The sequence below is a fragment of the Pseudomonas neuropathica genome, assembly GCF_015461835.1.
GTDB lineage: Bacteria > Pseudomonadota > Gammaproteobacteria > Pseudomonadales > Pseudomonadaceae > Aquipseudomonas > Aquipseudomonas neuropathica.
In genome coordinates, this window is the sequence record NZ_JACOPX010000012.1 from 121,637 (window position 1) to 178,078 (window position 56,442).

General features: G+C 58.3%; 55 protein-coding genes (2 of these 55 only partly in view). 19 read left to right on the top strand and 36 right to left on the bottom strand.

The annotated features are described in order from the left end of the window. The 10 genes from H8F23_RS18710 to H8F23_RS18755 all read right to left on the bottom strand — a co-directional run. On the bottom strand, positions 1 to 622 hold the 5' portion of the coding sequence (locus tag H8F23_RS18710) for a methionine ABC transporter ATP-binding protein (protein ID WP_194935374.1). 500 nt of this gene lie to the left of the window's left edge; only the first 622 of its 1,122 coding nucleotides appear in the window; the start codon lies at positions 620 to 622; its stop codon lies off the left edge, out of view. A gap of 2 nt (positions 623 to 624) precedes the next feature. Next, entirely contained in the window at positions 625 to 1,434 is an 810-nt protein-coding gene (locus H8F23_RS18715; RefSeq protein WP_194935375.1) for a MetQ/NlpA family ABC transporter substrate-binding protein, read from the bottom strand. 119 nt (positions 1,435 to 1,553) lie between these two features. Next, a complete protein-coding gene (locus H8F23_RS18720; protein WP_194935376.1) occupies positions 1,554 to 2,912 on the bottom strand; it encodes an LLM class flavin-dependent oxidoreductase in 1,359 nt (452 codons plus the stop codon). Further along, entirely contained in the window at positions 2,912 to 4,105 is a 1,194-nt protein-coding gene (locus H8F23_RS18725; protein WP_194935377.1) for an SfnB family sulfur acquisition oxidoreductase, read from the bottom strand. Before H8F23_RS18725 ends, H8F23_RS18720 begins: the two co-directional genes overlap by 1 nt. 25 nt (positions 4,106 to 4,130) lie before the next feature. Then, positions 4,131 to 5,372 carry an SfnB family sulfur acquisition oxidoreductase gene (locus H8F23_RS18730; RefSeq protein ID WP_194935378.1) on the bottom strand — a complete coding sequence of 414 codons (1,242 nt, stop codon included), beginning with the start codon at positions 5,370 to 5,372 and terminating at the stop codon, positions 4,131 to 4,133. 290 nt (positions 5,373 to 5,662) lie between these two features. Continuing rightward, entirely contained in the window at positions 5,663 to 6,427 is a 765-nt protein-coding gene (locus tag H8F23_RS18735; RefSeq protein WP_194935379.1) for a hypothetical protein, read from the bottom strand. A gap of 470 nt (positions 6,428 to 6,897) precedes the next feature. After that, complete coding sequence (gene tcyN, locus H8F23_RS18740) at positions 6,898 to 7,647, bottom strand: L-cystine ABC transporter ATP-binding protein TcyN (protein WP_093440573.1); 750 nt, start codon at positions 7,645 to 7,647, stop codon at positions 6,898 to 6,900. Positions 7,648 to 7,651: 4 nt separating this feature from the next. Further along, entirely contained in the window at positions 7,652 to 8,317 is a 666-nt protein-coding gene (tcyL, locus tag H8F23_RS18745; protein WP_095047087.1) for a cystine ABC transporter permease, read from the bottom strand. Next, positions 8,317 to 9,117 carry a cystine ABC transporter substrate-binding protein gene (tcyJ, locus tag H8F23_RS18750; protein WP_095047088.1) on the bottom strand — a complete coding sequence of 267 codons (801 nt, stop codon included), beginning with the start codon at positions 9,115 to 9,117 and terminating at the stop codon, positions 8,317 to 8,319. The genes tcyL and tcyJ overlap by 1 nt, the downstream gene beginning before the upstream one ends. A 286-nt stretch (positions 9,118 to 9,403) precedes the next feature. After that, positions 9,404 to 10,396, bottom strand: a complete 993-nt coding sequence (locus H8F23_RS18755) for a D-cysteine desulfhydrase (protein WP_194935380.1) — start codon at positions 10,394 to 10,396, stop codon at positions 9,404 to 9,406. Positions 10,397 to 10,586: 190 nt separating this feature from the next. Here H8F23_RS18755 and epsC point away from each other — a divergent pair, with 190 nt between their 5' ends. Next, entirely contained in the window at positions 10,587 to 11,513 is a 927-nt protein-coding gene (gene epsC, locus H8F23_RS18760) for a serine O-acetyltransferase EpsC (RefSeq protein ID WP_194935381.1), read from the top strand. Positions 11,514 to 11,913: 400 nt separating this feature from the next. Then, a complete protein-coding gene (betT, locus tag H8F23_RS18765; RefSeq protein WP_163030199.1) occupies positions 11,914 to 13,875 on the top strand; it encodes a choline transporter BetT in 1,962 nt (653 codons plus the stop codon). Positions 13,876 to 13,899: 24 nt separating this feature from the next. On the opposite strand, the gene H8F23_RS18770 is transcribed toward betT, so the two are convergent. Continuing rightward, positions 13,900 to 14,160, bottom strand: coding sequence for a hypothetical protein (locus H8F23_RS18770; RefSeq protein ID WP_007949845.1), 261 nt, complete (start codon positions 14,158 to 14,160; stop codon positions 13,900 to 13,902). A 311-nt stretch (positions 14,161 to 14,471) separates the two neighbouring features. Between H8F23_RS18770 and H8F23_RS18775 the strand changes: the two genes are divergently transcribed. Both H8F23_RS18775 and H8F23_RS18780 read left to right on the top strand, forming a co-directional pair. After that, positions 14,472 to 14,654 carry a type II toxin-antitoxin system HicA family toxin gene (locus H8F23_RS18775; RefSeq protein ID WP_026000492.1) on the top strand — a complete coding sequence of 61 codons (183 nt, stop codon included), beginning with the start codon at positions 14,472 to 14,474 and terminating at the stop codon, positions 14,652 to 14,654. After that, positions 14,651 to 15,115, top strand: a complete 465-nt coding sequence (locus H8F23_RS18780; protein WP_401042953.1) for a type II toxin-antitoxin system HicB family antitoxin — start codon at positions 14,651 to 14,653, stop codon at positions 15,113 to 15,115. Before H8F23_RS18775 ends, H8F23_RS18780 begins: the two co-directional genes overlap by 4 nt. Positions 15,116 to 15,120: 5 nt before the next feature. On the opposite strand, the gene H8F23_RS18785 is transcribed toward H8F23_RS18780, so the two are convergent. Next, positions 15,121 to 16,158, bottom strand: coding sequence for a LacI family DNA-binding transcriptional regulator (locus H8F23_RS18785; protein ID WP_194935382.1), 1,038 nt, complete (start codon positions 16,156 to 16,158; stop codon positions 15,121 to 15,123). 205 nt (positions 16,159 to 16,363) lie between these two features. Here H8F23_RS18785 and H8F23_RS18790 point away from each other — a divergent pair, with 205 nt between their 5' ends. From H8F23_RS18790 to mgrA, 3 genes are all read left to right on the top strand, one after another. After that, complete coding sequence (locus H8F23_RS18790) at positions 16,364 to 18,589, top strand: TonB-dependent receptor (RefSeq protein ID WP_194935383.1); 2,226 nt, start codon at positions 16,364 to 16,366, stop codon at positions 18,587 to 18,589. Position 18,590: 1 nt separating this feature from the next. Next, positions 18,591 to 19,910, top strand: coding sequence for an LLM class flavin-dependent oxidoreductase (locus H8F23_RS18795; protein WP_194935384.1), 1,320 nt, complete (start codon positions 18,591 to 18,593; stop codon positions 19,908 to 19,910). A gap of 65 nt (positions 19,911 to 19,975) precedes the next feature. Beyond that, positions 19,976 to 21,013: an L-glyceraldehyde 3-phosphate reductase gene (gene mgrA / locus H8F23_RS18800; protein WP_194935385.1), complete on the top strand. Its 1,038-nt coding sequence runs from the start codon at positions 19,976 to 19,978 to the stop codon at positions 21,011 to 21,013. A gap of 212 nt (positions 21,014 to 21,225) precedes the next feature. Here mgrA and tauD read toward each other — a convergent pair whose 3' ends face one another. From tauD to H8F23_RS18835, 7 genes are all read right to left on the bottom strand, one after another. Next, positions 21,226 to 22,068, bottom strand: coding sequence for a taurine dioxygenase (gene tauD / locus H8F23_RS18805; RefSeq protein ID WP_194935386.1), 843 nt, complete (start codon positions 22,066 to 22,068; stop codon positions 21,226 to 21,228). Between the two features lie 144 nt (positions 22,069 to 22,212). Next, positions 22,213 to 23,052, bottom strand: coding sequence for a taurine ABC transporter permease TauC (gene tauC / locus H8F23_RS18810; protein WP_116256377.1), 840 nt, complete (start codon positions 23,050 to 23,052; stop codon positions 22,213 to 22,215). Continuing rightward, complete coding sequence (gene tauB / locus H8F23_RS18815) at positions 23,049 to 23,843, bottom strand: taurine ABC transporter ATP-binding subunit (RefSeq protein WP_093440624.1); 795 nt, start codon at positions 23,841 to 23,843, stop codon at positions 23,049 to 23,051. Before tauB ends, tauC begins: the two co-directional genes overlap by 4 nt. A gap of 16 nt (positions 23,844 to 23,859) precedes the next feature. After that, the gene (gene tauA / locus H8F23_RS18820) at positions 23,860 to 24,837 is read right to left on the bottom strand and encodes a taurine ABC transporter substrate-binding protein (protein WP_194935387.1); all 978 of its coding nucleotides are present in this window, start codon (positions 24,835 to 24,837) and stop codon (positions 23,860 to 23,862) included. A gap of 326 nt (positions 24,838 to 25,163) precedes the next feature. Next, positions 25,164 to 26,747 (bottom strand): glutamate--cysteine ligase, encoded by a 1,584-nt coding sequence (gene gshA, locus H8F23_RS18825; protein ID WP_194935388.1) that lies wholly within the window; start codon positions 26,745 to 26,747, stop codon positions 25,164 to 25,166. 245 nt (positions 26,748 to 26,992) lie between these two features. Next, entirely contained in the window at positions 26,993 to 27,376 is a 384-nt protein-coding gene (locus tag H8F23_RS18830; protein WP_007917925.1) for a PaaI family thioesterase, read from the bottom strand. After that, complete coding sequence (locus tag H8F23_RS18835; protein WP_194935389.1) at positions 27,376 to 29,700, bottom strand: Tex family protein; 2,325 nt, start codon at positions 29,698 to 29,700, stop codon at positions 27,376 to 27,378. Before H8F23_RS18835 ends, H8F23_RS18830 begins: the two co-directional genes overlap by 1 nt. Before the next feature lie 358 nt (positions 29,701 to 30,058). Here H8F23_RS18835 and ompR point away from each other — a divergent pair, with 358 nt between their 5' ends. Both ompR and H8F23_RS18845 read left to right on the top strand, forming a co-directional pair. Continuing rightward, entirely contained in the window at positions 30,059 to 30,799 is a 741-nt protein-coding gene (gene ompR / locus H8F23_RS18840; RefSeq protein ID WP_095123420.1) for an osmolarity response regulator transcription factor OmpR, read from the top strand. 113 nt (positions 30,800 to 30,912) lie between these two features. Further along, positions 30,913 to 32,226 (top strand): ATP-binding protein, encoded by a 1,314-nt coding sequence (locus H8F23_RS18845; protein WP_016986270.1) that lies wholly within the window; start codon positions 30,913 to 30,915, stop codon positions 32,224 to 32,226. Between the two features lie 209 nt (positions 32,227 to 32,435). On the opposite strand, the gene rimK is transcribed toward H8F23_RS18845, so the two are convergent. The 3 genes from rimK to rimA are packed head-to-tail and all read right to left on the bottom strand — an operon-like array spanning position 32,436 to position 34,613. Continuing rightward, positions 32,436 to 33,341, bottom strand: a complete 906-nt coding sequence (gene rimK, locus H8F23_RS18850) for a 30S ribosomal protein S6--L-glutamate ligase (protein WP_007949201.1) — start codon at positions 33,339 to 33,341, stop codon at positions 32,436 to 32,438. Further along, entirely contained in the window at positions 33,338 to 33,817 is a 480-nt protein-coding gene (gene rimB, locus H8F23_RS18855; RefSeq protein ID WP_456107225.1) for a retropepsin-like aspartic endopeptidase RimB, read from the bottom strand. The genes rimK and rimB overlap by 4 nt, the downstream gene beginning before the upstream one ends. A gap of 16 nt (positions 33,818 to 33,833) precedes the next feature. Continuing rightward, the gene (rimA, locus tag H8F23_RS18860) at positions 33,834 to 34,613 is read right to left on the bottom strand and encodes a S6 modification regulatory phosphodiesterase RimA (protein WP_116256375.1); all 780 of its coding nucleotides are present in this window, start codon (positions 34,611 to 34,613) and stop codon (positions 33,834 to 33,836) included. A 116-nt stretch (positions 34,614 to 34,729) separates the two neighbouring features. Between rimA and H8F23_RS18865 the strand changes: the two genes are divergently transcribed. Continuing rightward, positions 34,730 to 35,137, top strand: a complete 408-nt coding sequence (locus H8F23_RS18865; protein ID WP_007917939.1) for an RNA-binding S4 domain-containing protein — start codon at positions 34,730 to 34,732, stop codon at positions 35,135 to 35,137. A 150-nt stretch (positions 35,138 to 35,287) separates the two neighbouring features. Here H8F23_RS18865 and H8F23_RS18870 read toward each other — a convergent pair whose 3' ends face one another. Further along, the gene (locus H8F23_RS18870) at positions 35,288 to 36,088 is read right to left on the bottom strand and encodes a phosphatase PAP2 family protein (RefSeq protein ID WP_194935390.1); all 801 of its coding nucleotides are present in this window, start codon (positions 36,086 to 36,088) and stop codon (positions 35,288 to 35,290) included. A gap of 105 nt (positions 36,089 to 36,193) precedes the next feature. Here H8F23_RS18870 and hslO point away from each other — a divergent pair, with 105 nt between their 5' ends. Together hslO and H8F23_RS18880 are read left to right on the top strand one after the other, a co-directional pair. Continuing rightward, on the top strand, positions 36,194 to 37,096 hold the full coding sequence (hslO, locus tag H8F23_RS18875; protein WP_194935391.1) for an Hsp33 family molecular chaperone HslO: 903 nt from the start codon (positions 36,194 to 36,196) through the stop codon (positions 37,094 to 37,096). Between the two features lie 181 nt (positions 37,097 to 37,277). Further along, the gene (locus tag H8F23_RS18880; RefSeq protein WP_194935392.1) at positions 37,278 to 38,819 is read left to right on the top strand and encodes a phosphoenolpyruvate carboxykinase; all 1,542 of its coding nucleotides are present in this window, start codon (positions 37,278 to 37,280) and stop codon (positions 38,817 to 38,819) included. Positions 38,820 to 38,866: 47 nt separating this feature from the next. Here the strand turns inward: H8F23_RS18880 and H8F23_RS18885 are convergent, their stop codons facing one another. The 8 genes from H8F23_RS18885 to H8F23_RS18920 all read right to left on the bottom strand — a co-directional run bounded on the left by H8F23_RS18885 (position 38,867) and on the right by H8F23_RS18920 (position 44,299). Further along, complete coding sequence (locus H8F23_RS18885) at positions 38,867 to 39,664, bottom strand: FRG domain-containing protein (protein ID WP_194935393.1); 798 nt, start codon at positions 39,662 to 39,664, stop codon at positions 38,867 to 38,869. Continuing rightward, a complete protein-coding gene (locus H8F23_RS18890; protein WP_228759292.1) occupies positions 39,661 to 40,413 on the bottom strand; it encodes a hypothetical protein in 753 nt (250 codons plus the stop codon). The genes H8F23_RS18885 and H8F23_RS18890 overlap by 4 nt, the downstream gene beginning before the upstream one ends. Positions 40,414 to 40,977: 564 nt before the next feature. Continuing rightward, a complete protein-coding gene (locus tag H8F23_RS18895; protein ID WP_194935395.1) occupies positions 40,978 to 42,243 on the bottom strand; it encodes a type II toxin-antitoxin system HipA family toxin in 1,266 nt (421 codons plus the stop codon). Further along, on the bottom strand, positions 42,240 to 42,734 hold the full coding sequence (locus H8F23_RS18900; protein WP_194935396.1) for a helix-turn-helix domain-containing protein: 495 nt from the start codon (positions 42,732 to 42,734) through the stop codon (positions 42,240 to 42,242). The genes H8F23_RS18895 and H8F23_RS18900 overlap by 4 nt, the downstream gene beginning before the upstream one ends. A 172-nt stretch (positions 42,735 to 42,906) precedes the next feature. Further along, positions 42,907 to 43,113, bottom strand: coding sequence for a hypothetical protein (locus H8F23_RS18905; RefSeq protein WP_194935397.1), 207 nt, complete (start codon positions 43,111 to 43,113; stop codon positions 42,907 to 42,909). A 66-nt stretch (positions 43,114 to 43,179) separates the two neighbouring features. Beyond that, on the bottom strand, positions 43,180 to 43,485 hold the full coding sequence (locus H8F23_RS18910; protein WP_194935398.1) for a hypothetical protein: 306 nt from the start codon (positions 43,483 to 43,485) through the stop codon (positions 43,180 to 43,182). Between the two features lie 311 nt (positions 43,486 to 43,796). Next, positions 43,797 to 43,979 (bottom strand): antitoxin PaaA2 family protein, encoded by a 183-nt coding sequence (locus H8F23_RS18915; protein WP_194935399.1) that lies wholly within the window; start codon positions 43,977 to 43,979, stop codon positions 43,797 to 43,799. Between the two features lie 44 nt (positions 43,980 to 44,023). After that, positions 44,024 to 44,299, bottom strand: a complete 276-nt coding sequence (locus H8F23_RS18920) for a hypothetical protein (RefSeq protein WP_194935400.1) — start codon at positions 44,297 to 44,299, stop codon at positions 44,024 to 44,026. A gap of 303 nt (positions 44,300 to 44,602) precedes the next feature. On the opposite strand from H8F23_RS18920, the gene H8F23_RS18925 reads away from it, so the two are divergent. The 4 genes from H8F23_RS18925 to H8F23_RS18940 all read left to right on the top strand — a co-directional run bounded on the left by H8F23_RS18925 (position 44,603) and on the right by H8F23_RS18940 (position 49,246). After that, entirely contained in the window at positions 44,603 to 45,106 is a 504-nt protein-coding gene (locus H8F23_RS18925) for a polysaccharide deacetylase (protein ID WP_194935401.1), read from the top strand. Positions 45,107 to 45,285: 179 nt separating this feature from the next. Then, positions 45,286 to 47,214 carry a RecQ family ATP-dependent DNA helicase gene (locus H8F23_RS18930; protein WP_194935402.1) on the top strand — a complete coding sequence of 643 codons (1,929 nt, stop codon included), beginning with the start codon at positions 45,286 to 45,288 and terminating at the stop codon, positions 47,212 to 47,214. A 160-nt stretch (positions 47,215 to 47,374) separates the two neighbouring features. After that, the gene (locus H8F23_RS18935; RefSeq protein WP_194935403.1) at positions 47,375 to 48,601 is read left to right on the top strand and encodes a 3-hydroxyacyl-CoA dehydrogenase; all 1,227 of its coding nucleotides are present in this window, start codon (positions 47,375 to 47,377) and stop codon (positions 48,599 to 48,601) included. Positions 48,602 to 48,820: 219 nt separating this feature from the next. Continuing rightward, positions 48,821 to 49,246, top strand: a complete 426-nt coding sequence (locus H8F23_RS18940; protein WP_194935404.1) for an acyl-CoA thioesterase — start codon at positions 48,821 to 48,823, stop codon at positions 49,244 to 49,246. 67 nt (positions 49,247 to 49,313) lie between these two features. Here H8F23_RS18940 and H8F23_RS18945 read toward each other — a convergent pair whose 3' ends face one another. The 4 genes from H8F23_RS18945 to H8F23_RS18960 form a co-directional block, all read right to left on the bottom strand. After that, entirely contained in the window at positions 49,314 to 49,796 is a 483-nt protein-coding gene (locus H8F23_RS18945; RefSeq protein WP_194935405.1) for a glycine zipper domain-containing protein, read from the bottom strand. A gap of 328 nt (positions 49,797 to 50,124) precedes the next feature. Then, the gene (locus H8F23_RS18950; protein ID WP_194935406.1) at positions 50,125 to 52,473 is read right to left on the bottom strand and encodes an FdhF/YdeP family oxidoreductase; all 2,349 of its coding nucleotides are present in this window, start codon (positions 52,471 to 52,473) and stop codon (positions 50,125 to 50,127) included. After that, entirely contained in the window at positions 52,470 to 53,309 is an 840-nt protein-coding gene (gene fdhD, locus H8F23_RS18955; RefSeq protein ID WP_194935407.1) for a formate dehydrogenase accessory sulfurtransferase FdhD, read from the bottom strand. Before fdhD ends, H8F23_RS18950 begins: the two co-directional genes overlap by 4 nt. Before the next feature lie 92 nt (positions 53,310 to 53,401). Beyond that, positions 53,402 to 54,289, bottom strand: a complete 888-nt coding sequence (locus H8F23_RS18960; protein WP_194935408.1) for a LysR family transcriptional regulator — start codon at positions 54,287 to 54,289, stop codon at positions 53,402 to 53,404. 136 nt (positions 54,290 to 54,425) lie between these two features. Here H8F23_RS18960 and lysM point away from each other — a divergent pair, with 136 nt between their 5' ends. After that, positions 54,426 to 54,866 (top strand): peptidoglycan-binding protein LysM, encoded by a 441-nt coding sequence (gene lysM, locus H8F23_RS18965; RefSeq protein ID WP_194935409.1) that lies wholly within the window; start codon positions 54,426 to 54,428, stop codon positions 54,864 to 54,866. Positions 54,867 to 54,966: 100 nt separating this feature from the next. Here the strand turns inward: lysM and yrfG are convergent, their stop codons facing one another. Continuing rightward, positions 54,967 to 55,629 carry a GMP/IMP nucleotidase gene (gene yrfG / locus H8F23_RS18970; RefSeq protein ID WP_194935410.1) on the bottom strand — a complete coding sequence of 221 codons (663 nt, stop codon included), beginning with the start codon at positions 55,627 to 55,629 and terminating at the stop codon, positions 54,967 to 54,969. Between the two features lie 88 nt (positions 55,630 to 55,717). Between yrfG and nudE the strand changes: the two genes are divergently transcribed. Both nudE and cysQ read left to right on the top strand, forming a co-directional pair. Next, positions 55,718 to 56,284: an ADP compounds hydrolase NudE gene (nudE, locus tag H8F23_RS18975; RefSeq protein WP_034151897.1), complete on the top strand. Its 567-nt coding sequence runs from the start codon at positions 55,718 to 55,720 to the stop codon at positions 56,282 to 56,284. 11 nt (positions 56,285 to 56,295) lie between these two features. Beyond that, positions 56,296 to 56,442: the start of a 3'(2'),5'-bisphosphate nucleotidase CysQ gene (cysQ, locus tag H8F23_RS18980; protein WP_194935411.1), read on the top strand. The gene runs 681 nt beyond the window's last position; 147 of the gene's 828 nt are visible here — the first part of the coding sequence; the start codon lies at positions 56,296 to 56,298; its stop codon lies off the right edge, out of view.

A 56,442-nucleotide genomic window follows, 5' to 3' on the forward strand; every position in this document is an offset into this window, starting at 1 on the left:
TCGATTGCGTGGTTTCCGGATCAAGGGCCGAAGTCGCTTCGTCGCAGAGCAGAATGTCCGGGTCATGCACCAGCGCACGGGCGATGCCGACGCGTTGTTTCTGCCCGCCGGAAAGCTGCGCCGGATAAGCCTTGTGCTTGCTTTGCAGACCGACCAGTTCGAGCAATTCGCGGACTTTTTTGTCGCGCTGCTCTTTTGGCACGCCCGCGACTTTCAGCGGCAATTCGACATTCTGCCAAACGGTCTTGGCCGACATCAGATTGAAGTGCTGGAAGATCATGCCGATGCGCCGGCGCAAAGCGACGAGACGGTCTTCATCGAATTCGCCGATGTCGACCTGATCGATCAGCACGCGCCCGGACGTCGGCTGTTCCAGACGGTTGATCGTACGAATCAGCGACGACTTACCAGCGCCGCTACGGCCGATGATGCCGAACACTTCCCCGCGCTGAATTGCCAGATCGATGCCCTGCAAAGCCGCAACCGGGCCTTGTCGACCGTTGTAGGTTTTGCCCAGACCGATGAAGCGTACGTGGGCGCGATTCAGCTCAGGGTGCAGCTCGGTTTTTTCAGCATTGTGTGGCTCTGGAATTCCCAGTCGCCGTTGGATCGCGGCCGTCATGCTCAGCTTTCCCAACCGGCTTGATAGAGCTTGCCGTGAGCTTTATCCAGCGCAGCGCGAACGGCTGGCGAGTGCTGGTAGATGTCGACGAATTTGATCAGGCGCGGGTCGGTTTTGCTCTTCGGCTGAATAACAAACTGGATCACGTATTCCTTGTGGTCGAGACCGTCGAACAGCAGCGCCGAACCGGCATCGAAGGTCTTCGCCAGACGAATGTAGGCCGGGTAGCCCTGGACCAGATCGGCGTCGTCATAGGCGCGCACCAATTGCACGGCTTCGACCTGGAGGATTTTGATTTTCTTCGGGTTGGCGATGATGTCGTCTTCGGTGGCTTTGTAGCCGACGCCCGGTTTCAGCGTGATCAAACCGGCCTTGGCCAGCAGTTGCAAACCACGGCCGCTGTTGATCGGGTCGTTGGCGATGGCGACGCTGGCGCCTTCGGGCAACTCATCGAAGCTTTTGTATTTTTTCGAGTAGAGACCGACGTTGTTGATGATCCCCGGGGCGAACGGCACCAGATCAAAACCCGAGGCGGCTTTGGCGTTTTCGAGGAACGGAATGTGCTGGAAGTAGTTCACGTCGATGTCGCCGGCGGCGAGGCTGACGTTCGGCGCGATCCAGTCGGTGAACTCCACCAGCTCGACTTTCAAGCCTTGTTTTGAGGCCTCTTCGACAGCGGCTTCCAGCGGGATGGCGAAGGCGGCGGTGGTGCCGATTTTCAGTGGGGCGTCGGCGGCGAACAGCGCCGAGCTGAACAGGCCGAGGGCCAGGGCCAGTGCTTTGACTGGGTGGGACAGGATTTTCTGGGGCATGATGGTTTTTCCAGTCAGTGCATAAGATTTGTGGTGTCTGGTCGGGCCTCTTCGCGAGCAAGCTCGCTCCCACAGGGAAATGCATTCCAAATGTGGGAGCGAGCTTGCTCGCGAAGCTTTTAATGCCGGTACGAAGAGCCGGTGTGTTGCTCCGGTAGCTGCGCCGCGCCGTGAAACAGCTTTTCGCGCAAGCTGCCGTTGTCGTACGCGGTCTTGTACGACCCACGTCGTTGCAGTTCGGGGATCACCAGCTCAATGAAATCCACATAGCTCTCCGGCGTAACAATCCGGGTCAGATTGAACCCGTCGAGGCCGGTCTCGGCGATCCACGATTCCAGCTCATCCGCCACTTGCTCAGCCGAACCGACCACGGTGATGTAGCGGCCACCGAGGGCGTGCTGGTCGAGCAATTTGCGCCGGGTCCAGTCATTGTTCTGCAGGTTCTTGGTCGCCGATTGAATAGCGTTGCTCTTCACGTACTGGATCGGTTCGTCGATCTCGTACTGGGAAAAGTCGATGCCGGTCGATGCGGAAAAATGCGCCACGCCGGCTTCGGCGCTGGCGTAGCTCAGATACTCGGCATGCTTGGCCCACGCGGCTTCTTCGGTCTCGCCGACAATCACGTTAAGGCCCATGAACACCTTGATGTCTTCAGGATTACGCCCGGCTTCCACGGCGCTGGCGCGAACCTTGTCGACCTGAACCTTGGTCGATGGCTTGTTCTGACCGCTGATGAATACGCACTCGGCGTGACGCCCGGCGAACAGCAAACCGCGCTCAGAACTGCCGGCCTGGAACAGCACTGGTGTGCGTTGTGGCGAGGGTTCGCAGAGGTGATAACCCTCGACCTGATAGAACTCGCCCTTGTGCTCGACCTTGTGCACTTTTTCCGGGTTGGCGTAGATTCGCTGCTCACGGTTATTGAGCACCGCGCCGTTTTCCCAGCTGCCTTCCCAGAGTTTGTAGAGCACTTCCAGGTACTCGTCGGCCTGATCATAACGACGGTCATGTTCGACCTGTTCGCTGAGGCCCATGGCTTTCGCAGCGCTGTCGAGGTAACCGGTAACGATGTTCCAGCCCACCCGACCACGGCTCAAATGATCGAGCGTCGACATGCGCCGGGCGAACAGATACGGCGGTTCGTAGGTGAGGTTGGCGGTCAGGCCGAAGCCGAGGTTTTTGGTCACTGCGGCCATCGCCGAGACCAGCAGCAACGGGTCGTTGACCGGCAACTGGATCGACTCTTTCAACGTCACGTCCACCGAGTTCTGATAGACGTCATACACGCCGACGATGTCAGCGATAAACAATCCGTCGAACAGTCCGCGCTCCAGCAGCTGCGCCAGTTCGGTCCAGTATTCAATGGTGTTGTAGCGCGTCGAGGTGTCGCGCGGATGCGTCCACAGGCCATGGTTGATGTGGCCGATGCAGTTCATGTTGAACGCATTGAGCAGAATCTTCTTTTTCACGGCGCTCATCAGATCGTCCCTCGCAATGGAGGGTTTTCATCGTTGAGGTAGTAGTTGCCCACCGCGTGGTATTTCCAGCGCACCGGGTCGTGCAAGGTGTGCACGCGGGCGTTGCGCCAGTGGCGGTCGAGGCCGTGTTCGATCAGGGTCGCCTGGCTGCCGGCCAGTTCGAATAGCGTGCTGCCGGCGGCCAAAGAGATTTCAGTGCTGATCGCCCGTGCTTCGGCGACGGCAATCGAAGCGGCAGCGACGGTTTCTGCACTGGTCTCGGCTTGCGCTGCGTCGAGGAATTCGCCGGCACGTTCGAGCAAGGCTTCGGTAGCGTGCAGGCGAATGCTCAAGTGGCCGAAGCTTTTCAGCGTCAATGGATCTTCAGTGGCTTTGTCGTTGCCGGAGTCGATCCACGGCCGGGTCTTGCTGCGCACAAAGTGCAGGGCGTCTTCGTAAGCGGCGCGGGCGATGCCGGTGTCGATGGCGGCGTGAAGGATCTGCGCCAGCGGGCCGACGGTGGTTGGACGTTCAAAGGCGCTTTGAAACGGCAGCACGTCTTCAGCCGCGACGTACACGTCTTCGAACACCACCGAACCGCTGCCGGTGGTGCGCTGGCCGAAGCCGCTCCAGTCGTCGATCACGGTCAGGCCTTTGCTGTCACGCGGGACGAAGGCAAGTTGCTGCACACCGTTTTCATCGACAACGGAAGTCGGAATGCGCTGGGCATAAATCGCGCCGGTCGCATAGAACTTGCGGCCATTGATGCGATAGCCGTCACCGTCGCGCTTGAGGCTGGTGACGCGGTCGTGGGCGGTTTTTGTACCCAGTTCCGCCAAGGCGTTGCCGAAGCGTTGCCCGGCCAGCACTTCGGCATAAAGCCGTTGTTTCTGCTGGTGACTGCCGTTAACCCGCAGCACTTCCAGCGCGTAAAAATGATTTTGCGGAATCTGCCCGAGCGAGCCGTCGGCTTGAGCGATCAGCGCGATGACTTTGGCCAACGTTACGTTGGACACGCCAGCGCCGCCGTATTCCTTCGGTACGCTGATGCCCCACAGACCCGAGCGGGAAAACACGTCGAGTTCCGGCAGAGGCAGGCGGCGTTCACGGTCGCGCAGGGCGCTGTCGCGTTTGAAATCTTCGGCCAGGTCGCTGGCGACGATCAGGGCTTGCTCATCGCTGGTGATGACCGCGACGTGATGGGAAAAAGTCATAGGTTTCTCCAGATGTCTGGTCGTCTCAGATCCAGGAATGGCGAGCAGGCAAAGTGCCGTTGAGGCGATAGGCACCGACCGCGTGATATTTCCAGCGCACCGGATCGTGCAACGTGTGCACGCGGGCGTTGCGCCAGTGACGGTCGAGGTTGAATTCGGCGAGGGTGGCGCGGCTGCCGGCCAGTTCGAAAAGCTTTTCACTGGCCAGCAGCGAGATCTCGGTGGTCAGCACTTTCGCCTCCGCCACGGCGATAGAAGCGCGTGCGGCGGACTCGGCGGTGATCGGCGCGGCGTGCACTTGATCGAGCACTTTGCCGGCCTTGCGCAGCAGCGCTTCGGCGGCGTGCAGTTCGATTTTCAGTTTGCCGATGTCGGCGATCACATAGAGGTCATCGCTGGCGCGCTCAACCTTGGCGTCGATCCACGGCCGTGCGCGGGTTCTGACGAACTCAATGGCGTCGTCTATGGCGCCACGGGCAATGCCGGCGTCGATGGCGGCTTGAATCAGCTGCGACACCGCGCCTTGTGTGTTCGGGGCTTCGTTGATTTTCCAATTGTCGACCACCAGGCTCGACTCGACACGCACGTTGTTCAGCAGAATCGTGCCGCTGGCGGTGGTGCGCTGACCGAAGCCCGACCAGTCATCAACGATGCGTAAACCCGGTGTGCCGCGACGAACGAAGGCCAGCACTTGCTTGCCGTCATCGTTGAGCGCCTTGACCGCAACCCAGTGCGCAAACAGCGCGCCAGTGGAGTAAAACTTCTGGCCATTGATCACGAAATCATCGCCATCAGCGGTGATCCGCGCTTTCAGTTCCAGGGTGTTTTTGGTGCCCCGCTCAGGACCGGCATTGCCGATGCGCCAGCCTTCCAGAACACTTTGGAACAGCTGCTTTTTCTGCTCCTCGGTCGCGCTGCCGAGCACCAGATTGATGATGCCGAACTGGTTCTGAGGGATCTGCCCCAACGCCGGGTCGGCGGCGGAAATGATCGCGAACACCTCGGCCAGGGTGACGAAAGAAACCTGCGGGCCACCGTATTCGCGCGGGATGGCGATGCTGCCTAATCCGCTGCGGGTGAACTGTTCGATTTCCGACCACGGCAGCTTGCGCTGACGGTCGCGTTTGGCCGCCTGCACGCGGGCGACTTGCGCCAGTTCATGGGCAGCCTTGATGGCCTGGGCGTCGTTGCGCAAGACCTGCGCAGGCAACAACAACGGGGCGATGTCCAGATCCGACTGGACGTTTGCATCTGCCAGACTGGACATCAGTGCCGCTCCTTGGCTGCACGCAATGCCCTGGCGATCTGCACTGGGGTGATTGTGTTCCGGACCATACTACCTACCTCACATCTCATGAAAAACGCCGCAAATGTGCGGCGAACGAATGAATGTCCGGTGGTCCGGTTTATATACCCTAAACGTGTATAAATATTAAATAAACTAACTTTTAGGAATATGCATAGAAGAGGTGATGATCGGGTTGGTTAAGAATTTTTTTTCGGCTGGAATGATCCGGTGGCGAGGGCGCTTGCTCTCTCGCCACAGGGGCATTGTGTTCAGGGCTTGCGGGATTCGGCGGCTTTGAGTTCGGGCCTGAGCGGGACTTTCAGATAAGGATTTGCACAGCCGATTTTCAAGGTGCGGGGCGGTGCCCAGCGGGAGTTGTTGCCGACCCGATCGAGAATGCAATACGTCACGTCCAGGCGCAGATCCTCGCCTGCTTCGACGATCACCGACGGCGGTACCCAGACTCGAATCGGTAACCCGATATCTGCGGCGGTGACCGGTGCCAGATCCATGCGCACGTCACCCCAGCGCAAGGTGATGGCGTCATCCTCGGCCATGTTCAGATACGGCTCGATGGTCAGCGGCACACCGCGTTTGATCTGGTTCGGATTGACGCCCTGACGGCGTATGGCGTCGGGGATGGCCACCGGGGCCAGTTGCTGATTTTCGTCTGCGCTCAGCGCCGTGGGTTGCCCGCCAGGGCAGTCCAGTTTGACCTGTACGCGCGTCGCCGCCGAAAACGCCGGCCCCTGACCGACCTGCATCACCCGGTAGTGGATGCGCGCGGTGCCGTTGGCGATGAAACTTTCCGGCACTCGCAGGCTGACAGTTGTGCCGACGTCATCCGCCGTCAGCACTTTGGAAGCGACATAGCATTTGTTCCAGAACAGCTCGATGAGATCGCCGCTGTCCATATCAGGGTAGGGCGACACCTCGATCAAGAGGTGTGCGGCGGCAGCCAGATTGATGCCGGTTTTTTGCGCTGGCGCGAGGGTCGGCGCTGCCATTTCGGGGGTATGCGAAGTGCGGGTCATCGATTTCTCTCCTTGAAGCCTTGCAGCGAAGTCCGTTTCTGAAAGAACAAAAAGCGTGAATAAACTGGCAATAAAGCTTTGGGCTTTTATTCAAGTTGAAGACGGGGTGGTTAAACTAGTTGATGCCGGTTGCCGACTAGATAAGAGTCTGCGGGATGGGGTGTCAATAGACGATATTAGTTAATCCGTGAATTACGAATTAATCAGAAGTTTCCTACGTCGTTGCGGCCATATGCCTAGGTGGTCAAGCGAAATTAACCACGGGGCACAGGGCTTTCTCGGCGTTTTATGCGCGGATTTATTTGAGCACTATCATTTGATGTGGCATGGAAGGAGGCGGGTGTTATCTGTTGCAGAACATATATATGTACTGTTAGGGATATGTTTTGTTTGAGAGGGGCTGAAGCAGGTAGAAGTTTTATAAAGGGGACTTCCATCCGTGGAAGTTATCGGTGACGCAATAAAAGTTCTCAGGCGTGATTCAGAAACTTGCTGAGAAACTGTTTAGTACGTTCTTCTTTCGGGTTGGCAAACAATGCCTTCGCTTCGCCTTGTTCGACGATCACGCCTTTATCGAAAAACACCACACGGTTGGCCACGTCACGAGCAAACCCCATCTCGTGGGTGACGATCACCATAGTGCGTTTTTCTTCAGCCAGGCCACGAATGGTCGCCAGCACTTCGCCGACCAGTTCCGGATCGAGCGCCGAAGTTGGCTCGTCGAACAGAATCACTTCCGGTTCCATCGCCAGCGCCCGGGCGATCGCTACGCGCTGTTGCTGACCACCAGAGAGACGACGCGGATAAGCGTCTTCCTTACCGGCGAGTCCGACCTTGGCCATCAGCTTTTTGCCCAACGCAATTGCCTCGTCGCGCGGCATCTTCTTGACCACGATCGGGCCTTCGATGACGTTTTCCAGTGCGGTGCGATGGGGGAACAGGTTGAAGTTCTGGAACACGAAGCCCACATGCTGGCGCAGGTTGCGCACCAGACTTTGCTGCTGGTTCAGCGGGCGGCTGGTATCGATTTCGATATCGCCGACCTTGATCCGGCCACTGGTGGGTTGTTCAAGGAAGTTCAGGCAGCGCAGGAACGTCGTTTTCCCCGACCCGCTGGGGCCGATGATCGCGACGACTTCGCCTTCCTTGACCTCGAGGTCGATGCCGTTGAGCACGACCTGACCCTTGAATTGCTTGGTCAGTTTTTCCACGACAATCATGGGGTCAGGACTCCTGGTCGTGCCGATTGACCCGCTCTTCCAGTTTGTTCTGCAGGTGCGCGAGCACCGAGGCCAGAATCCAGTAGAGCAGTGCGGCACTAAGGTACATGGTGAAAATTTCGAAGTTACGTGCGCTGATCAACTGCGCCTGACGTAACAACTCCGGCACCTGGATAGTGGCCGCCTGTGCAGTGTCCTTGACCAGTGAAATGAAGCTGTTGCCGAGCGCCGGTAATGCCGTACGCATCGCTTGCGGCAAGATGGCCCGCCGCAGGGTTTGCGCGCGGGTCATGCCAATGCTCGCAGCGGCTTCCCACTGACCGCGTTCGATCGAGCTGATCGAAGATCGCAGGATTTCACAAATGTAGGCCGCCATGTTCAGCGAAAGGCCGATCAGGGCGGCCGGGATCGGATCGAGTTCGATCCCCACCTGTGGCAAGCCGAAATAGATCACGAACAGTTGCACCAGCAACGGCGTGCCGCGAAAAAACGACACGTAGATGCGGGCAATCCAGTTCGCCACTTTGAAGCGCGACAGACGCATCAACGCCAGGCTGAAGCCGAGCAGGAAGCCGAAGAACATGCCACCGAGGCTGAGGATGACCGTGAAGTACATGCCCTTGAGCAAAAAGGGCATGGCCTCCCGTACGATTTGGAAAGTTGCTTCCATTATTTAGTGACGTCAGCGCTGAAGTATTTTTCCGAAAGCTTGGCCAGCGTGCCATCGGCGCGCAGCTTTTCGATAGCCTTGTTCACTGCAGCCAACAGTTCAGGCTCGCCTTTGCGCAAGGTAACGCCAGCTTCCTGACGAGAGAACGGTTCGCCTGCGGCAGTGGTGTCCTTGGCTTTGCGGGCGTATTCCAGTGCGGCCAGACGGTCAATCAGGATGGCGTCGATACGGCCGACACGCAGGTCCTGGAATTTGGTCGGATCATCTTCATAGGTGCGCACGTCAGCGGTCGGCACGTTGGCTTTGACCCACTGCTCGTAGTTGGTGCCCAGGCCCACGCCGACTTTCTTGCCACCCAGATCGGCAGCGGATTTGATGTTCAGGTCGGCGGCTTTCTTGGTCAGCACCAGCGCCTGAATCCCGGAAACGGTGTACGGCTCGGAGAAGTCATACTTCTTCTTGCGCTCTTCGGAAATGGTCACCTGGTTGATCACTGCATCCAGACGCTTGGACTCAAGCGCCGCGAGGATGCCATCCCACTTGGTGGTCTGCAGTTTGACCTTCACACCCAGCTCTTTGGCCAGCGCCTCAGAGAATTCGACTTCGAAACCGGACAGCTTGCCGTCGGCATCAACAAAGCTGAACGGTGGGTAAGTGCCTTCCAGGCCGACGTTGATAACGCCTTTGTCCTTGATCTGTTGCAACTGTTCACCGGCCACTGCCTGGCCGATCAGGCCGGCGCTCAGCGCAAGGCCCAGCGAACCCACCAGCAGATTGCGACGTAGTGCGGAAAAATTCATGACAAGCCCCTGTGTTTTCTTATGGAAGACGCTTAAGGAAAGTTGGCGAATTGGTGATTCGGACGACAGCGCTATCCTGCCTTAAAGCAGCTTATGCGTCTCTCGCGAAATTCGCCTGCGGCGAGACTATAAGATGTCTGCGTTAGACTTGAAAATACTTAATATCTGAAATGTTATTCTTTATTGGAATATGTGTTGTCTGTGGAAAAAGATCGCCGCCTGCGGCAGTTCCTACAGGTAATCCCGTGTAGGAGCTGCCGCAGGCTGCGATCTTTTGATCTTGCTCTTACAAAAAATCCCTATAGGCAAACAACGCCGGCGCGCCGCCGGTGTGCAAGAAAATGATCGGCCCCTCATCAAAACGCTGACGCCCGATCCCGTCCAGCAATCCCGCCATCGCCTTGCCGGTATAAACCGGATCCAGCAACACTGCTTCCTGACTCGCCAGCAACTTCACTGCCGCCAGCGTCCCGGCATTCGGCTCGCCATAACGCGGGCCGAAATATTCGTCCCACAACTCGACCTTGAAACTGGCCGGCAGTTCGACGCCGAGCAGCGCCGCCGTGCGTTCGGCAAGTCCCTGAACCTTCGGCCGCTGATCTTCTTCACTGCGCGAAACCGTCACGCCAATCACCGGCAATTGCGGCAGCACTTCGCTCAACGCCAATGCCAGACCGCTGTGAGTGCCGGCACTGCCCGAGGCCAACACCACGGCGGCGAAATTCAGGCCGGTGTCGTTGATCTGCTCGGCCAGTTCCAGACCTGCGCGCACATAGCCCAACGCACCGAGCGCATTGGAGCCACCGATTGGCACCAGATACGGCTTCTTGCCGTTGCTGCGCAGGCGGGCGGCGAGGGCGGTCAGTTGTTCGTCGGCGTTGTCGAGGTTGTCGACCAGTTCGACTTTGGTATCGAACAGATCCAGCAGCAGGCGGTTGCCGTTGCCGGTGTAATTGCTGTCGTCAGTGCCCAGCGGATTTTCCAGCAGCGCCACACAGCCAAGACCGAGTTTGGCGGCGAGTGCGGCGGTTTGACGAACATGGTTCGATTGCAGCGCACCGGCGGTAATTAGCGTATCGGCACCTTGCGCCAAGGCATCGGCAGCGAGGTATTCGAGTTTGCGCAATTTGTTGCCGCCCATGGCCAGCGGCGTCAGGTCATCGCGCTTGATGTACACCTCGCGGCCGAGCCAGGTGGACAGGCGTTCGAGTTTTTCCAGGGGCGTCGGGTGGCCGAGCAGGTCGAGACGGTTAAAGCGGTCCAGCTGTTGTTTGATCATGAGTCCGTACTGGCGGAGGAAGATGAAAGGACTATAGGCACGCGCTTTTGCAGGGGCAACCGTGAATCGCTTATAGCCAAATGAACTGAGGCCAGCACTATCGGTTCTTAATTCGCTCTCTTGACCATGCCGTAAAGTAGTCGCCGTTGACGCGGCCAGACAGTCCGGCCGCCCGTGAGGAGTCTTTACCGTGAGCGAGCGTTCCAGCCATTGGCAATTGCAGACCATCGTCAGTCAACTGCGCAGCGCGCGGGATCAGTGGCGGGCACAGAACGGCCGGGCGTCCGGCGAGCAGGGTGGTCGCGAGTTGCCGTCGCGGGCGGCGATGGCGGAGATTCTCGAAGCACTGTGTGGGGCGTTGTTCCCGATGCGTCTCGGCCCGGTGGATCTGCGTGAAGAGAGTGAGGATTTTTACGTCGGTCACACCCTTGATGTGGCGCTGAATGCGTTGTTGGCGCAGACCCGTCTGGAACTGCGTTACGTCGCCCGCCACAACGCGCAGGCCGACACTGAAGTCGAAGCCCGCGCCATTCAGATCGTGCAGGATTTTGCCTTGGCTTTACCGGGACTGCGCGCGCTGCTCGACAGCGATGTGCTGGCGGCCTATCACGGTGATCCGGCGGCGCGCAGTGTTGATGAAGTGCTGCTGTGCTATCCGGGGATTCTGGCGGTGATTCACCATCGCCTGGCGCATCATTTGTATCGCGCGGGTTTGCCGTTGCTGGCGCGGATCAGTGCGGAGATCGCTCATTCGGCGACTGGTATCGATATCCATCCGGGTGCGCAGATTGGCCGGAGCTTCTTTATCGATCACGGCACGGGTGTGGTGATTGGCGAGACGGCGATCATTGGTGAGCGCGTGCGGATTTATCAGGCCGTGACGTTGGGTGCCAAACGTTTCCCGGCGGATGAAGACGGGCAGTTGCAGAAAGGCCATCCGCGTCATCCGATCGTTGAAGACGATGTGGTGATTTATGCCGGGGCGACGATTCTCGGGCGGATCACCATTGGCAAGGGTTCGACCATTGGCGGCAATGTGTGGCTGACGCGCAGTGTGCCGGCGGGGTGCAATTTGACCCAGGCGAATTTGCAGCATGATGACGGGACGCAGAAGTAGGCCTCTGAATTTGCTTCGCGGCTGCTGACCTCTTCGCGAGCAAGCTCGCTCCCACAATGGAATGCATTTCAAATGTGGGAGCGAGCTTGCTCGCGAATGGTTTTCAGGCAAATCGAGATAATGGCCTTCAGCCAATTCTCCAGTGAACGAATCCCCCCAAACCCGCGTCATACCCCTCCTTGAGCTAGTGTAGGAAAACTACCGCCTAGCCGTGCGATTAGTCCTTACCAGCCTATCCATGTTTAACTTGAACGTTCATTCAAGTTAAACCGGTGGTTCGCTGCCCGCTCACAACAGGAGGCTTGCCTTTGCTGAGTCCGATCATTTCAGCCACGTTTCAACCCCTCGAGGTGCACGTTTCATGAGTGCATCGTCTACCCCCGCCAGCGGTCTGGTACGCATGAATCCGCCGGTGTTCTACTTCGCCGCGACGGTCATTCTGCTGTTTGGTCTCGTTGTCATCGCCATGCCGGAGCAGGCAGGCGCCTGGCTGCTGGAAGCGCAAAACTGGGCGGCCAATACGGTCGGCTGGTACTACATGCTCGCGATGACCCTGTATCTGGTCTTCGTGGTGGTCACCGCCTTATCCGGCTACGGCAAGATAAAACTCGGTGCCGACCACGACGAGCCCGAATTCAGTTACTTGTCCTGGGCCGGCATGCTGTTCGCCGCCGGGATCAGCATCACGCTGTTCTTCTTCTGCGTCTCGGAACCGCTGACCCATATGCTCCAGCCGCCGCAAGGCGAGGCGGGCACGGCGGATGCGGCGCGCCAGGCGATGCAGATTCTGTTTCTGCACTGGGGCCTGCATGGCTGGGGCGTGTTTGCCTTCGTCGGCATGGCGCTGGCGTATTTCGCTTACCGCCACAACCTGCCGCTGGCCCTGCGTTCGGCACTGTATCCGCTGATCGGCAAACGCATCAACGGCCCGATCGGTTACGCAGTGGACGGCTTCGGCATCATCGCCACGGTGTTCGGTCTGGGCGCCGACATGGGTTTTGGGGTGCTGCACCTCAACTCCGGTCTCGACTACCTGTTCGGCATCGCCCACACCCAGTGGATTCAGGTCGGCCTGATCACGCTGATGATGGGCGCGGCGATCATCGTTGCCGTCTCCGGCGTCGATAAAGGCGTGCGGGTGATGTCCGACATCAACATGTTGCTGGCCTGCGCGCTGCTGCTGTTCGTGTTGTTCGCCGGGCCTACCCAGCACCTGCTCAACACCTTGATCCAGAACCTCGGCGACTATCTCGGCGCCTTGCCGATGAAGAGTTTCGACCTCTACGCCTACGACAAACCGAGCGACTGGCTCGGCGGCTGGACAGTGTTTTACTGGGCCTGGTGGATTGCATGGTCGCCGTTCGTGGGCCTGTTCATCGCCCGGATTTCCCGTGGCCGGACCATCCGTGAATTCGTTTTCGGCGTGCTGCTGATTCCGCTCGGTTTCACCCTCGCGTGGATGTCGATCTTCGGCAACAGCGCGCTGGACCAAGTGCTCAACCACGGCATGAGCGCGCTGGGCATGTCGGCCATCGACAATCCGTCGATGAGCATTTACCTGCTGCTGGAAACCTACCCGTGGAGCAAAACCGTCATCGCTGTGACGGTGTTTATCAGCTTCGTGTTCTTCGTGACGTCTGCCGACTCCGGCACCGTGGTGCTCTCGACCTTGTCGGCCAAGGGTGGCAACCCAGACGAAGACGGGCCGAAATGGCTGCGAGTGTTCTGGGGCGCGATGACGGCGCTGATCACCAGTGCGCTGTTGTTCTCCGGCAGTATCGATGCGCTGAAATCAGCGGTAGTGCTGACCTCGTTGCCGTTCTCGTTGATCCTGCTGCTGATGATGTGGGGCCTGCACAAGGCGTTCTATCTGGAGTCGCAGAAGCAGATCGCGCAGTTGCACTCGCTGGCACCGGTCTCCGGTTCACGGCGCGGTACGGGCGGCTGGCGTCAGCGGCTGAGTCAGGCGGTGCACTTCCCGTCGCGTGACGAGGTGTACCGTTTCATGGACACCACGGTGCGCCCGGCGATTGAAGAAGTGACGGCGGTGTTCGTCGAGAAAGGCCTCAACGTAGTCACCCAGCCGGATCCGGCGAATGACAGCGTCAGCCTGGAAATCGGCCATGGTGATGCGCATCCGTTCATCTATCAGGTGCAGATGCGCGGCTACTTCACGCCGTCCTTCGCGCGTGGCGGGATGGGCTCGAAGCAGCTCAACAATCGTCGCTACTATCGCGCCGAAGTGCACTTGAGCGAGGGCAGTCAGGACTACGATCTGGTCGGCTACACCAAAGAGCAGATCATCAACGACATCCTCGACCAGTACGAACGGCACATGCAATTCCTGCACTTGGTACGTTGATCGGCGCCTGAGCGCCGGGTCTGTTCAGGACTCGGCGCTCAGCACCATGAACAACACCATCGCTGCCATCGGCACGCCGAATACCGCACTGCCAATCGCTATTTCCGAACCCACGGACTGGCCGGCATGCACCACGCCCACCGCGCCATTGATCACCGTCAACGCCAACCACAGGGCGGCGAAGCCGTAGGCCATGGTCTGGCGGCTGAAGCCGATGCGCTCGCCGATGTAGAGCATCAGCGCGAGCAGGACCAAGCCGAAGAAAATGATGATGGCGGTGTGCATGGCGGGTTCTGCCTGGTGGAGGTGCATTGCCTGAAGGATCGCTTTCGCGAGCAGGATCGCGAAGGGGCCACCTCGGTGTTCTTTAGAGCATAGCCAGTCCCGCCACATCTCTATTGGACATATTTTGCGACCCTTACAGAGAGTTTGGCCGGCGACGTGTTTTTCTTGCTGGCCCAAGCCTGCCGTTGATCTGCCCCATAACCGAGCGATTGTTCAGTGAGCTAATATTTATCTGAGTGTGTATCGTGTGTATTAAAGGCTCCTGCGCCCTCTAGAGTAAATGGCTCTAGCTGTCGAACAGGGCAAAGGAAATGCGCAGTCGGGAAATGATCAGGATGATCGAAGACGATGGTTGGTATCTCGTGGCGGTGAAAGGCAGCCACCACCAATACAAGCATCCGCACAAGCCAGGAAGGGTGACGATCAAGCACCCTGATTCGGATCTGCCCAAGGGCACGATCAACAGCATTTTGAAACAGGCGGGCTTGAAATGAGGCCCGTTATTGGAAACGAAGGCCGTTTTATGGGCCTGTCAGAGGAAGGACTCACTCATATGAAATTCCCGGTCGTTCTGCACAAGGATGCCGACTCAGACTACGGAGTGATCATCCCGGATGTCCCGGGTTGTTTCTCCGCAGGCACTACGGTCGCTGAGGCGTTTGAAAATACTCAGGAGGCATTGGCGCTTCACTATGAGGGGTTGGTCGCCGACAGCGCGCCGTTACCGCAAGTGCGGGACATTGATGCTCATCTCGATAACCCGGATTACGCGGGAGGGATCTGGGGCGTGGTCGATTTTGATATCACCCCGTATTTCGGCAAGTCAGTGCGTTTTAACGCCACGCTGCCGGAGCAGTTGCTTGAGCGTATTGACCAGACAGTCCGCCGTGACCAGCGCTATCGATCCCGTTCCGGATTTCTCGCGGCGGCCGCCTTGCGCGAACTGTCGGTATAGCGAAGTCAGGTACTTTCCCGTTCGATGACTTGGCACTGCAGCAGGTTCAGACGTTGCACTTCGTCGCTCGGCAACACGCCAAGGCTTTCCAATACGCGTGTTGCGGCCAGTACGCCGATCTCCAGTGCCGGTGGTTTGATCGTGCTCAGACTTGGCAAAAGCATCTCGGCGAACGGGTAATCGCCGAAGCCGAGAACGGCGCAGTCTTCGGGGATTTTAAAACCGGCGCGCTGCCCGGCGAGCAGGCCGCCGGCGGCGAGGTTGTCGTTGGCGAAGATGATCGCGTCGGGGCGCGGTGAGGCATTCATCAGCGCATCCATCGCCTGTTTGCCGGCCTCGAATGGCGCACGATCGGCGTCGGGGGCGTAGATCCAAGGGGCCAGGCCGGATTCGCGCAAGGTCGCCGCGTAACCGTCGCGGCGTTCCAATGCGCTGAAGTCGCCCGCAGCGCTGTTCTGCACGAAGGCGATACGTTGGTAGCCTTTTTCCAGCAGATATCTGGCGGCTGTCACGCCCACCTCGAAATGCGAAAAACCGATCTGCATCGGCTCGCGTTCCGGCTGGTAATCCCACGTCTCGATCACCGGAACATCCGCCTCGGCGATCATCTTTTCCGTGCCCGCACTGTGAAAGTGACTGGTCAGCACCAGCGCCGCTGGCGACCAGCCGAGAAACGCACGCACGGCGTTTTCTTCTTGTTCAGTGCTGAAGTAACTCGACGCCAGCAACAGCTGATAGCCATGGCGGCTAAGCGTATCGCTGAAGCCTTGAATGGTATTGGCGAAGATCGGCCCGGAGATGTTCGGGATCACCATCCCGACAATTTTCCCTCGCGCCGAGGCCAGCCCGCCGGCCACCAGATTCGGCACGTAACCCAAATCGGCCACCACCGCCGCAATCCGCTCGCGACGCTCGGGCGAAACCTGCTCAGGCTGGTTGAAATAGCGTGACACGGTGATCGCCGAAACCCCGGCCTCACGCGCCACGGCATTCAGCGTTACACGCCCGGCGCCACGGCGTTTGCGGGGCTTTTCTTCGCTCAAGGCTCGATCCTTCTTAAAAACCAAATCGCATATAAAAGTAATTTTTCAGTATTTGACGCTCTATGCGTGGCTTGCCAATACTGTCGATGGTAGCGCTAACAAAGCGCGCTGTCTGCTACTCGCTCGAGCGAATGCCCAAGACACCGATTCAGGCGCTGTCGTCGCAGAACGGCAGCGGTTAAGGGCCAATTTCGAGCGGGCAAACATGCACAACATTCCTGGGGCGACACACACACTGGCGCAGTCGATTCGCGCCGCCGGCTGGTTATTCACGGGGTTGGCGGCGCTGCCGTTGCCCAACGCATTTGCTGCCGAGAGCAGTGATCAGGAGCCGACACTCAAATCCGTGACCGTCACTGCCACGCGCCGCGAAGAGTCGCTGCAAAAAGTGCCGGTCGCAGTGTCGGTGATCGACGGCGAGCAGCTTGAGCGCGATAACCGTAACGGCGTGGCGAGCATCGTTCAGCAAGTGCCGTCACTGAATTTCCGCACCGGCGCGTCGAACAAAGACACCTCATTGTTTGTACGCGGCGTCGGCACCATTTCCACCTCCCCAGGTGTCGAGCCGACCGTGGCGACGGTGATCGACGGCGTGGTTTATGCGCGTCCCGGGCAATCCACTCTCGACTTGCTGGATCTGGAGCGCGTCGAAGTGCTGCGCGGCCCGCAAGGCACACTGTTCGGCAAGAACGCCTCGGCCGGTGTACTCAACATCACCAGCAAGGCACCCACCGCCGAGACCCATGGCTACATCGATCAGTCGTACTACAGTGGCAACGAAAGCCGCACCCGGTTCGGCATTGGCGGCAGCCTGATTCCGGAGACTTTGAAGGGCTCGATCAGCACCCTATTCGGCACCTACGATGGCAACGTCGACAACCAACACAACGGCCAGGAGGTCAACGGCTACAACCATCGCGGCGTGCGCGGCAAACTCGAATTCACCCCGAATGACGACGTCACTTTCACCCTGATCGCCGATTACATGCAGTCCCACGATGACGGTCCCAACGGTGTCGTCAGCAAGTCGCTGACGCCGGCCTTCGCCAACGCGCTGAGCCCGGTCAATGCGAGCAGCCACAACCGCGACATCAACACCGACACCCGCTCACACGTCGAAGACATCAACAAAGGTCTGTCCGGCCAGCTCGATTGGCAACTGGGCGATTACACCCTGACCTCGATCACTGCATGGCGCGGTTGGGACAACACCCAATATCAGGACGGCGACCGTCTCGGTACGGTGACAGCGACGTTTCCCGGCACGGCGGACAAGGGCGATCTGGCCTTCGATCAATACTCGCAAGAGCTGCGCCTGGCCTCGCCGAAGGGCGAATTTCTCGAATACGTTGGCGGCTTGTTCTACATGCACGGCAAGGACGACGAGACCTATCAGCGCACACTGACAACGACCACGCGCACCGACCGAGGCGTCGCCGATTACAGCACCACCAGCGACAGCTATGCGGTGTTCGGTGAGAGCACGCTGAACTTCACCTCGGACTTTCGCGGCATCGCCGGCCTGCGCTACACCCACGATGAGTTGGAATACGATCACCGCCGCGTCTCGACCTCGGCGACCACCGTCAGCGGCATTCAACCGGCCACCAGCAGTTCCGGTTCAGTGGACGAAGACGGTTGGTCCGGCCGCCTCGGTGTGCAGTACGACTTGAGCGATGCCGTCACCACTTACCTGACCTACTCGCGCGGCTACAAAGGCCCGGCCTACAACGTGTTCTTCAACATGCAGCCGCGCGACACTGAAGCACTCAAGCCGGAAACTTCCAACACTTGGGAGGCGGGCATCAAAGCCACTTCCTGGAACAATCGCCTGACCACCAATCTCGCGGTGTTCCACAGCGACTACGACAACTATCAGGCGAACTTCTTCGACACCGTCGCCGGGCAAGTGGTGACGCGCTTGATCAACGCCGGCAGCGTCAGCACCGAAGGCGTCGAACTCGATTACGCCTTGCAGGCGACCCAGCAATTGAAACTGTCCGGCGCACTCGCCTACACCCGTGCGCGCATCGACGAATTCGCCTGCCCGGCAGGCGCAGCGGCGTCGTGCAACGTCAACGGCAAACCGCTGCCGTTCAGCCCCGACTGGAAAAGCTACGTGCGCGCCGACTACAGCATCCCGCTGGATAACGGTCTGGATATCGAACTCGGCACCGACTACAGCTGGCAGAGCGAAGTGCAGTACGACATCAGTCAGAACGTCGACACCAAGCAGGGCGCCTACGGTCTGTGGAACGCCAGTGTCGCGCTGGCTGATTACAGCAATGGCTGGCGCGTGGCACTGCTGGGCAAAAACCTCACCGACAAGTCGTACTCGCCATTGCTCGCCAGCGGCGGCAACTACATCTATCGCGCTGTGCCACGGGATGACGAGCGCTACTTTGGCGTGCAACTGCGCAAGGATTTCTGAAATGAGCAGACAGTTGAAACTCGGCGCGTTCCTCATGGCCACCGGGCACCATGTGGCAGCGTGGCGTCATCCGGATGTGCCGGCGAATGCGGGGCTGGATTTCGCCCATTACAAACGGCTGGCGCAGATCGCCGAGGCGGCAAAATTCGATGCGTTGTTTGTCGCCGACAGCGTCGCCGCGCCAACTCAGGACATCGCCAGCCGCATGGCGCGTTCCGATCACTTTGAACCGCTGACCTTGCTCTCGGCCCTGAGTGCGGTGACCGAGCATATCGGCCTGATCGCCACGGCGACCACCAGCTACAACGAGCCGTATCACGTGGCGCGCAAATTTGCTTCGCTCGATCACCTGTCGGGTGGCCGCGCGGGGTGGAATCTTGTGACCTCGGACAATGCTGCCGAGGCGCTGAATTTCGGCCGTGACGAACACATTGGCCACGCCGAACGCTACAGCCGTGCTCGCGAGTTTCATCAAGTGGTGACCGGGCTTTGGGACAGTTGGGAGGACGACGCTTTTGTGCGCGACAAGGTGAGCGGGGCGTATTACGACCCTGCGAAGTTGCACGTTCTGGATCATGTGGGTGAACACTTTCGCGTCAAAGGTCCGCTGAACGTTGCGCGTTCGCCGCAGGGGCAACCGGTGATCGTGCAGGCCGGTTCTTCCGAGACTGGGCGCGAATTGGCGGCGCAGACCGCTGAGGTGGTGTTCACCGCGCAGACCTCTCTGGCCAACGCTCAGGCGTTCTACGCCGACCTCAAAGCACGTTTGCCCAAGTACGGTCGCAGCGCCGATGCACTGAAAATCATGCCCGGGGTTTTCGTCGTGGTCGGCGGCACCGAAGCCGAAGCGCGGGAAAAATGTGAAACGTTTCAGCAATTAGTCGAACCCGAGGTTGGCGTCGCCTTGCTTGGGCGTATGCTGGGCAACTTCGATTTGTCGAAGTACCCGCTGGACGGGCCATTGCCGGAGTTGCCGCTGACCGAAAGCGGTCAGCAGAGCCGGCAGAAATTGCTCACTGAACTGGCGGGCCGGGAGAACCTGAGCCTTGCTGAACTGGGTCGCAAGATCGCGGGCGGGCGCGGGCATTACAGCCTGGTCGGTACGCCGGAGCAGATTGCCGATCGTTTGCAGGAATGGTTCGAACAGGGTGCAGCGGACGGTTTCAACGTGCTGGTGCCGCACTTGCCCGGCGGGCTCGAAGACTTCGCCAATGGCGTGGTCCCGGAACTGCAACGGCGCGGGCTGTTCAGAACCGAGTATGAAGGCCGGACGTTGCGCCAGAACTTGGGTCTGGCCCGACCCGGCAATCGATTTGTGTAACACCCTTCGCGAGCTTGCTCGCGAAGCAGTCGACACCCCATTCAAGACAGACAAGAGAGGATTCGATGACTTACACCGCTGCCGAAAACCGCTACGACTCCATCCCTTACCGCCGCGTCGGCCGCAGCGGTCTGATGCTGCCGGCGTTGTCGCTGGGCCTGTGGCACAACTTTGGCGACAGTACGCCGATCGACACCCAGCGCGCCTTGTTACGCACCGCGTTCGACCTGGGCATCAACCACTTCGACCTGGCCAACAACTACGGTCCGCCATACGGCAGCGCCGAGATCAATTTCGGCCGTCTGCTGCGTGAAGACTTCAAGCAGTACCGTGACGAATTGATCATCTCCAGCAAGGCCGGCTGGGATATGTGGCCCGGTCCTTACGGTCAGGGCGGCGGTTCGCGCAAATACGTGCTGGCCAGCCTCGACCAGAGCCTGCAACGGCTCGGTCTGGACTATGTGGATATCTTCTATTCGCACCGCTTCGACCCGGACACCCCGCTGGAAGAAACCGCCAGCGCCCTCGCCACCGCGGTGCAACAGGGCAAAGCGTTGTACATCGGTATCTCGTCGTATTCCGGGGTAAAAACCCGCGAGATCGCGGCGCTGTTGAAAGAGTGGAAAGTGCCGCTGTTGATTCACCAACCGGCGTACAACCTGCTCAATCGCTGGGTGGAAAAAGACCTGCTCGATACCACCGATGAACTCGGCACGGGAGTGATTGCTTTCACTCCGTTGGCGCAAGGTCTGCTCACCGACAAATACCTCAACGGCGTGCCGGCAGATGCGCGGGTCAATCGTCCGGGCGGTGGTTCGTTGCAGGCTTCGCACTTGTCCGAGGCCAACATCGTTCATGTGCGGGCGTTGAATGAAATTGCCAAGCGTCGTGGTCAAAGTCTGGCGCAACTGGCGCTGGCGTGGACGTTGCGTGATCCACGGGTGACCTCGGCGCTGATTGGTGCGAGCCGGCCGGAGCAGATTATCGAGAACGTTGGGGCGTTGAAGAATCTGAGTTTTAGCGCTGAAGAGCTGGCGGAGATTGACCGGTTTGCCCAAGAGGGTGGGATCAATCTTTGGGAGAGGCCTTCGACGGCGGAGTGATGAAGATTGGGTTGGGTCAGCAAGATCCAACCCCCTCACCCCAGCCCTCTCCCCCAGGGGGGCGAGGGGGAAAGGGAGCCGATCTTCATGCTTTTCAAAACTTGAATTCAACCCGAGATTTCAGGTCGATGTAGCTCGTACAAACACCTCGGTCAGTCCCCTCTCCCTCCGGGAGAGGGTTAGGGTGAGGGGCTTTTGGCTGTAAAAACGGCTCAACGAAAAAACGGCACATCCCCCAACACCGTTGCCCGCTGCATCACCCGCCGCGCCGGGCGGTAATCGTCCACTGCGTAATGCTGGGTCACGCGGTTATCCCAGAACGCAATATCGTCCTGCTGCCAGCGCCAGCGAATGGTGAATTCCGGCCGCGTCGCGTGGGCGAACAGAAACTTCAGAATTGCCTCACTCTCAGTGTCCGACAGCTCATTGATCTTTGACGTAAACCCTTCATTGACGAACAACGAACGCCGCCCGCTGACCGGATGGGTACGAATCACCGGGTGCGACAGCGGTGGATTCTTGCGGCGTGCCTCTTCCCACTGCGCCAACGCTTCAGGCGTATTGCCATAGCGCTCCAGTGGAAACGAGCGAGTGAAGTCGTGAGTCGCGGTCAGCCCTTCGAGCAAGCCTTTGAGCGGCGCCGACAACGCTTCATACGCGGCAATCCCGCTGGCCCACAAGGTGTCGCCACCGAACTCCGGCAGCAACTTGGCGCTGAGCACCGCGCCCATCGCCGGGGTTGGCAGGAAGGTCACATCGGTGTGCCAGATCGCGTTGTCGCGCACGTCGGTGACGGCGGTGTCGAGGATCAAGACTTCCGGTTGTTCCGGCACGTTCGGGTAGATCGGGTGAATGTGCAGATCACCGAAGTACGCGGCGAAACGCGCTTGTTGCGGCGGTTCGATGGGTTGGTTGCGGAAGAACAGCACCTGGTATTTGAGCAGCGCCTGCTCGATGGCGTCGCGGTGTTCCAGGGTCAACGGCTGGCTGATGTCGACGCCGCTGATCTGCGCGCCTAGGGCTGAGCTTAATGGGGTGATATTGAGGCTGCTCATGGTCTTTCTCTTAAATTCCGGATAACCACCTCCCTGTAGGAGCTGCCGAAGGCTGCGATCTTTTGATCTTGATCTTTTTAAAAACAAGATCAAAAGATCGCAGCCTTCGGCAGCTCCTACACGGGGATTCAAAAACGGGATGTGTCAGTGGGCCTGGCCGTGCCATGGCACCAGTTTGCGCTGCAGGGCGCGCAGGCCCATTTCCATGGCGAAGGCGATCAGGGCGATGACCAGAATCCCCAGCACCACCACATCGGTGACCAGAAACTGCGCGGCTGACTGCACCATAAAGCCCAAACCGCTGGTGGCGGCGATCAGCTCGGCGGCGACCAAGGTCGACCACCCGACACCCAGACCAATACGCACGCCGGTGAGAATGTCCGGCAGAGCACTCGGCAAAATCACATGGCGAATCAGCTGCAAACGTGTCGCGCCCAGTGACTGCGCCGCACGCAATTTCGCTGGATCAACCGTGCGCACACCGGTCGCCGTGGCAATGGCGATCGGCGCGAAAATCGCCAGATAAATCAGCAGCACTTTCGACAACTCGCCGATGCCGCACCAGATCACGATCAGCGGCAGATAAGCCAACGGCGGGATAGGGCGGTAGAACTCGATCAGCGGATCGAGCACGCCACGGGCGATGCGATTGGCCCCGATGGCAATGCCCACCGGCACGGCGGTCAGGATCGCAAAACCGAGGCCCAGACCGATGCGGCTCAGGCTGGCGCCGAGGTGCTGCCACAACGTCGAATCCATATAGCCCGTGGTTGCCAGCAACCAGCCCTTTTGCAGCACGGCGGACGGAGGTGGCAGGAACAGCGGCTCGATCAATCCAGTGGCTGTTACGGCCCACCAGATTGCCAACAACGCGAACAGCGTCAGCAGGCTGATCCAGCGCGTGCTGAGGCTGCGACGTACAGGAATGGCCGCCGAAGCGCTGACCGGTTTTACCGCAGCCGAGGAAACGTCGTAACTGCTCATGCGCGCTCCTGCCGTTGCCCGGCGCTGCGTTGCGAGAACACTTTGCTCAGCACGTGTTCGCGGGTTTCGATAAAACTCGGATCGGATTTGATCGCCCGGGCGGATTCACCGGCGGCATAACGCTGACCGAAATCCAGATGCAGGCGCTCAACGATCTGTCCCGGATTCGGTGCGAGCAGAATCAGGTCAGTGGCGAGGAAAACCGCTTCTTCAATATCGTGGGTAATCAGGAAAACCGGCTTGGCCGTGCGCTGCCAGACTTGCAGCAACAGCTCCTGCATCTGTTCGCGAGTGAACGCGTCGAGGGCACCGAAAGGCTCGTCCATCAGCAACACGCGCGGATCAGCGGCGAGGGCACGGGCGAGGCCAACACGTTGTTTCTGGCCGCCGGAGAGTTGCCAGATGCGGCGACTTTCGAACCCTGAGAGATCAACCAGCGCGAGCATTTCACGGGCGATTTTTTCGCGCTTGTCCTTGGCGATACCGGCCAGCTCCAGACCGAATGCAACGTTGGCCAACACGTCCTGCCAAGGCAGCAAAGCGTCGTCCTGGAACACCACGCCACGTTCGGCGCTCGGGCCTTTGACCGGCACACCGTCGAGGGTGATGCGCCCGGCACTCGGCTCGACGAAACCGGCAATCAGGTTCAACAGCGAAGTCTTGCCACTGCCGGACGGGCCGAGGGCCACCAGCAATTGCTGAGGCCCCAGGGTCAGAGAAATATCCGCCAGCACCGGTGTCGGGCTGCCCGGGTACTGTGCGCTGATGCGCTCCAGCTGTAGCAAGGCCATCGCGGTTAACTCCCGATCAGTTGGTGATGTATTTGGCGCTGACGTATGGCGCGTAGTCCGGCAGAACCGCTTCGACCTTGCCTTGCTCCTTGAGGAACGCGGCGGTGTCAGTGATGGCTTTGGTGGTCGGCGCGCCGAGGCTGACGACCTGGTCCGCCGCCAGCGGGTAGACGTTGCCTTGCAGCAGCAGCGGAATATCGCTGGCCTTGGCGCCGGAGAGTTTCACCAGTTTGTCGACGTTGGCTTGATCGGCGAGCCAGGCTTTCGGGTCTTTGCGGTACTCGGCGTAGGCGTCGAGGGTGACTTTGGCAAATGCGGTGACGATTTCCGGGTGCTTCTCGGCGAAGTCTTTGCGCACGATCCACGCATCGAAAGTCGGCGCGCCGAATTTGGCCAGTTCGCCGGAGGTGATCAGCACTTTGCCGTTTTCCTTGGCCACGCCGAGTGCCGGATCCCACACGTAGGTGGCGTCGATGTCACCGCGTTTCCACGCGGCAATAATCGCTGGCGGCGCGAGGTTGAGGACGGTGACTTTCGATGGGTCGATGTTCCAGTGCTTCAGCGCGGCGAGCAGGCTGTAGTGACCGGTGGACACGAATGGCACGGCGATTTTCTTGCCGATCAGGTCCTGTGGCGTCTTGATGCCGGAACCGTCACGGGCGACCAGTGCTTCAGCGGCGCCGATCTGCGTGGCGATGAGGAAGGTTTCGACCGGGACTTTGCGGGTGATCGCGGCGGTCAGCGGGCTCGAACCGAGGTAGCCGATCTGCACGTCACCGGAAGCGATGGCGGCGATGATGTCGGCGCCGTTGTCGAACTTGCGCCAGGCGATGTCGGCTTTGGTGGCTTTTTCGTAGGCGCCGTCGGCCTGGGCGACTTTCGCCGGGTCAACGGTGGTTTGGTAGGCGACGGTAAGGTCGGCGGCCTGGGCCAGAAAACTCGCGGCAGCCAGGGAGGCTACGGCGAGCAGGCGAAGCGGGAAATTCAGTTTCATTGAACAGCTCCATATCAGGCGACCGAGCGTCGGCGTGAAAGGAGACTAAATGATCTAAGAATCGGTAAATAAATAACTTTTTAGAATTAGCTTATGAGCGGAAAATTCTAAGCGCGGGGAAGATTGTGGGCGTTTCGGATTTTTCGTTCGACGTTAAATTTTCCCCCTCACCCCAGCCCTCTCCCCCAAGGGGGCGAGGGGAAAGGGAGCCGATCTTTATGCTTCTCAAGTTCTGAGTTCGGCTGGATATTTCAGGTCGGCGTAACTTTCATGAGCACCTAAATCAGTCCCCTCTCCCTCTGGGAGAGGGCTAGGGTGAGGGGCTTTTAGTTGCTGATTGCGAGAATGCTTGCCTGATACGACCCGACGAATACGTCGAAATCACCGACTTCGTTCTGCTCCAGCTCAGCCTGCGCTGCCAGAGAAGTACGCGCCAACTCCTCAAACTTCGCCTGCTCATCCGCCGCCAGTGGCTCGCTGCGGAAAAACTCGGCATGCGCCTGACTCTGACGCAACGAGAACTGCGCAAAGCTTTCCTTGTGCTCCGCCATTGCCGCCAGCACTTGCGCCGAAGGTGTCAGGGACGGATCGCTGACCTTGGCCAGTTGCGCATCCAGCGCCTTGCTGTGCGCATCGCCGCCATGGCTCTGATCCAGCAACGCCGCCAGCGGGGCGATTTGCTCGAGCAACTCGGCCGCCCAGGTCTTCATCTCGACCGGTTCACCGTCACGCTGCAATTGCAGGCCTGGACGACGACCTTCCTTGACCACGCTGAGGAAGTTCGACGTCGCGTTGCCGCAAGACGTGTTGGTCAACAACGGGCTGTCGTTCAGCGCGCAGTACAGCAGGAACGCGTCGAGGAAGCGCGACTCGGTCAGGTCGATGCCCATCGGCAGGAACGGGTTGATGTCCAGGCAACGCACTTCAACGTACTGAATGCCACGGGCCACCAGCGCCTGAATCGGCCGCTCGCCGGTGTAGGTCACGCGTTTCGGGCGGATGTTGGAGTAGTACTCGTTTTCGATTTGCAGGATGTTGGTGTTGAGCTGCACCCACTCGCCATCCTGGTGCGTGCCGACTTCAACGTACGGCGCGTACGGCGTGGCCACGGCTTTGCGCAGGCTGTCGGTGTAGCTCGACAGATCGTTGTAGCAAGGCGTCAGACCGGCCTGGGCGTTGCTCTGATAACCGAGGTCGCTCATGCGCAGGCTGGTCGCGTAGGGCAGATACAGCGTGTCCGGATCAAGTTGTTCCAACTGATGCGAGCGACCGCGCAGGAAGCCTGCATCCAGCGCCGGCGAGGCACCGAACAGGTACATCAGCAACCAGCTATAGCGGCGGAAATTACGGATCAGCGCGATATAGGACGTCGACTGGAAATCGCGATCCGTGCCGACAAAACCTTCGGTTTCGCGCAGCAGTGGCCAGAGCTTTTCCGGCAGGGAGAAATTGTAGTGAATCCCGGCGATGCACTGCATGGTCTTGCCGTACCGCAGGGCCAGGCCCTTGCGGTAGACGTACTTGAGCTGACCGATGTTGGAGGTGCCGTAATAGGCGATCGGGATGTCTTCCTCGGCCGGCAACGGGCACGGCATCGATGGACTCCACAGGTACTCGTTGCCGAGCTTGCTGTAGGCAAAACGGTGAATCTTGTCCAGGCTCGCCAACGTGTCGGCCGGATCCGGCAGGGCGGGCGTGATGAATTCCAGCAGCGACTCGGAGTAGTCGGTGGTGATCTGTTCGTTGGTCAGCGCGGAACCCAAGGCTTCGGGGTGCGGCGTTTGCGCCAGGCGACCTTCGCTGGTCACGCGCAGGCATTCACGTTCGATACCGTGCAGGCACTGCTCGAGCAGAGAGAGGTTAGCGCGCTCGCCGAGCAGAGCCAGGCGGCGGTTGAGAAGTTCGCTCAATTTGGATTCCTTCACGCGTCAGTCGCCCCAATATGGGGGTGGGCAGGACGGTCTACAAGGGTGAAGTTGAAACTGGCGTTTTCGCCTGGTTTTTCTAACCGGTCAGCCGCACACATACCTGTAGGAGCTGCCGCAGGCTGCGATCTTTTGATCTTGCTATGCATAACAAAATCAAAAGATCGCAGCCTGCGGCAGCTCCTACAGGATTCGTTGCGCCGAAATTAACTCAAATTGATGGCGTCTAGCTACAGGACAGCGAACGTGCCTTGTGCTTTTGCGACCAGTTTGTCGCCCTGCATCACGTCGGCTTCGACCACCAACGTGCGCCGGCCCGGGTGAATCACCCGTGCCGTGCACAGCACCTCACCGTCGGAAACGGCGCGGATATAGTTGATCTTGCACTCGATGGTCGCGCTTTGCTGATCGAAGCCGTGGGTGCTGGAACAGGCCAGCCCCATGGCGATATCGACCAGACTGAACAGCGCGCCACCGTGCAATTTGCCGCCGCGATTGCGCAGTTCGGGTTCCAGCACCAGGGCGACTTGCGCCACCCCGGTTTCCAGGCTGTGCAGGCGGCAGCCCAACAGCTTGAAAAACGCGCTCTCGACGAGCCCGGCCGGAATCTCCATCAACGTTTCTTCAACTGCTTGGCGTTAGCGAACAGCGAGGCCATCGCATTGTTCACTGGCGCTGCGGTCGCGGTTTCCTTGCGCGGCGCGTTGTTCGAAGGCTGGCGTTGCGCCGAGCCCGGACGCGAGCCACGCGCACCGTCGATTTTCTCGCCCGGGGTGTCGCCCATGCGCATCGACAGGCCAACGCGTTTGCGCGGGATGTCGACTTCCATGACCTTCACTTTCACCACATCGCCGGCCTTCACCGCTTCACGCGGGTCCTTGATGAATTTCTCCGACAGCGCCGAGATGTGCACCAGACCGTCCTGATGCACGCCGATGTCGACGAAGGCACCGAATGCGGTCACGTTGGTGACAACGCCTTCGAGGATCATCCCCAGTTGCAGGTCTTTGAGGTCTTCAACGCCTTCCTGGAACTCGGCAGTCTTGAACTCCGGACGCGGGTCGCGGCCCGGTTTTTCCAGCTCTTGCAGAATGTCGGTGACGGTTGGCAGACCGAACGTCTCGTCGGTGAATTTCTTCGGATCCAGACGCTTGAGGAAGCTTGCATCGCCGATCAGCGAGCGGATGTCGCGGTCGGTTTCAGCGGCAATACGCTGCACCAGCGGATAGGCTTCCGGGTGAACGGCCGAGGAATCCAGCGGGTTGTCGCCGTTCATCACGCGCAAGAAACCGGCCGCCTGTTCGAAGGTTTTTTCGCCCAGACGCGCGACTTTCTTCAGGGCTGCACGGGTTTTGAACGCGCCGTGCTCATCGCGGTGAGCGACGATGTTTTGCGCCAGCGTCGCGTTGAGGCCGGAGATCCGCGCCAACAGCGCCACCGAAGCAGTGTTCACATCAACGCCAACGGCGTTCACGCAGTCCTCGACCACAGCGTCCAGACCACGCGCCAGTTTCAACTGCGAAACGTCGTGCTGGTACTGGCCGACACCGATGGATTTCGGATCGATTTTCACCAGCTCGGCCAGCGGATCCTGCAGACGACGGGCAATGGACACCGCGCCACGGATCGACACGTCGAGGTCCGGGAATTCCTTGGCCGCCAGTTCCGACGCCGAGTACACCGATGCACCGGCCTCGGAAACCATGACCTTGGTCATTTTCATCGCTGGATATTTTTTGATCAGCTCGATCGCCAGTTTGTCGGTCTCGCGGCTGGCGGTGCCGTTGCCGATGGCGATCAGGTCAACCGAGTGCTTGGCGCACAGGGCAGCCAGAATGGCGATGGTCTGATCCCACTTGTTGTGCGGCACATGCGGGTAGACCGTGGCGTGATCGAGCAGTTTGCCGGTCGAATCGACCACTGCGACTTTGCAGCCGGTACGCAAGCCCGGGTCGAGGCCCAGGGTTGCGCGCGGGCCGGCCGGCGCGGCCAGCAGCAAGTCGTGCAGGTTGTGTGCGAACACGTTGATCGCTTCGGTTTCGGCGCCGTCACGCAGCTCGCCGAGCAGGTCGGTTTCCAGATGGGTGTAGAGCTTGACCTTCCACGTCCAGCGCACCACTTCGCCGAGCCATTTGTCGGCCGGGCGGTTCTGGTTCTGGATGTTGAATTGCTGGCCGATCATGCCCTCGCACGGGTGCATGGTGCCCGGCAGTTCGTCGCCGACTTTCAGCGCGGAGCTGAGGATGCCTTCGTTGCGGCCACGGAAAATGGCGAGCGCACGGTGCGACGGCATGCTTTTCAGCGGTTCGTCGTGTTCGAAGTAATCGCGGAACTTGGCGCCTTCCTCTTCCTTGCCAGCGATGACGCGGGCACTGAGGGTCGCTTCCTGTTTCAGGTAGTTACGCAGTTTCTCCAGCAGGCTGGCGTCTTCTGCGAAACGTTCCATGAGGATGTATTTGGCGCCTTCGAGCGCAGCCTTCACGTCGGCCACGCCTTTTTCGGCATCGACGAAGCGTGCGGCTTCGGTTTCCGGGGTCAGGTTCGGGTCGTTGAACAGGCCATCGGCCAAGTCGCCGAGGCCGGCTTCCAGGGCGATCTGGCCCTTGGTACGGCGCTTCTGCTTGTACGGCAGGTACAAGTCTTCGAGGCGAGTCTTGGTGTCGGCGAGTTTGATGTCGCGCTCGAGGGCAGGGGTGAGTTTGCCTTGCTCTTTGATGCTGGCGAGGATGCTGATGCGCCGTTCGTCGAGTTCTCGCAGGTAGCGCAGGCGCTCTTCCAGATGACGCAACTGGGTGTCATCGAGGCTGCCGGTGACTTCTTTCCGGTAACGGGCGATGAAGGGAACGGTAGAGCCTTCATCGAGTAGCGCGACGGCCGCTTCGACCTGTTGTGGGCGTACGCCGAGTTCCTCGGCAATGCGGCTGTTGATGCTGTCCATAAAACCACCTGACATATTGTGAAATCAGGCTCGCAGGCACGGAAATAAAGGCCCGGAGTCTGGTTGAGCGGCTAGAAAATTGCCGCTGCCTGGGTCAAAAGGCAGCCCATTGACCCGTGAAATCGAACAATTACTGCGCGCGGCAGGAAAAAAAGCCTGCCACCTGCGGTAACGATTCAGACGTTGCCTGGCACAAAACGCCGCGCATTATAACCAGCGTTCTGTCATTCGGGGGCGTCGCAGTCTGTAGGCATAAACCCCGGTTTTCTGGCAGTGAAGGAAAAATCTGCTAACAATGCACACGGTGCGTATAACGGCAGCTACGCCATAATGCGCGCCGAGCTAAAAGGAGCATCCAATGAGCAGCACTGCACAAACTGCTGAAGGCGAAAAAATTCTCATCGTTGACGACGATCCGGGCTTAAGCAGCCTGCTGGAACGTTTTTTCGTCAGCAAGGGCTATCGTGCCCGTACCGTACCGAACACCGAGCAGATGGATCGTCTGCTGTCGCGTGAAGTTTTCAATCTGGTCGTCCTCGACCTGATGCTGCCCGGTGAAGACGGTCTGACCGCGTGCCGGCGTCTGCGGGCCGCGAACAACCAGATCCCGATCATCATGCTCACCGCCAAGGGCGATGAGATGAGCCGTATCAAGGGTCTGGAACTGGGCGCCGACGATTATCTGGCCAAGCCGTTCAACCCGGACGAGCTGATGGCGCGGGTCAAAGCTGTACTGCGTCGTCAGGCCGCACCGGTACCGGGCGCGCCGGGCAGCGAAGACGAAAACGTCACCTTCGGTGATTACGTGTTGTCGCTGGCCACCCGCGAACTAAAACGCGGCGACGAAGTGCATATGCTCACCACCGGTGAGTTTGCGGTACTCAAGGCCCTGGTGATGAACGCGCGTCAGCCGCTGACCCGCGACAAACTGATGAACCTGGCCCGTGGCCGCGAGTGGGATGCCCTCGAGCGTTCCATCGACGTGCAGATTTCCCGTCTGCGCCGCATGATCGAGCCTGATGCATCGAAGCCGCGCTATATCCAGACTGTCTGGGGTGTGGGCTACGTGTTCGTACCGGATGGCGCCGCCACCAAGTGATCGGCGATTTGTAGGAGCGGGTCTGCAGGTTTTGGTCGAACGGCCATGCCCGCAGACTCGCAATCCGCAATATGCGAGCATTGCTCGCTCCTGCAAGTGTGTAGCGGTTATAGATGAAAACCCCTGTCTGGTTCCCCCAAAGTTTTTTCTCCCGCACCCTTTGGCTGGTGCTCATCGTCGTGCTGTTTTCCAAGGCGCTGACCCTGGTTTATCTATTGATGAACGAGGACGTGCTGGTGGATCGCCAATACAGCCATGGCGTCGCCCTGACGCTGCGTGCCTATTGGGCTGCGGATGAAGAGAACCGCGCAAAGATTGCTGATGCGGCGACCCTGATCCGGGTGGTCGGCGCTGGTGTGCCGGAAGGCGAACAGCACTGGCCGTACAGCGAAATCTATCAGCGACAAATGCAGGCGGAGCTGGGCGCCGACACTGAAGTGCGTTTGCGCATGCACTCGCCGCCAGCGTTGTGGGTGCGCGCGCCGAGCCTCGGTGATGGCTGGTTGAAGGTGCCGTTGTATCCGCACCCGTTGCGTGGCCAGAAAATCTGGAACGTGCTCGGCTGGTTCCTCGCCATCGGCCTGCTCTCGACAGCCTCTGCATGGATTTTCGTCAGTCAGCTCAACCAGCCGTTGAAACGTCTGGTGTATGCCGCCCGGCAGCTTGGTCAGGGCCGTAGCGTGCGGCTGCCGATCAGCGATACACCGAGCGAGATGACCGAGGTATATCGCGCTTTCAACCAGATGGCGGAAGACGTCGAACAGGCCGGTCGCGAGCGTGAATTGATGCTGGCCGGCGTGTCTCACGACTTGCGCACACCACTGACCCGCTTGCGGCTGTCGCTGGAGTTGATGGGCGATCGCAATGACCTCACCGACGACATGGTGCGCGACATCGAAGACATGGACGCGATTCTCGACCAGTTCCTCGCGTTTATTCGCGATGGTCGTGACGAGTCGGTGGAGGAAGTGGATCTGACTGATCTGGTGCGCGAGGTGGCTGCGCCGTACAACCAGAATGAAGAGAAGGTGCGTTTGCGTCTGGAGCCGATCCAGCCGTTTCCACTGCGTCGGGTATCGATGAAGCGCTTGCTCAATAACCTGATCGGCAACGCCTTGAACCATGCCGGCGGTAGCGTGGAAGTCGCGGCTTATGTGTCCGGTGACGTCAGTGCGCCTTATGTGGTGCTGAGCGTGATGGACCGTGGCGCCGGGATTGATCCTTCGGAGCTGGAGGCGATTTTCAACCCGTTTACCCGAGGCGATCGTGCCCGGGGCGGTAAGGGAACCGGCTTGGGGTTGGCGATCGTGAAGCGGATTGCTTCGATGCACGGCGGCAATGTTGAATTGCGCAATCGGTCCGGGGGGGGATTGGAAGCGCGGGTGAGGTTGCCTTTGGGATTGATGCTGCCGCGAGATGCTGTGTAGATCAAAAGCCCCTCACCCCAGCCCTCTCCCCGAGGGAGAGGGAGCTGACCGAGGTGTCTGGCGTCATACATCGACCTGCAAAAATCGGTCGATTATGGATTCAGCAGTGCTCGTTCAAGTCGGCGTACTTCTTCAATATCCCCCAATCAGTCCCCTCTCCCTTCGGGAGAGGGTTAGGCGGGCGGCGTTCCGATGAGGGGCTCTCGCTTTTAGCCCTTGCCTTTGGTCCGGGTCATATTCGGCCCGCCATTCTTCTCAAGATGCTCAATGATGATCCCCGCCACATTCTTCCCCGTGGTGGTCTCGATCCCTTCCAGCCCCGGCGACGAGTTCACTTCCATCACCAGCGGCCCGTGATTGGAACGCAGGATATCCACACCCGCCACCGCCAGGCCCATGACCTTGGCCGCGCGCAATGCGGTCATGCGCTCTTCCGGGGTAATCTTGATCAGGCTGGCGCTGCCGCCACGATGCAGGTTGGAGCGGAACTCGCCCGGCTTGGCCTGACGCTTCATCGCTGCGATGACTTTGTCACCGACCACGAAGCACCGAATATCCGCACCGCCCGCTTCCTTGATGTACTCCTGAACCATGATGTTCTGCTTCAGGCCCATGAACGCCTCGATCACCGATTCGGCGGCGGTCGCGGTTTCGCACAACACCACACCGATGCCCTGCGTGCCTTCCAGCACCTTGATCACCAGCGGCGCGCCGTTGACCATGTCGATCAGGTCGGGAATGTCATCCGGCGAGTGAGCAAAACCGGTCACCGGCAGACCGATGCCGCGCCGCGACAGCAGTTGCAGCGAACGCAACTTGTCCCGTGAACGGGCGATGGCCACCGATTCGTTGAGCGGGAATACTCCCATCATTTCGAACTGACGCAACACCGCGCAGCCATAAAACGTCACCGACGCACCGATCCGCGGAATCACCGCGTCGAAACCCTCCAGCGGTTTGCCGCGATAGTGGATCTGCGGCTTGTGGCTGGCGATGTTCATGTAGGCGCGCAAGGTGTCGATCACTACCATTTCATGCCCGCGCTCGGTTCCGGCTTCGACCAGACGGCGGGTGGAATACAGACGCGGGTTCCGCGACAGCACAGCGATCTTCATGCAACACCTGTGGAAGAGGTAGATACCGGGAACACCGGCTTGTCTTGTACATACTTGATGCCCGGATTGACGACCAGATGGCCATCGATCAGGGCTTTGGAACCGAGCAACAGGCGATAGCGCATGGACTTGCGGCAGGCGAGGGTGAACTCGATCGGCCAGACCCGATCACCCAGGGCCAAAGTGGTGCTAATCACGTAGCGCTCCTGGGCATGGCCGTTGGAGCTTTTGATGGTTTTGCGCGTCACCAGTAGCGCTTCGCAGCGGCGGTGACGCAATTGCACCACCGTGCCCAGGTGCGCGGTGAAACGTACCCACTTCTGGCCGTCGCGTTCGAACGGCTCGATGTCTGTGGCATGCAGGCTGGAGGTGCTGGCGCCGGTGTCGATTTTCGCTCGCAGGCCTGCGACTCCCAAATCCGGGAGCGCCACCCACTCGCGCAGACCGACAACGGTCAAATGGTCAAATGTCTTCAATAGAAAAAACCAACGATTAACGCGTCCAGGCCTCAGGCGAAACCCGGGCCAACGCTTTGAATGCAGGTTTGGCGAACCAGTAGCCCTGCATCAGAAATATTCCACAGTCCGCCAGGAAATCCCGTTCACCGGCGCTCTCAATGCCTTCGGCAATGACTGTAACGTCCAACTCCGCACAGATTGTGACAATCCCCCGAACGATCGCCTGACGAACACGGTCTTGATCGACATCGCGGATCAGCGCCATGTCGAGTTTGATCAGGTCCGGTTGAAAATCAGCCAGCAGATTGAGCCCCGAATGACCGGCACCGAAATCGTCGATGGCGGTCTTGAAGCCGAATTCGCGGTATTCACGCAGAATATTGGTCAAATGGCGATAGTTATCTACGTGCTCGCTTTCCAGGGTTTCAAAAATCAGTCGGTCGAGCGGGAAACAGTGCTTTTTTGCCGCTTCGAGCGTACTGCGAATGCACAACTCTGGACGATAGACGGCGTTGGGCATGAAGTTGATCGACAAGTGTGTCTGCATATTAAGATCAGCCGCACCTTTGATGGCGCGGGTCCGGCAGAGCTGGTCGAAGCGGTAGCGGTTTTCTTCTGTAACCTGATTCAACACAGTGAATGCGCCTTCACCGCTCACCCCACGGACCAACGCTTCATGGGCGAAAACCGACTGATCGCGCAGATCCACGATGGGTTGATAGGCAAAGTCAAAATCGAAGCCCAACGGTTCACTGTGCTGGCAGCCCTGGCAACCGGTGTGAGTCGAAGTCAATGAAGAGGGAAATTTAGTCACTCGAGCACCCCCATGCCGGTGCCCCGGCCAAGATCACAGTCTATCTGGAGGGCGAGTTGTTGCGCCCGACAGAAACGGTAGTACAGTTCCGACTACTGGCTGAACGAGGAATTCAAATGGCGCAAAAAAGCGAAGAGGACGACAAGGTTCGTCTCGACAAGTGGCTATGGGCCGCGCGTTTTTACAAAACCCGTGCCTTGGCCAAAGCGGCAATCGAAAGCGGCAAGGTGCATTGTCGCGGTGAGCGCTGCAAGCCTGGCAAAGAGCCGCGCATTGGCGATGAGTTCGAGATTCGTACCGGATTCGAGGTGCGTACGGTGAAGGTCGAGGCGTTGTCGATTGTCCGGCGCGGCGCACCGGAGGCGCAGACGTTGTACGCGGAGACCGAGGCGAGTATTGCCAAACGTGAAGCGGCTGCGGCAATGCGCAAGGCGGGGGCGTTGGGTGTGAGTACCGACGGCAAGCCGAGCAAGAAGCAGCGGCGGGATTTGTTCAAGTTTCGGGGTAGCAGCAACGACGAGTAAACGCGACGTTTCCGGGCTGTTTGCGCTGCCTCTTCGCGAGCAAGGTTGCTCCCACAGTAGATCCGGTTCCTCCAGTGGATACTTGATCAATTGTGGGAGCGAGCCTGCTCGCGAATCGAGGGGGCAGCCCTCGCCGAAGACTGCTCGGTATCAGGCGCTACGCACCACACTCATTCGCGAAACCAGCGGCAACTTGCTCAGCAGATTGAAAATCGGCGAAGTCACCTTCAGCCAGAAATTCGAGGCGTGATAAGCAAACGGTGTGTAGTAACCCCAGCCCAACGCCCACACCGCCAGCAGCATACCGCCGATGTAATCGTCCTGACCCCAATGCGCACCGGCCACCAGACGCGGCAGCATGAACAACAGCGCCAGACCCCAGATCACCACAAACTGGCCAACCGTGCGGCTGAACACGCCCATGAACAACGCCCAGATCAGCAGCACCGAAGCATGGTCACCGGGAAAGCTCTGGCTCGAGCGATCCTTCAGCTCCCAGGTCTTCTCCATGTGCGGGAAGTAATCGCTGATATGCACCGCGCCTTCCAGCACCATCGACGGGCTGCTGTGCTGCCAGTCCATGTGGTCGGCGAATTTGGAAAACAGTGCGCGAATTACCACCATCAATAGCAGGATCGAGAAAAAACCGAAGAACGCACGACGCACATCAATCGCCTTGAAGACCCAGTCGCCCTTGATCAGCAGCGTCAGCAAGATCAGACCGACAACGATGTCGAACGGACGCAGACTTGCAATTGCCCAGATGTGGAGCCATATCGGGTTGCCGGCCAGCGGTGCATTGAGCAAGCGGAACAGCCACTCGTCGAAAATCACACACAGCGAGTTGCCCGTAGGCCATAACCAGAAAGCCAGTAGCGCCAGTGGCACTACGTTGCACAGAACCAGCCGGCCGAGGTTCCACCTAGATTGGAACAAACCCGGATTGTTCATAAAATGCCTCCCATGGCAGAGCAGTCGGCACCAAAAAGAGTGCCAAGAAGCGCAAATTTTCACGTCTTGTAACCATTTTGTCACCACATTCAGATACCCAAAATTATGACCGAGCTAGCGGATACCGATTTCACCCAACGTTTCATCTTCGATGACAGCGACACGCGCGGCGAACTGGTTGCGCTTGAACGCAGCTACGCCGAAGTCCTCGCCAAGCACCCGTACCCGGAGCCGGTGGCGCAATTGCTGGGCGAATTGATGGCGGCCGCCTCGTTGCTGGTGGGCACGCTGAAGTTCGATGGCTTGCTGATTCTGCAGGCGCGTTCCGAAGGGCCGATCCCGCTGCTGATGATCGAATGCTCCAGCGAGCGCGAGATCCGTGGCCTGGCGCGTTACAACGCCGAGCAGATCGCGGCGGACGCGACCCTTGCCGACCTGATGCCGAATGGCGTTCTGGCCCTGACTGTCGACCCGACTGTCGGCCAGCGTTACCAGGGCATCGTCGATCTCGACGGCGAAACCCTGTCCGACTGTTTCACCAATTACTTCGTCATGTCGCAACAGGTCGGCACGCGTTTCAAGCTGTTTGCCGACGGCCGTCGTGCCCGTGGTCTGCTGTTGCAGCAACTGCCGGCCGATCGCCTGAAAGACGAAGAAGACCGCGCCGCCAGCTGGCAGCACATCACCGCGTTGGGCAACACGCTGACCGCAGATGAAATGCTTAGCCTGGATAACGAAACCGTACTCCATCGTCTCTATCATGAAGAGCAGGTGCGCCTGTTCGATGTGCAACATTTGCGCTTCAGCTGCAGTTGCTCGCGGGAACGCTCCGGCAACGCGCTGGTCAGCCTTGGGCTGGAAGATGCGCTGGCGCTGGCAGCAGAGCAGGGCGGCAAAGTTGAGATCGATTGCCAGTTTTGCAATCAGCAGTACCTGTTCGACTCGGCCGATATTGCTCAATTGTTCGCTGGCGCAGGCGTCGACACGCCGTCAGATACCCGGCACTAAAACGGTTCAGCGCAGGTAAATTCACTGCGTAACGACGGAATTTCGCCGTTACGACGGGAGGACCCTACTCTTTTTGGGCTTTTCTGGCATAATCCGGCCCACTTTTTTCGCGGTAGTAGTGCACGACTTTCTACTACAAAACGTTTGGAGCACACTCGGCCACTGGCCGACGGGGAACCTCATGACGCAAGCCAATAACGCCGTGTACACCGATCTGAGTGTTGATGATCTGGTTAAAGAAGCCCTGCAACGCGGTGAGGGCGAGCTTGCCGATACCGGCGCTCTGGTTGTTCGCACTGGTCACCGCACCGGTCGTTCGCCTGTTGACCGTTTCATCGTTGAAGAGCCTTCCACCCAGGCCGCTATCGCCTGGGGCCCGATCAACCGCAAGTTCCCGGCCGACAAGTTCGACGCGCTGTGGGCTCGCGTAGAAGCCTTCAACAACGCGCAAGAGCACTTTGTGTCCCACGTGCATGTAGGCGCGGCGGAAGATCACTACCTGGCCGTGAAAATGACCACCCAGACTGCCTGGCAGAATCTGTTCGGTCGTTGCCTGTTCATCAACCCGGCCCAGTACAACCCGGCCGGTCGTGAAGAGTGGCAAGTGCTCAACGTGGCCAACTTCGAGTGCGTGCCTGAGCGTGACGGCACCAACTCCGACGGTTGCGTGATCCTCAACTTCGCACAGAAGAAAGTGCTGATCGCCGGCATGCGTTACGCCGGTGAGATGAAGAAAGCCATGTTCTCCGTGCAGAACTTCCTGCTGCCGGCCGCTGACGTGCTGCCAATGCACTGCGCTGCCAACATCGGCGAAGAAGGCGACGTGACCCTGTTCTTCGGTCTGTCGGGCACCGGTAAAACCACTCTCTCGGCTGACGAAAGCCGTTACCTGATCGGTGACGACGAACACGGCTGGGGCGAAGGCGTGGTGTTCAACATCGAAGGCGGTTGCTATGCCAAGTGCATCGACCTCTCCGAGAAGAACGAGCCGGTGATCTGGAAAGCCATCAAGCACGGCGCCGTGCTGGAAAACGTCGTCATCGACGACGCCAAGCACGCCGACTACGCCGATGTCAGCCTGACCCAGAACAGCCGCGCCGCGTACCCGCTGGAGCACGTTGCCAAGCGTTCCGAGCACAACCTCGGTGGCGAGCCAAACGCTGTAATCTTCCTGACCTGCGACCTGACCGGTGTCCTGCCGCCAGTGTCGATCCTCAACGAAGAACAAGCGGCCTACCACTTCCTGTCCGGCTACACCGCGCTGGTGGGCTCGACTGAAATGGGTTCGGGCAGCGGCATCAAGTCGACCTTCTCCACCTGCTTCGGCGCACCGTTCTTCCCGCGTCCGGCCGGCGAATACGCCGAGTTGCTGATCAAGCGTATCCGCGGTTTCGGTTCGAAGGTTTACCTGGTCAACACCGGCTGGACCGGCGGCGGCTACGGCGTCGGCAAACGCTTCAACATCCCGACCACCCGTGCGGTGATCGCAGCGATCCAGAGCGGCGCGCTGATCGGTGCAGCCACCGAACACCTCGACACCATCAACCTCGACGTGCCACTGGCCGTACCGGGCGTTGAAACCAACCTGCTCAACCCACGCAACACCTGGGCTGACAAGGCTGCGTACGACGAGGCTGCGAAAGCACTGGCCGGTCTGTTCATCGAGAACTTCAAGAAGTTCGAAGTGAGCGATGCGATCAAGGCTGCTGGGCCTAAGTTGTAAGATTGGTTTGTTGTGAATGAAAAAGCCGCCTCTTGAGGGCGGCTTTTTTATGATGTGTAAGTTTGTAGCTCCATTTTGATTGATCGTGCCAATCCCGATAGGTCGCCATAAATAGACTTGGAGTTAATGCCCATTTTTCTTAATAAAGCGTAGCAGTTCGAATACAAACTTTTGTCAATTATTATTTTGTGCATAGCGCACTTTTCATAAATGTGCGAATTTAAAATGGAGTCAATTGTTTTTTCGCGATTTCCTGACAGTAAAAATGTGCCGGATTGTCTATCGATTCGAGCATTTAGCTCTAAAGGCTCTGTCACCCAAAGGATGTCGTATGCAAAGCGATCGACAACTTCTTCAAAAATCTTGTCTGGGTTGCTTGCTATACTTAAGCGGGTTTCTAGAAAACCCGAATCTTTAGTTTTAATGTGGTTTATTGATTGCTCCATGATTGCGCTATAGTCTAGGGCGAATATAGAAAAATCTTTATCGCTAAGTGGTGAGTAAGTCTCTAGAGCAAAATACAGCGCTATGTAGGGGCTTTCGCTAAAGTCTATTAGCCGAGTTGGCGTTCCATAGTGCTGCATTACCGAAAGCCAGCATAATTTTGATGTTGGTGTGTGTTCTTTTCCGTTATAAATATGATACTTTGAAATGAAGGTGCTTAATGATCTATCTTCAAATTTCCTAGCGTTTGCTGCACTCCATTTCGATCCTAGCACTCTTTCTAGAGTTGAGTCTAGATTCCAGCTTGAATCTGAATGGCCACGATAAACAAAACTATTAGGAAGTTCATTTAGCCGTCGGATGAGGTCGTCGATCTTATAAATATTTTCGACTTCTATCATGTTCTGATCTCGTTATAAGCATGCCTGACCTCTTGAAAGGCCTCTAAGTCTGTTGCTGTATCTTCAACAGATACCCTCACTGCATCACCCTTCAGTGAGATTGCTATAGATTTTTTTTGATCAGATTTTTTTATTCTTGCTGAGGCTGTATTCCCCGTAGCAGCTGTAGATTTGGTCACCGCTTCCACGACGTCTTCGTTCAATGACTTTCCGAAGACTTCGACACTTCCGCTGTCACCACCTAGAGCATTGCAGTAGACCGATATAGGTTTTTGGAATAATTCATCTGCATCTATTGGGTTTGGGCCGGTAAAATTTGCTTTGAATTTTGTTATCGCGTAGGCAGATTTAATTTTATCCAGAAAGTGCTCGGGGTCTGGAATGGCATCTACTCTAACCTCAACACCTGTTTCAATAGCCGCTCTTGTCTTTTCGAAGAGTCCTTTAATTCTTCTTGCGATAGTCTTTACGTCGGGCGCTACTTTGGATTTCTTTACGATTCCTAGAAGGCCGATGTCTGCGTAAAATAGAACTTGAGTATACGGCCCCGAATCATCTGTTTGTTTTAGAAAGTCTCCCGACGACTGGTCAAACTTTTCAACCGTCGTTTTAGTTGTTCGACCAACCGCAAACGTCCCCCCAGTTTGATCGAGAACTTCAATGTTGCCAATGTGCCAAACATTATCTTCGCGAAGCTCCATTGAAGGCTTTTCTTCAAGGGCTGCTCTGAAAATATCGGTCGCACTCATGTCGCCTACAAAAAGACTGAATTGGGAGGGTTTAATAAATTTTATGCGATATAAGTGAAACTCTAAAATGGCCAATTTTTTGCCTCGCTATTTTTTAATGTTGGCGTCGATTGGCGACTTATAGTCAATGATTGACAAAGGTTTAGAGTGGCCAGGTGGACTACGGTGTGGGATATTGAGTTTTGTTTTCTTATAAATAAGAAAATTGCTTTAAGGTTTTTATTTTTCGGCTCTAAACTCGTCGCCGAGTCTGAATTGGTTTCGCACTTCAATTTTGAGTTCGATAAACTTAAGCAAGATTTGTTTTGCTTGATTTTCATAAAGGCTCTGTCTCAGTCCGTGTAAACAGGTATCGCGACGATGGGGCAAATTGATTCGCTCTCTAAAGACTAAACCTAAATGACATCATTTGGCCAGCTTTGACGGATTTGTCAGATGAGACTTTGGTATGGTTTGCGCAGAAACGCTGGAGTCGCGTGATGCTTTCAGAGTCGACGTGCTGAAGCATCACATTCAGATGGTTTGAATTGATAAAATCAGATTTTCTAGTCCATCAAACGTTTACTACGAACTTCGAAACGCCGACGACATCCTCTCTTGCTCATACCTCGACAATCCCAAGGCCCCAGCTAAGGTTGACCAACGGCTAATCCCTTCTTGAAAGTGCTCAATAATGCTTTTGGCATTGGCCCGGCCAACCCGAAAATACCCCGCGACTTCCCTCGCCAGTTCCAAATCCAGCGCATTGTCAGAATCAGTGATGTTCAGCTTCAACCCATCCGCATGTGCCACCGGATTCATGTCATACGCTGCGGACAACCGCCATCCCCGACCAGGATCCAGAATAAAACCGTGGTTTCGCAGGTGGTCGTCGGTGTTTGAGACCAAGATATTGAAGACGATTCGTGACCAGAGTTCACGGAGGTCGGTGTTGGGTTCCGAGCCGTGTTCCATGATCACTTCCGCCAACTCTAGATAGCTGGCGCCGGTTGAGGCGTCGTCGCCGTCGACGCGGTTGGTCATGGTCATGGCTGATGCGAAATGATGTCGGCCGCCGCGTTCGGTTCGGTCGAAACGCTTCACCAGAAAGCAGTGGTGATCGCTTGCGTAGCGTCGGGCTGTGCCGGTCGCTACGCGTAACCCGCAGTTGACTGCCAAAGCGTTCACGACCATTTCCCAACCACCGACATCATAGTCATCTCTCGTACTTGGGAATTTGGCGATCCACAGTTGGCCGAACTCGTCGACGACGCTGGCTTTCGGTCTGGCGCCGCCCAGTGAGCCGCCGGGTGCAATGAGCATTCTTAGCCATTCACGGCCCTCGCTGGCTGTGTTGTCCCTATCGTTTTCCAGGGCGAGACTTGCCTGCTCTAACGCGCGTAGCTCGACAAAGGGTGGAGCTGCAACGCCGTCGCGGTCGTCGAGGAAGTTGCCTTCGTCATTGAGTTTGTAGCGAAGGGCGCCCACACGGAACAGGTCGTGGACGCCAAGCAGGTAATCGGATTCAAACAACTTGCTGTTGCTGGGGAGCAAGCCGTCGCGAATGTCCCTTTCCAATCGGCGTTTCATCAGCAGCTGGCCCCAACGATCGGGGCTTGAGTCTGCAAAGACGCCAAAGCGGCTCTGATGTTCGCCGGGGAATTGGCGGCCTTCGAAGGGGCCGATGCGCGGGTCTAGAGTTATGGAACTCAACTCGGGATCGGCCAACGCCTTAGGGTCGTACTCAAATTCGAACACGTTGGTGTTGCGTGTTTTCCTTGCGTGTAGAAATCCGAGGCGTCTGGCGCCTTTCAAGGATTCCCAGTCTGCATAAACAGCAATCAGCGTCATTCTTCACCTGTTGGGGGGCCGGCCTTTTTCTTCTTGTTCAAAAGGCTGGAGAGTGAGTGTGTGTTGAATGGGAAGTCAGCCGGAATTTTCGTGGTAGTGGCGGCATCGATAACGTTTGAAGTCTCGACGTGTTCGGATGCGCCCTTTTTTGCCGCACTGACTGCTCGTACTCGCTGGGGCTTTTTCGCGGCGGATCGTGTTGCAGGCATTAACTGCGCATCCTGCAATTGGCGACCCATTTCATCGGCTGCAGCCAGTTTGTTCAGATCCTTTTCCAGCCCCAGCACTTGCATGACCGAAAGGTAGGCACCGATGGTCACTCCTGATCCTCCCGTCTCCACATTGCGCAAGGTTGTCAGCGACATGCCAGATCGTTCAGCGACTTGCTTGGCCGTCAATTTTCGGCGCAGGCGAGCCAGCTTCAGGCGTTCGCCAAAGTCGACCAGAAGTCGAGCAGTGGAGGGCAAAAGCGGCGCTGTTTTCTTGGCCATGGTGGCAGTATTCCTTCATTTTTTAACCTTAACTGCCAGAATAATAGCACTTAAGTTGAAGGATGCAGGGTAGGGCGGATCTGCAGTGTTCAAGTTTTTAAATGGCATTATTCCAACTGTTTTTAGGGTATACAGCCAGAATACTGCCACTTATGGGAGCTGTGATTTCCATTCAGTTTCTGTTTCTACGGTGCTTTTCGAGGGCTGACTCACGTGAGGGAAGTGGCTTGTCGTAGCAGGCTTGCTTTTGCTCAAACGACAACGCGGTCTTGTCGTCTGTTTTCGGTGTAGAGGTCGGACTGGAAGCGCGACGCTCCCTGCGTAAGATCTCGTCCATTTCCTGGACGCTCTCCATCAGCTCATCAAAAAATTTGCTCATGGTTACTCCGATGGTTAATTGCCTTATTTACCGCTCTCGACGGATAGGTGAGAGCGGCGTGATCACTCAAGCTCCGGTCGGTGCTCTCCAATTGAGCATCCGCTGCTGCGCGACCTGCAGCAGGTCACAGCCATCCTGCGTCAGCAGATAGAGGGCGTGGGTGATGTGGGGGATGTCTTCGACGTCGGCTTGTTTGAAGTTGAGGCAGTAGAGGGTGCGTAGCAGGTCGCTTGAAGCGCGCAGGCGCTGGACGGCGCATTCGAGGATGTCTTGCGGGTTGGCCTGGGTGTCGATGAGCAGAGGCTTGGTGTCGGTGAGATTGGATTCGAGTGGGCGGTAGCGTTCGGTAAGAAACTGATTCCATGTTTTCATTTTTAGATATCTCTGAAGGTATCGAAAAACCGCTGCTACCGTGACCAAGCGGTGGAGGCGGGCTGTGTTCAAGTTGGTCAAACCGGCAGAGATAACCCGGTACGCCGAAGCGTCCCAAACACAGCCGCCATAAAGCGTGCCGACAGAATGTGCTGGCAGCATACAGGGCATGCATAAGTTATCTCTGTTTCAGGTGACCAAACCTGAGCCGCTGATTAGCAGCGACAGCCACGACTATAGAGATCAGCTAAACGAAGCCGATAGAAGACAAGGAGTCTGTCCTTGTAGGAACGGGATGTAGATTTGATAGGTCATCGCCGCTGATCGACCTTCTGTTTTAAACGAGCACGTTTATCAGCCATCAATGTTCTGGCGACCTCATCGGGAATGCTGGGGCGAGGATCATCCAGGCTGGCTTGAACCTGTCGGTTGAACCAAGTCGTGTAGGCATCCTCGTCACTCGGCGGATCGAACTCATCATTCGTAACATTCATTGTTGGATTCCTGCCCAAGGAGATATAGCGCTGACCTGCGTGGTCTAGTTGTACGCCGACTGCGCTGGACTCTGCTTGGCCACTTCAAGCAAGTCGCAACTGTCCTGTACCAGTAAATAAAGGGCGTTGACGATGTTGGGAATATCCTTCACGTCAGCCTGTTTGAAACATAAGCAGTAGAGCGTTTCCAGCAAATCACCGGCCGCACGTAAACGCTGATCGGCGGCATTGATCAAGTCAGTCTGACTGGAGTGGCTGTCGATAAGCAGTACCGGGTTTTCGCTGTAGCAAGTCTTGAGTGGGCGATAGCGGTTGATCATGGTGAGGCGTGTCCTGTGCGAAAGCGCTGGGGCGGGCCGGTGCAGTGTTTGCAGCCGCGCCGGCCACTATAGAAGGGCGTTTCTCTGTGGGACAAGACAGCCGCAATGGACAGTATTCGTAGGGGTTTTTCCGTGTTTTGAGGAAATGCCCTACGTGTTTTCGCAGCTTTTTCAGGCCAAAACCCTTAGACGTAATAATTCCTACGTGATTGTCAGGCGATTCGCGGTAAACCGCTGTATCGTGCGCGCCAGAATCTGTAGGGCGTTTCCAAACGTCTGACACGCGCTTAAAGGGAATTAGGTATGCACTGGCTACGAATGGCCGCAATTTTATTGCTCGGGCTGGGCACTTGCCGTTTGGCGATGGCCTCTGACATTGGCAATGCATGGGTGCTGGACCGTCTCGATCGCACCGATTGGCCGGAGGCACTGATCAGCCAGGCGAGCATGGACACGGCGTCGCGCGGTGAGGTGTTGATGTTCGCCAAAGCCCTGTTGGCCAGCGAAGCACTGGATGAAGAGGGGCTTGAGCAGCGACTCGGTGTGCCGCACGTGCAACTGAAGTCGATTCGCCATGTGCGCGACGGTCTCTGGGAGGGCTTGCTGAGCACCTATCGCAACGCCAGTCAGAACTGTGATGAACAACTGTTCTGCCCGCGTGTGCGCAGCGTCGCTGACTTGCGTCAGTTGGCGGCAGCGTTCACCGGCGACATCAGCCCGGCCCATGCGCTGTGGGCGAGCAAGAGCCAAGGTGTGCATGAGCAGATGCTGAATGAGCAGTTGCGGGTGGCGGTGCTGCGCCCCTGAACCTTCGGTGTTGTGTTGTTCTGACCGGCATCTTCGCGAGCAAGCTCGCTCCCACAGGGACCGTGGGAATCAAGTAATCGCTGTATCATTCCGAATCGATTTGGCCCCGACCTTTTCTCGACTCGCTGCGATCGCCCGCTAGGCTGTTGGCATGGCAGCAGTCAATGGAGTGACAGCGAATGCACAACACCCTGGAACAGGTTTTTGGTTTTCCACAGTTTCGACCCGGGCAAGAGGCCGCGATCAGCGCGGTGCTGGCCGGGCGCTCGGCGGCGGCGATTTTCCCCACCGGTTCCGGCAAGTCGATTTGCTATCAATTGCCGGCGCTGATGCTGCCGCACCTGACATTAGTGGTCTCGCCGTTGCTGGCGTTGATGCAGGATCAACTGGCGTTTTTGCAGCGACACGGTATTTCCGCTGGCAGCATTGATTCAGCGCAGAGCCGCGATGACGCCAATGATGTGATGGCCCGCGCCCGCTCGGGTGAATTGAAAATTCTGATGATCTCGGTGGAGCGCTTGAAAAACGAGCGCTTCCGCAACTTTTTGCAGCAAGTACCGATCTCGTTGCTGGTGGTCGACGAGGCGCATTGCATCTCGGAATGGGGCCACAACTTCCGTCCGGACTACCTCAAGCTGCCGGACTATCAGCGCCAGTTCAACATCCCGCAAACTTTGCTGCTGACCGCTACGGCAACACCGAAAGTCATCGCGGACATGCAGGCCAAATTCGCGATTGCTGCCGACGATGTGGTGACTACCGGTTTCTACCGGCCCAATCTCAATCTGCTGGTGGAACCGGTGCGCGGTCAGGACAAGCGTCGGCGTCTGGTGCAGTGGATGAGCGAGCGTGCCGGACAGCCGAGCATTGTCTATGTGACCTTGCAGAAAACCGCCGAACACATCGCCGAACACCTTGAGCGCAACGGCATTCAGGCTGAGGCGTATCACGCTGGCCTAGCGCACGACAAACGCGAAGCGATCCAGAAACGCTTCATGGCCGGACAATCCAATTGCATCGTCGCGACCATCGCGTTCGGCATGGGGATCGACAAAAGCGACATCCGCAATGTCGTGCACTTCGACCTGCCCAAATCCATCGAAAACTACAGTCAGGAAATCGGCCGCGCCGGGCGTGACGGGCAGCCGTCGGACTGCCTGGTATTGGCCAATCGCGACAGCCTCAATGTGCTGGAAAACTTCGTTTACGGTGATACCCCGGAGCGCGACGGCATTCGCTATGTGCTCGACGAACTGAAGGCCTCGGTGCCGGAAGGGCAGTGGGAGTTTTTGCTCGGGCCATTGGCGGATCAAAGCAACATTCGTGCACTGCCGCTGAAGACCTTGCTGGTGCAACTGGAACTGCGCGGTTTGATCGCGCCGCGCTACGCCTATTACGCCGAATACCGTTTCAAATACCTGCTGGAACCCGAAGCGCTGCTTGAGCGCTTCGAAGGTGAGCGCAGGGATTTCGTCGCCTCAATTATTCAGACCTCGCCTCGCGCGCGCACCTGGGCCACGGTGAATTTCGAGGCGATGTATTCGCAGTATTCCGCCGAGCGCAATCGGGTGGTGAAGGCGCTGGATTACTTTCAGGAGAAGGGCTGGGTCGAGCTGGAAAGCAAGCAGATGACCGAGGTCTACAGCCTGCTGAACAGCGACTTTGACCGCGATGTCCTGAGCACTGAGCTGCATGAATATTTCACCCGGCATGAGCAGGCCGAAGTGGCGCGAATTCACGCGATGCTTGAAGTATTCGCCACCGAACGCTGCCTGGGTTATCGCCTGGCGGAGTATTTTGGTGATCACAATGCACCTCAGCAGTGTGGGCATTGTTCGGTGTGTCATGGCCAGGTGGCGCGGTTGTCGGCACCACCGGAGTTGCCAGCACTTGTGGATAAAAACTTCGCGGCGCTGTGTGGTGATTTTATCCACAGGCATGAGCAGTACACCGGGGTGATTCCGACAGCAGAGCGGCTGACGAGGTTTCTGTGTGGGATCAGCGTGCCGTTGTTCACCAAGCTCAAGGCGCGAGCGATTCCCGGGTTTGCGGCGTTGGAGGAATATCCATACGCCGAAGTCCGCAGTTGGGCACAAGAGCACCTCTGATCCTTGTAGGAGCAGCCTTCGGTAGCTCCTACATAAAGTGTCATCAGGGAAGGGGCTGTATCCATCCGCTGAATGTCGATCATCACGGTAATAAACTTCAAAAAACGTCGATGGCTGACTAAGGTGAGACCAGTCTTTGGATCGCCAACAAGAGAACAACATGAGCCAGACAACCTTCGATATTCAGCAAGCCGCGGTGATCGGCGCGGGCACCATGGGCCGGGGCATTGTCATGTGCCTGGCCAATGCCGGCGTGACGGTGCAATGGGTGGATAACAATCCTCAGATGCTTGAACAGGCACTCGCCACTGTGGCCGAGACTTATGCACACAACGTGCGCCAGGGACGGATTGATCAGGCCGAAGCGGATGCGCGTTTGGCGCGGGTCAGTGCGGCGGCGGATTATGCGGCGATTCGCAATGTCGATCTGGTGATCGAGGCGGTGTACGAAAATCTTGAGCTGAAGCAGAAGATCTTTCGTGAACTGGATGGCTTGCTCAAGCCTGAGGCCTTGTTGGCAAGCAATACCTCGGCGCTGGACATCGATGCGATAGCCGCAGCGACAAAGCGTCCGAATCAGGTGCTGGGCCTGCATTTCTTCAGCCCGGCGCACATCATGAAGCTGCTGGAAATCGTTCGCGGCGCACAAGCCTCTGCGACGGTGCTGGAGGCGGCGCTGGCGCTGGGCAAACGCATGGGCAAGGTCAGTGTGGTGTCGGGCAACTGCCACGGTTTTATCGGCAATCGCATGCTGCATCCCTATGTCCTGGAGGCGCGCAAGATGTTGCTTGAGGGCGCTTTTCCACAGCAGGTCGACGCAGCGCTGCAAGGTTTCGGTTTTGCCATGGGCCCGTTTCGCATGTACGACGTGGTCGGCATCGATCTGGAATGGCGTGCACGCGAGCTGGCCGGCAAGGGCCAGGATGCGCCGCAGGTGCAGGTGGATAACCGCTTGTGCGAGCTGGGCCGGTTTGGCCAGAAGTCTGGCAACGGTTATTACCATTACGAGCCGGGCAGTCGTCAGGCGGAACACGATCCTGAGGTCGATGCGCTGGTATTGCAGGTCAGCGAGGGGCTGGGCTTTCAACGTCGCGAGATTGGCCCTGAGGAGATTCTGGAGCGCTGCCTGTTAGCGTTGGTCAATGAAGGCGCGAAGATTTTGCAGGAAGGCATTGCCGAGTCGGCGCACGACATCGATCTGGTGTATCTGAACGGCTACGGCTTCCCGGCGGACAAGGGCGGGCCGATGGCCTGGGCGGATCAGCAAGGGCTGGCGGATATTCATTCGCGGCTGTTGGCGCTGGAGACGCGGCAGGGCGATCAGTGGAAGCCGGCGCGGTTGATTGGTGAGTTGGCGGCGCAAGGGAAGGGGTTTGCTCAGGTCTAGTGTTGCAGTCAAAATCCTGCCCCCTCACCCCAGCCCTCTCCCCCAAAGGGGGCTAGGGGGAAGGGAGCCGATCTTTGTGCCTTTCGAATTTAAGTTCGACTCGATGGTTCAGGTCGGTGTATGTCGAAAGAACACCTCGGTCAGTCCCCTCTCCCTCTGGGAGAGGGCTAGGGTGAGGGCAAGCAGCCTCACTGAAAAAACAAGAGAACCAGCACAACCATGTCCACCCCTCAACGCGCCGACTACCCGCACTTCCAGCCCATCACCACACGCTGGCATGACAACGATGCCTACGGTCACGTCAACAACGTCACCTACTACAGCTTCTTCGATACGGCGGTGAACACCTACCTGATACAGGTCGGTGGTCTGGATATTCATGACGGTGAGGTGGTGGGATTTGTAGTCAGTTCGGCGTGCGATTACTTCGCCTCGATCGCCTTTCCGGATCTGATCGAGATCGGTCTGCGGGTCGGTAAGTTGGGCAACAGTTCAGTGCAATACGAATTGGCGGTGTTCAAGGTGGGTGAAAGCGAGGCGTGTGCGGCCGGGCGCTTCGTTCACGTATTCGTCGATCGGGCGAGTAATCAGCCGGTGCCGATTCCTGCCGAACTGCGGCAGGCACTGGAATACCTGGTGGTGTAAACGGCAAAAAAAATCGCAGCCCTTGGGCTGCGATTTTGCTTTACCGGCCAGCGAGGTGTTTGAGGCCTCAGTCGCGATAGTATTTGTGATGTTTGCGGTGGCCGTAAGCGTGGCCGCGGCCCGGGTGACGGTCGCGGTAATAACCACGGTCACGGTCACGACCGCGATCGTAATGACGATCGTCGTCATCGCTCTTGTTGCCCATGTAGTTGCCCAGCGCGCCACCGGCGCCGCCACCTGCTGCGGAGCCGATCAGGCTGCCGGTGGTGCCGCCCATGCTGCGGCCGACCACGTTACCGCCGGCTGCGCCCAGCGCACCACCGATGGCGGCTTCGCCACGGCTGCGTTTGTCGGCGCCAACCGCGCTACCACCCGCGCCGCCCAAGGCTGCGCCGATGGTGGAACCTGTATTGCCGCCTAAGGACTGACCGACGACCGAGCCAAGAACCCCGCCCAATGCGCCGCCCACACCTGCTTCGGTGGTGCCGCCTGCGGAAGCAAAACCACTGACCAGGCCAAGGGACAACAAGAGAATCGAGGAGAACTTCATAGATGAGCCTCAAAGGGATGACGGCGCCGATCCTGAGGCTGTGTAACGAGCGTGACAATCGAAATCCGACGAATAACACGACTTGTATACAATTTTGCAAGTTGCTGTTTTATCAGCGGAACTTAACCGATTTTCGCCGGTCTTTAGCTACTTCGGACAGGCCGCTTTTGTGAAAAAGCGGCCTTTTTTGTGGGCGTTGAAAAAGTGCTAGGGCTTGGAAGCGTATTGCTTGAACCTACGCCTTCGCGAGCAAGCTCACTCCCACATTTGAAATGCATTCCAATGTGGGAGCGAGCTTGCTCGCGAAGAGGCCGGTTCTGACTTCGCGTTACGCGGACTTGGCCATGATCAACCCGGTCTCACTCGCCGCTTCCAACCGAATCGCAATGAACTTCGACGTCGGTGTATGGCTGCCATCCCCGGTGCTTTCCAGCGGCACCAGCGGATTCACTTCCGGGTAATAAGCTGCGGCTTGTCCCGCCGGAATATCAAACGCCAGCAGCGTGAAGCCCTTTACCCGACGCTCGCGACCATCGTCCCATATCGAAACAATGTCAGCCTTCTGCCCCGGACGGAAGCCGAGGCGAATGATGTCCGCCTCGTTGGCGAACAGCACATCACGCTGGCCTTTCACCCCGCGATAGCGGTCGTCGAGGCCATAAATCGTGGTGTTGTACTGATCGTGGGAGCGCATCGATTGCAGGATCAGGTCCGGCATTTGACCGGTGGCGCGAGTGCGTTCGTGCACCAGATCTTTCGGCAACATGTTGGCGCGGAAGTTGGCCCGGCCCGACGGCGTGTTCCACTTGCGTGCGCCAGCGCTGTTGCCGAGGTAGAAACCGCCCGGGTTCTTGATCTTCTCGTTGAACGCTTTGAAGTTGGGAATGGTGTCGGCGATCAGTTCGCGGATGCGCCCGTAATCGGCCACCAGCCAGTTCCAGTCCACTGGTTTGCTGCCCAGTGTGGCGGCGGCGATACCGGCAATGATCGACGGTTCTGAACGCATCTGGTTCGACAGCGGCTGCAACTGGCCGTTGGAGGCGTGAACCATGCTGAACGAGTCTTCCACGGTAACCGCTTGCGGACCTTCGGTCTGGATGTCGATGTCGGTACGACCGAGGCACGGCAGGATCAACGCGTCTTTACCGTGCGCCAGGTGGCTGCGGTTGAGTTTGGTGCTGATCTGTACGGTCAGGTCGCAATTGCTCAGGGCTTCGAAAGTGCGTGGGCTGTCCGGCGTTGCCTGGGCGAAGTTGCCGCCCAGACCGATGAAGACTTTGGCGCGACCTTCGGCCATCGCGTGGATCGCCTCGACCACGTTGTGGCCGTTGTGGCGCGGCACCTTGAACTGGAAGCGACGCTCCAGCGAATCGAGGAACGCCACCGGCGGACGCTCGTTGATGCCCATCGTGCGGTCGCCCTGCACGTTACTGTGGCCACGCACCGGGCACAGGCCTGCGCCGGGTTTACCGATGTTGCCGCGCAGCAGCATCAGGTTGGCGATTTCCTGGATGGTCGGCACCGAATGGCGATGCTGGGTGATGCCCATCGCCCAGCACATGATCACGTTCTTGCCTTTGGCGTACATGCGCGCCGCTTGCTCGATTTCTACGAGGGTCAGGCCGGATTGCTCGACGATCTGTTCCCACGGCGTGTCATCGACCACGCCCAGGTACTCGAGCACGTTGGCGCTGTGGGCGTTGAGGAAGTCGTGGTCGAACACGGCAGGTTCGCCAGCCTTCTGCGCATCGCGTTCCCACTGTAGAAGGAACTTGGCCATGCCGCGCAGCAGCGCCATGTCACCGCCGAGTGCCGGACGGAAATACGCGGTGTTGGTCGGCTTGTCGCCGTTGGTGAGCATTTCGATCGGGTGTTGCGGATGCTGGAAGCGCTCCAGACCACGCTCTTTCAATGGGTTGATGCACACCACTTGCGCGCCGCGTTTGACTGCCTCACGCAAGGGTTCGAGCATGCGCGGGTGGTTGGTGCCCGGGTTCTGGCCCCAGACGAAAATCGCATCGGCGTGTTCGAAGTCATCGAAGGTCACAGTGCCTTTGCCGACGCCGACGCTCTGCGCCAGGGCAACACCGCTGGCCTCGTGGCACATGTTCGAGCAGTCCGGGAAGTTGTTGGTACCGTAGGCGCGCACAAACAGTTGATACAGGTACGCCGCTTCGTTGCTGGCGCGACCCGAAGTGTAGAACTCGGCCAGATCGGGGCTCGGCAGACTTTGCAGGTGCTTGGCGATCAGCGTGTAGGCGTCGTCCCAACTGATCGGCTTGTAGCGATCGGTTTCGGCGTCGTAAACCATCGGTTCGGTCAGGCGGCCCTGATACTCCAGCCAGTAGTCGCTCTGCTCCAACAGTGAAGTCACGCTGTGCTTGGCGAAGAATTTGGCGTCCACACGACGCTTGGTCGCTTCCCAGTTCACCGCTTTCGCGCCGTTTTCGCAGAACTTGACCATGCCGCTTTCCGGCGAATCGCCCCACGCGCAACCCGGGCAGTCGAAGCCGCCGTTCTGGTTGGTCTTGAGCATCATGCGCAGGTTCTTCAGCGCGTTGTCGCTGGTCAACCAGGCCTGAGCCACACTGATCAGGGCACCCCAGCCGCCGGCGGCACCTTTGTAAGGCTTGTAGCGCGGGACAGGTTTCTGGTCGGCTTGATGATGTTGGCTCACGCTTGATTCTCCATCGCGGGGCTGTACACCCGCGGCGCACTTTTCTGCGGCAGGTGGATGAGATTGAGGTTATGTCGACGGGCCCACTGCACGGCAAGGCCGGTGGGTGCGGAAAGGCTGACCAGGGTCTGGATGCCGCCGCGCAAAACTTTCTGGATCAATTCGAGGCTGCAACGACTGGTGACAATCGCCAGTCCACCTGCTGTGGAAATCTTCTGGCGGATCAGCCCGCCGATCAGCTTGTCGAGGGCGTTATGCCGGCCGATGTCTTCGCGACCAAGTAGCAATTCGCCGCTGGCGTTCATGAATACCGCCGCGTGCACCGCGCCGCAATGTTGACCCAAAGGCTGAAACGCGCCGATGCGTTGGCGCAAACCGTCCAGCCATTCGATCGGTGGCAGCGCTGCGCCGGGCAACACCTTGAGATCTGGCAGCGCCTGCTCCACAGCTTCAACACCGCACAACCCGCAACCGCTGGTGCCTGCCATTTGCCGACGCTGTTGCTTGAGGTTCCAGAACGCGCGATTGGCGATGGTCACTTGCGCGTATTGCGCTGAGCCGGCCCCTGTCAGTTGCAGGTCGTAGATATCGGTGGCGTCTTCGATGATGCCGCTGCCGAGGCTGAAACCGACGATGAAGTCTTCAAGATCGGTCGGCGTCACCAGCATCACCGCCTGACTGATGCCGTTGTAGGCAATCGCCAACGCGACTTCCTCGGCGAGCGCAGTGCTGGCCGATTCCTCACGGGGTAAATCGCTGTAACTGTAGGTCTGGCTGGCGGCGGGCGCGGGCGTTTCAAGTGCAGGCGCCGCGCAGGCTGGGCGCTTGGCGTTCATGGCATCACCGACGGTTTGATCAACGTTAAGACTAGGCGCGGCAAGTTGTCGCGTCTAATCGCTAGTGTCGATCTATCGATAGATGCCGTCGATCAAGGCGCCGTTGGCGATTTCTGATACAGCGCGAAACAGGCCTCGGCCAGCGCTGAACGCGGGGCGCCACGGCGCATGATCAAGCCCAGCGGGGCGAGGGTCTGGGCGTTTTCGATGGGTTGCAGGCGCAGGTGGTCGGTGAGTTTTTCCAGCCCGCCGTCGAGCGGCATGATCGCGCAGCAAAAGCCGCCGTGTACTGCTTGTAACAATTGATGCACGGCGTCGGTTTGCAGCAACGGTTGCGGAGTCAGCCCACGGCTGTGGAAGTTGTGGTCGATGGACTGGCGAAAATGCATGCCGCTGGTGAGCATGCCCAGCGGCAGTTCGATCAGCGACTCCCAGCTCAATGGAGCTTCTCCGAAGGTAAAAGTGCGCTGGTCGTACAGCAGGCCCATGCGGGTTTCGTGGAATGCCAGTGATTCGAAGCGTTCGTGATCCAGTCGGTCGAGATAAGAAACCCCGATGTCGATTCGGTTGTTCGCTAGATGCTCAAGAATTTGCTCGGAGCTTAGCGCTGACATCTCAAAACGCAGGTTCGGGTGTGCGGCATGCAGACGTTGCATCAACGGCAGCGGATCGAAACTCGACAGCGGCACCACGCCCAGTCGCAGCGTGCCGATCAGATTGCCGCGACATGCCGCTGCTTCCGCGTGCAAACCGTCATAGGCCGCCATCACCGAACGTGCCCACGCCAGCACCCGCTCGCCCGGTGCGGTGAAACCTTCGAAACGCTGGCCGCGGTTGACCAGCGGCAGGTCGAGTTCTTCTTCGAGGCTGCGCAGGCGCATCGACAGGGTTGGCTGGGTGATGTGGCAACGCGCGGCGGCCTGGCCGAAGTGGCGGGTTTCGTCGAGGGCGATGAGGAATTTCAGCTGCTTGATGTCCATCTTCGCTCCAGGCGCTGGCGGGGGTGGGCGATTCTACCGCTTGCGCGGTGGCAGGGTCATTGGTCGGCTTGGAACCGGGTTTGTCTGTCGTGGTCTAGGCTTGGACGTCTGGAACCCAAATCAAGGAGTGTGCGCTATGAGTCTTTTGAGCTTTGTGAAAGAAGCCGGTGAGAAGCTGATCGATCTGCTGACCCCGGGTAACGCCAATGCCAGTGAGCAGTTGAAGGAACACATCAGCAAGGTCGGTCTGGGCAATCCGAATGTGCAGGCGACGGTGGATGGCGACAAAGTGACTGTCACCGGTGAAGTCGCGAGTCAGGAAGAGAAAGAGAAGATTTTGCTGGCGGTGGGCAATATTGCCGGCGTTGGCAGCGTTGATGATCAGATCACGGTGACTGGTCCGGTGGTGGCGGCAGCAAAGTTTGTCGTGGTGAATAAAGGCGACACCCTCAGTGCGATTTCCCTCGCCGTGTATGGCAATGCTAACCAGTACAACAAGATCTTTGAGGCCAACAAGCCGATGCTCAAGGATGTGAACAAAATCTATCCGGGGCAGACCCTGCGTATTCCTGAGTAACACAAAACACCTGTAGGAGCTGCCGCAGGCTGCGATCTTTTGACTTTGATTTTTAAAAACCAGATCAAAAGATCGCAGCCTTCGGCAGCTCCTACAAAGATCAAAGCCTTGCGATCAAACTGCGATAATCCTCAACCGCCGCAAACTCAGCCGTGTCCTTCGGCCCCTTGCGACTGTCCGGCTCTTTCACCGCCAACAAATGCGCCACACCAAAATCCCGCGCACTGCGCAGAATCGGCAAGGTGTCGTCGATAAACAGACTGCGCGCCGGATCAAAGCCGATGTCCGCCTGCAAGGCATCCCAGAACTGCGGATTCTCCTTGGGGAAACCGTAATCGTGGGAGCTGATCAGCCGCTCAAAATACGGCGCCAGTTCGATTCGCTCAAGCTTCAGCGACAGTGAGTCGCGGTGCGCGTTGGTGATCATGATCACCCGCTTACCGGCGCGTTTGATAGCTTCCAGAAAGGTATCGGCATCCGGGCGCAAGGCAATCAGGTGCGCGGTTTCCTGTTTCAACTCACGCACCGACAACTTCAGCTCGGCACTCCAGAAATCCAGGCAGTACCACTGCAACTGGCCGGCATGGCGTTCGAACAACGGCTGCAATTCCATTTCGGCCATGGCGCGGCTGACCCCGTGCAGTTCGGCGTAACGCTGCGGCAGGTGTTCCAGCCAGAAGTGATTGTCGAAGTGCAGATCCAGCAGCGTGCCGTCCATGTCGAGCAGAACGGTATCGATGTCGGACCACGGTAATGAAGGCATGGCAACGTCTCGAACGGTAGAAAGATATCCGACATAAACAATCGGGAAAGCCGCGTTATAGTAGCGCGTTCACGCCAAGGAGCTTTGCATGCGCCAGAAACCCACCGTACTTGCCCGCGAGATCGTCGCCACCAGTCGCCTGTTTTGCGTCGAAGAACTCAAGCTGCGCTTTTCCAACGGCGTGGAACGCACTTACGAACGTCTGGTTGGTAAAGGTGCGGGCTACGGCGCGGTGATGATCGTGGCGATGCTGGATGCCGAGCACGCGGTATTGGTCGAGGAGTATTGCGGCGGCACCGACGAATATGAATTGTCCTTGCCCAAAGGTCTGATCGAACCGGGCGAGGATGTGTTGGCGGCAGCCGAACGTGAGCTCAAGGAAGAGGCTGGTTTTGGTGCGCGGCAACTGGAGCATCTGACCGAGCTGTCGCTGTCGCCCGGTTACATGAGCCAGAAGATTCAGGTGGTCCTGGCGACTGATTTGTACGAGGAACGTCTCGAAGGCGACGAGCCTGAGCCGATGCGTGTCGACAAAGTGAACCTGCGCGAACTGTCATCGCTGGCGCTCAATCCTCAGTTTTCCGAAGGCCGTGCATTGGCTGCACTGTATCTGACCCGCGATCTGCTGACCGAGCGCGGGTTCTTTCCTGCATGAGTGAGATATCGATGAATTTCCCCCACCCGTTGATGGCGCCGGTCGTAGAGCTGGCCTTGCAGGCCGGCGAGGCGATTTTGCCGTTCTGGCGCGCCGGGGTTGAGGTCACGGCCAAGTCCGATGACTCGCCCGTGACCGCGGCGGATCTGGCCGCGCAT

Excerpts from the sequence above, each read along its gene's own strand:
- H8F23_RS18715 (WP_194935375.1), bottom strand. The coding sequence starts at position 1,434 with ATGCCCCAGAAAATCCTGTCCCACCCAGTCAAAGCACTGGCCCTGGCC.
- H8F23_RS18720 (WP_194935376.1), bottom strand. The coding sequence starts at position 2,912 with ATGAGCGCCGTGAAAAAGAAGATTCTGCTCAATGCGTTCAACATGAAC.
- H8F23_RS18725 (WP_194935377.1), bottom strand. The coding sequence starts at position 4,105 with ATGACTTTTTCCCATCACGTCGCGGTCATCACCAGCGATGAGCAAGCC.
- H8F23_RS18730 (WP_194935378.1), bottom strand. The coding sequence starts at position 5,372 with ATGTCCAGTCTGGCAGATGCAAACGTCCAGTCGGATCTGGACATCGCC.
- H8F23_RS18735 (WP_194935379.1), bottom strand. The coding sequence starts at position 6,427 with ATGACCCGCACTTCGCATACCCCCGAAATGGCAGCGCCGACCCTCGCG.
- tcyN (WP_093440573.1), bottom strand. The coding sequence starts at position 7,647 with ATGATTGTCGTGGAAAAACTGACCAAGCAATTCAAGGGTCAGGTCGTG.
- tcyL (WP_095047087.1), bottom strand. The coding sequence starts at position 8,317 with ATGGAAGCAACTTTCCAAATCGTACGGGAGGCCATGCCCTTTTTGCTC.
- tcyJ (WP_095047088.1), bottom strand. The coding sequence starts at position 9,117 with ATGAATTTTTCCGCACTACGTCGCAATCTGCTGGTGGGTTCGCTGGGC.
- H8F23_RS18755 (WP_194935380.1), bottom strand. The coding sequence starts at position 10,396 with ATGATCAAACAACAGCTGGACCGCTTTAACCGTCTCGACCTGCTCGGC.
- betT (WP_163030199.1), top strand. The coding sequence starts at position 11,914 with ATGAATCCGCCGGTGTTCTACTTCGCCGCGACGGTCATTCTGCTGTTT.
- H8F23_RS18770 (WP_007949845.1), bottom strand. The coding sequence starts at position 14,160 with ATGCACACCGCCATCATCATTTTCTTCGGCTTGGTCCTGCTCGCGCTG.
- H8F23_RS18775 (WP_026000492.1), top strand. The coding sequence starts at position 14,472 with ATGCGCAGTCGGGAAATGATCAGGATGATCGAAGACGATGGTTGGTAT.
- H8F23_RS18780 (WP_401042953.1), top strand. The coding sequence starts at position 14,651 with ATGAGGCCCGTTATTGGAAACGAAGGCCGTTTTATGGGCCTGTCAGAG.
- H8F23_RS18790 (WP_194935383.1), top strand. The coding sequence starts at position 16,364 with ATGCACAACATTCCTGGGGCGACACACACACTGGCGCAGTCGATTCGC.
- H8F23_RS18795 (WP_194935384.1), top strand. The coding sequence starts at position 18,591 with ATGAGCAGACAGTTGAAACTCGGCGCGTTCCTCATGGCCACCGGGCAC.
- mgrA (WP_194935385.1), top strand. The coding sequence starts at position 19,976 with ATGACTTACACCGCTGCCGAAAACCGCTACGACTCCATCCCTTACCGC.
- tauD (WP_194935386.1), bottom strand. The coding sequence starts at position 22,068 with ATGAGCAGCCTCAATATCACCCCATTAAGCTCAGCCCTAGGCGCGCAG.
- tauC (WP_116256377.1), bottom strand. The coding sequence starts at position 23,052 with ATGAGCAGTTACGACGTTTCCTCGGCTGCGGTAAAACCGGTCAGCGCT.
- tauB (WP_093440624.1), bottom strand. The coding sequence starts at position 23,843 with ATGGCCTTGCTACAGCTGGAGCGCATCAGCGCACAGTACCCGGGCAGC.
- tauA (WP_194935387.1), bottom strand. The coding sequence starts at position 24,837 with ATGAAACTGAATTTCCCGCTTCGCCTGCTCGCCGTAGCCTCCCTGGCT.
- H8F23_RS18830 (WP_007917925.1), bottom strand. The coding sequence starts at position 27,376 with ATGGAGATTCCGGCCGGGCTCGTCGAGAGCGCGTTTTTCAAGCTGTTG.
- H8F23_RS18835 (WP_194935389.1), bottom strand. The coding sequence starts at position 29,700 with ATGGACAGCATCAACAGCCGCATTGCCGAGGAACTCGGCGTACGCCCA.
- ompR (WP_095123420.1), top strand. The coding sequence starts at position 30,059 with ATGAGCAGCACTGCACAAACTGCTGAAGGCGAAAAAATTCTCATCGTT.
- H8F23_RS18845 (WP_016986270.1), top strand. The coding sequence starts at position 30,913 with ATGAAAACCCCTGTCTGGTTCCCCCAAAGTTTTTTCTCCCGCACCCTT.
- rimK (WP_007949201.1), bottom strand. The coding sequence starts at position 33,341 with ATGAAGATCGCTGTGCTGTCGCGGAACCCGCGTCTGTATTCCACCCGC.
- H8F23_RS18865 (WP_007917939.1), top strand. The coding sequence starts at position 34,730 with ATGGCGCAAAAAAGCGAAGAGGACGACAAGGTTCGTCTCGACAAGTGG.
- H8F23_RS18870 (WP_194935390.1), bottom strand. The coding sequence starts at position 36,088 with ATGAACAATCCGGGTTTGTTCCAATCTAGGTGGAACCTCGGCCGGCTG.
- hslO (WP_194935391.1), top strand. The coding sequence starts at position 36,194 with ATGACCGAGCTAGCGGATACCGATTTCACCCAACGTTTCATCTTCGAT.
- H8F23_RS18880 (WP_194935392.1), top strand. The coding sequence starts at position 37,278 with ATGACGCAAGCCAATAACGCCGTGTACACCGATCTGAGTGTTGATGAT.
- H8F23_RS18885 (WP_194935393.1), bottom strand. The coding sequence starts at position 39,664 with ATGATAGAAGTCGAAAATATTTATAAGATCGACGACCTCATCCGACGG.
- H8F23_RS18890 (WP_228759292.1), bottom strand. The coding sequence starts at position 40,413 with ATGAGTGCGACCGATATTTTCAGAGCAGCCCTTGAAGAAAAGCCTTCA.
- H8F23_RS18895 (WP_194935395.1), bottom strand. The coding sequence starts at position 42,243 with ATGACGCTGATTGCTGTTTATGCAGACTGGGAATCCTTGAAAGGCGCC.
- H8F23_RS18900 (WP_194935396.1), bottom strand. The coding sequence starts at position 42,734 with ATGGCCAAGAAAACAGCGCCGCTTTTGCCCTCCACTGCTCGACTTCTG.
- H8F23_RS18905 (WP_194935397.1), bottom strand. The coding sequence starts at position 43,113 with ATGAGCAAATTTTTTGATGAGCTGATGGAGAGCGTCCAGGAAATGGAC.
- H8F23_RS18910 (WP_194935398.1), bottom strand. The coding sequence starts at position 43,485 with ATGAAAACATGGAATCAGTTTCTTACCGAACGCTACCGCCCACTCGAA.
- H8F23_RS18915 (WP_194935399.1), bottom strand. The coding sequence starts at position 43,979 with ATGAATGTTACGAATGATGAGTTCGATCCGCCGAGTGACGAGGATGCC.
- H8F23_RS18920 (WP_194935400.1), bottom strand. The coding sequence starts at position 44,299 with ATGATCAACCGCTATCGCCCACTCAAGACTTGCTACAGCGAAAACCCG.
- H8F23_RS18925 (WP_194935401.1), top strand. The coding sequence starts at position 44,603 with ATGCACTGGCTACGAATGGCCGCAATTTTATTGCTCGGGCTGGGCACT.
- H8F23_RS18930 (WP_194935402.1), top strand. The coding sequence starts at position 45,286 with ATGCACAACACCCTGGAACAGGTTTTTGGTTTTCCACAGTTTCGACCC.
- H8F23_RS18935 (WP_194935403.1), top strand. The coding sequence starts at position 47,375 with ATGAGCCAGACAACCTTCGATATTCAGCAAGCCGCGGTGATCGGCGCG.
- H8F23_RS18940 (WP_194935404.1), top strand. The coding sequence starts at position 48,821 with ATGTCCACCCCTCAACGCGCCGACTACCCGCACTTCCAGCCCATCACC.
- H8F23_RS18945 (WP_194935405.1), bottom strand. The coding sequence starts at position 49,796 with ATGAAGTTCTCCTCGATTCTCTTGTTGTCCCTTGGCCTGGTCAGTGGT.
- fdhD (WP_194935407.1), bottom strand. The coding sequence starts at position 53,309 with ATGAACGCCAAGCGCCCAGCCTGCGCGGCGCCTGCACTTGAAACGCCC.
- H8F23_RS18960 (WP_194935408.1), bottom strand. The coding sequence starts at position 54,289 with ATGGACATCAAGCAGCTGAAATTCCTCATCGCCCTCGACGAAACCCGC.
- lysM (WP_194935409.1), top strand. The coding sequence starts at position 54,426 with ATGAGTCTTTTGAGCTTTGTGAAAGAAGCCGGTGAGAAGCTGATCGAT.
- yrfG (WP_194935410.1), bottom strand. The coding sequence starts at position 55,629 with ATGCCTTCATTACCGTGGTCCGACATCGATACCGTTCTGCTCGACATG.
- nudE (WP_034151897.1), top strand. The coding sequence starts at position 55,718 with ATGCGCCAGAAACCCACCGTACTTGCCCGCGAGATCGTCGCCACCAGT.